50 protein-coding genes, 1 tRNA gene and 1 pseudogene (2 of these 52 running past the window's edge) are annotated in these 57,671 nt (G+C 56.1%); 27 read left to right on the forward strand and 25 right to left on the reverse strand.

What is annotated here, in order from left to right; genetic code table 11:
* Positions 1-949, forward strand: partial view of a malate dehydrogenase (quinone) gene (mqo, locus tag ACMWLG_RS03715; protein ID WP_029740950.1) — the 3' portion only. Its footprint begins 701 nt before the window's first position; 949 of the gene's 1,650 nt are visible here — the last part of the coding sequence; its start codon lies beyond the left edge, outside the window; it ends in the stop codon at positions 947-949.
* A 135-nt stretch (positions 950-1,084) separates the two neighbouring features.
* Here mqo and eco read toward each other — a convergent pair whose 3' ends face one another.
* Positions 1,085-1,588 carry a serine protease inhibitor ecotin gene (eco, locus tag ACMWLG_RS03720; protein WP_045402768.1) on the reverse strand — a complete coding sequence of 168 codons (504 nt, stop codon included), beginning with the start codon at positions 1,586-1,588 and terminating at the stop codon, positions 1,085-1,087.
* 209 nt (positions 1,589-1,797) lie between these two features.
* Here eco and ACMWLG_RS03725 point away from each other — a divergent pair, with 209 nt between their 5' ends.
* Both ACMWLG_RS03725 and ACMWLG_RS03730 read left to right on the forward strand, forming a co-directional pair.
* Positions 1,798-2,058: a DUF2534 family protein gene (locus tag ACMWLG_RS03725; RefSeq protein WP_008500962.1), complete on the forward strand. Its 261-nt coding sequence runs from the start codon at positions 1,798-1,800 to the stop codon at positions 2,056-2,058.
* Positions 2,059-2,195: 137 nt separating this feature from the next.
* Complete coding sequence (locus tag ACMWLG_RS03730; protein ID WP_045402772.1) at positions 2,196-3,383, forward strand: MFS transporter; 1,188 nt, start codon at positions 2,196-2,198, stop codon at positions 3,381-3,383.
* A gap of 36 nt (positions 3,384-3,419) precedes the next feature.
* On the opposite strand, the gene ACMWLG_RS03735 is transcribed toward ACMWLG_RS03730, so the two are convergent.
* From ACMWLG_RS03735 to ACMWLG_RS03745, 3 genes are all read right to left on the reverse strand, one after another.
* Positions 3,420-3,496: transfer RNA gene (locus ACMWLG_RS03735), tRNA-Pro, on the reverse strand.
* Between the two features lie 72 nt (positions 3,497-3,568).
* On the reverse strand, positions 3,569-5,329 hold the full coding sequence (gene yejM, locus ACMWLG_RS03740) for an LPS biosynthesis-modulating metalloenzyme YejM (RefSeq protein WP_045402776.1): 1,761 nt from the start codon (positions 5,327-5,329) through the stop codon (positions 3,569-3,571).
* A gap of 19 nt (positions 5,330-5,348) precedes the next feature.
* Entirely contained in the window at positions 5,349-5,576 is a 228-nt protein-coding gene (locus tag ACMWLG_RS03745) for a YejL family protein (protein ID WP_008500958.1), read from the reverse strand.
* A 134-nt stretch (positions 5,577-5,710) separates the two neighbouring features.
* Here ACMWLG_RS03745 and yejK point away from each other — a divergent pair, with 134 nt between their 5' ends.
* Positions 5,711-6,718: a nucleoid-associated protein YejK gene (gene yejK / locus ACMWLG_RS03750; RefSeq protein WP_021241524.1), complete on the forward strand. Its 1,008-nt coding sequence runs from the start codon at positions 5,711-5,713 to the stop codon at positions 6,716-6,718.
* Positions 6,719-6,768: 50 nt separating this feature from the next.
* Here the strand turns inward: yejK and rplY are convergent, their stop codons facing one another.
* Both rplY and ACMWLG_RS03760 read right to left on the reverse strand, forming a co-directional pair.
* The gene (gene rplY / locus ACMWLG_RS03755) at positions 6,769-7,053 is read right to left on the reverse strand and encodes a 50S ribosomal protein L25 (protein WP_008500956.1); all 285 of its coding nucleotides are present in this window, start codon (positions 7,051-7,053) and stop codon (positions 6,769-6,771) included.
* Between the two features lie 125 nt (positions 7,054-7,178).
* A complete protein-coding gene (locus ACMWLG_RS03760) occupies positions 7,179-8,939 on the reverse strand; it encodes a DEAD/DEAH box helicase (RefSeq protein WP_045402780.1) in 1,761 nt (586 codons plus the stop codon).
* Positions 8,940-9,091: 152 nt separating this feature from the next.
* Here ACMWLG_RS03760 and rsuA point away from each other — a divergent pair, with 152 nt between their 5' ends.
* The 3 genes from rsuA (at position 9,092) to ACMWLG_RS03775 (ending at position 11,635) form a co-directional block, all read left to right on the forward strand.
* Positions 9,092-9,799, forward strand: a complete 708-nt coding sequence (gene rsuA, locus ACMWLG_RS03765) for a 16S rRNA pseudouridine(516) synthase RsuA (RefSeq protein ID WP_045354252.1) — start codon at positions 9,092-9,094, stop codon at positions 9,797-9,799.
* A gap of 15 nt (positions 9,800-9,814) precedes the next feature.
* The gene (locus ACMWLG_RS03770; protein WP_045402783.1) at positions 9,815-11,011 is read left to right on the forward strand and encodes a Bcr/CflA family multidrug efflux MFS transporter; all 1,197 of its coding nucleotides are present in this window, start codon (positions 9,815-9,817) and stop codon (positions 11,009-11,011) included.
* Between the two features lie 279 nt (positions 11,012-11,290).
* On the forward strand, positions 11,291-11,635 hold the full coding sequence (locus tag ACMWLG_RS03775) for a YejG family protein (RefSeq protein ID WP_023312494.1): 345 nt from the start codon (positions 11,291-11,293) through the stop codon (positions 11,633-11,635).
* A 3-nt stretch (positions 11,636-11,638) separates the two neighbouring features.
* Here ACMWLG_RS03775 and yejF read toward each other — a convergent pair whose 3' ends face one another.
* From yejF to ACMWLG_RS03820, 9 genes are all read right to left on the reverse strand, one after another.
* Complete coding sequence (yejF, locus tag ACMWLG_RS03780; RefSeq protein ID WP_045402795.1) at positions 11,639-13,228, reverse strand: microcin C ABC transporter ATP-binding protein YejF; 1,590 nt, start codon at positions 13,226-13,228, stop codon at positions 11,639-11,641.
* Position 13,229: 1 nt separating this feature from the next.
* On the reverse strand, positions 13,230-14,255 hold the full coding sequence (locus ACMWLG_RS03785) for an ABC transporter permease (RefSeq protein ID WP_045402798.1): 1,026 nt from the start codon (positions 14,253-14,255) through the stop codon (positions 13,230-13,232).
* Positions 14,255-15,349, reverse strand: a complete 1,095-nt coding sequence (locus ACMWLG_RS03790; protein ID WP_045402802.1) for a microcin C ABC transporter permease YejB — start codon at positions 15,347-15,349, stop codon at positions 14,255-14,257. Before ACMWLG_RS03790 ends, ACMWLG_RS03785 begins: the two co-directional genes overlap by 1 nt.
* Before the next feature lie 9 nt (positions 15,350-15,358).
* A complete protein-coding gene (locus ACMWLG_RS03795) occupies positions 15,359-17,164 on the reverse strand; it encodes an extracellular solute-binding protein (protein WP_045402811.1) in 1,806 nt (601 codons plus the stop codon).
* Positions 17,165-17,238: 74 nt separating this feature from the next.
* Positions 17,239-18,795 (reverse strand): cyclic di-GMP phosphodiesterase, encoded by a 1,557-nt coding sequence (locus ACMWLG_RS03800; protein WP_045402813.1) that lies wholly within the window; start codon positions 18,793-18,795, stop codon positions 17,239-17,241.
* Between the two features lie 127 nt (positions 18,796-18,922).
* Positions 18,923-19,492, reverse strand: a complete 570-nt coding sequence (mepS, locus tag ACMWLG_RS03805) for a bifunctional murein DD-endopeptidase/murein LD-carboxypeptidase (protein WP_008500946.1) — start codon at positions 19,490-19,492, stop codon at positions 18,923-18,925.
* A gap of 427 nt (positions 19,493-19,919) precedes the next feature.
* Positions 19,920-20,621 (reverse strand): phosphatase PAP2 family protein, encoded by a 702-nt coding sequence (locus ACMWLG_RS03810; RefSeq protein ID WP_171863411.1) that lies wholly within the window; start codon positions 20,619-20,621, stop codon positions 19,920-19,922.
* 33 nt (positions 20,622-20,654) lie between these two features.
* Positions 20,655-21,641 carry a CobW family GTP-binding protein gene (locus ACMWLG_RS03815; RefSeq protein WP_045402815.1) on the reverse strand — a complete coding sequence of 329 codons (987 nt, stop codon included), beginning with the start codon at positions 21,639-21,641 and terminating at the stop codon, positions 20,655-20,657.
* A gap of 124 nt (positions 21,642-21,765) precedes the next feature.
* Positions 21,766-23,232, reverse strand: a complete 1,467-nt coding sequence (locus tag ACMWLG_RS03820) for a mannitol dehydrogenase family protein (protein ID WP_045402816.1) — start codon at positions 23,230-23,232, stop codon at positions 21,766-21,768.
* 205 nt (positions 23,233-23,437) lie between these two features.
* Between ACMWLG_RS03820 and uxuA the strand changes: the two genes are divergently transcribed.
* Entirely contained in the window at positions 23,438-24,628 is a 1,191-nt protein-coding gene (gene uxuA / locus ACMWLG_RS03825) for a mannonate dehydratase (protein WP_045402817.1), read from the forward strand.
* 118 nt (positions 24,629-24,746) lie between these two features.
* Here the strand turns inward: uxuA and yeiP are convergent, their stop codons facing one another.
* The gene (gene yeiP / locus ACMWLG_RS03830) at positions 24,747-25,319 is read right to left on the reverse strand and encodes an elongation factor P-like protein YeiP (protein WP_008500940.1); all 573 of its coding nucleotides are present in this window, start codon (positions 25,317-25,319) and stop codon (positions 24,747-24,749) included.
* 164 nt (positions 25,320-25,483) lie between these two features.
* Between yeiP and ACMWLG_RS03835 the strand changes: the two genes are divergently transcribed.
* Positions 25,484-25,738 carry a YkgJ family cysteine cluster protein gene (locus ACMWLG_RS03835; protein ID WP_023312483.1) on the forward strand — a complete coding sequence of 85 codons (255 nt, stop codon included), beginning with the start codon at positions 25,484-25,486 and terminating at the stop codon, positions 25,736-25,738.
* Here the strand turns inward: ACMWLG_RS03835 and setB are convergent.
* Positions 25,735-26,916 carry a sugar efflux transporter SetB gene (gene setB / locus ACMWLG_RS03840; protein ID WP_045402820.1) on the reverse strand — a complete coding sequence of 394 codons (1,182 nt, stop codon included), beginning with the start codon at positions 26,914-26,916 and terminating at the stop codon, positions 25,735-25,737. The two genes, ACMWLG_RS03835 and setB, sit on opposite strands and share 4 nt — an antisense overlap.
* Before the next feature lie 361 nt (positions 26,917-27,277).
* On the opposite strand from setB, the gene fruB reads away from it, so the two are divergent.
* From fruB to fruA, 3 genes are read left to right on the forward strand one after another with little or no spacing between them, the layout of a single operon-like run.
* On the forward strand, positions 27,278-28,408 hold the full coding sequence (gene fruB / locus ACMWLG_RS03845) for a fused PTS fructose transporter subunit IIA/HPr protein (protein ID WP_045402823.1): 1,131 nt from the start codon (positions 27,278-27,280) through the stop codon (positions 28,406-28,408).
* Positions 28,408-29,346 carry a 1-phosphofructokinase gene (gene fruK, locus ACMWLG_RS03850; RefSeq protein WP_023312480.1) on the forward strand — a complete coding sequence of 313 codons (939 nt, stop codon included), beginning with the start codon at positions 28,408-28,410 and terminating at the stop codon, positions 29,344-29,346. Before fruB ends, fruK begins: the two co-directional genes overlap by 1 nt.
* A 16-nt stretch (positions 29,347-29,362) precedes the next feature.
* Complete coding sequence (fruA, locus tag ACMWLG_RS03855) at positions 29,363-31,048, forward strand: PTS fructose transporter subunit IIBC (protein WP_045402826.1); 1,686 nt, start codon at positions 29,363-29,365, stop codon at positions 31,046-31,048.
* A 74-nt stretch (positions 31,049-31,122) separates the two neighbouring features.
* Here the strand turns inward: fruA and nfo are convergent, their stop codons facing one another.
* Positions 31,123-31,980 (reverse strand): deoxyribonuclease IV, encoded by an 858-nt coding sequence (gene nfo / locus ACMWLG_RS03860; RefSeq protein ID WP_045354228.1) that lies wholly within the window; start codon positions 31,978-31,980, stop codon positions 31,123-31,125.
* A gap of 64 nt (positions 31,981-32,044) precedes the next feature.
* Positions 32,045-33,091, reverse strand: coding sequence for a YeiH family protein (locus ACMWLG_RS03865; RefSeq protein WP_045402829.1), 1,047 nt, complete (start codon positions 33,089-33,091; stop codon positions 32,045-32,047).
* 97 nt (positions 33,092-33,188) lie between these two features.
* On the opposite strand from ACMWLG_RS03865, the gene yieE reads away from it, so the two are divergent.
* From yieE to cirA, 3 genes are all read left to right on the forward strand, one after another.
* Entirely contained in the window at positions 33,189-34,055 is an 867-nt protein-coding gene (gene yieE / locus ACMWLG_RS03870) for a DNA-binding transcriptional regulator YeiE (protein ID WP_045402831.1), read from the forward strand.
* A gap of 180 nt (positions 34,056-34,235) precedes the next feature.
* On the forward strand, positions 34,236-35,705 hold the full coding sequence (locus tag ACMWLG_RS03875) for an amino acid permease (RefSeq protein ID WP_045402834.1): 1,470 nt from the start codon (positions 34,236-34,238) through the stop codon (positions 35,703-35,705).
* Between the two features lie 225 nt (positions 35,706-35,930).
* Positions 35,931-37,901, forward strand: a complete 1,971-nt coding sequence (gene cirA, locus ACMWLG_RS03880; RefSeq protein WP_045402836.1) for a catecholate siderophore receptor CirA — start codon at positions 35,931-35,933, stop codon at positions 37,899-37,901.
* 111 nt (positions 37,902-38,012) lie between these two features.
* Here cirA and fghA read toward each other — a convergent pair whose 3' ends face one another.
* Entirely contained in the window at positions 38,013-38,840 is an 828-nt protein-coding gene (gene fghA / locus ACMWLG_RS03885) for an S-formylglutathione hydrolase (protein WP_045402840.1), read from the reverse strand.
* 138 nt (positions 38,841-38,978) lie between these two features.
* Here fghA and ACMWLG_RS03890 point away from each other — a divergent pair, with 138 nt between their 5' ends.
* The 7 genes from ACMWLG_RS03890 to mglC all read left to right on the forward strand — a co-directional run bounded on the left by ACMWLG_RS03890 (position 38,979) and on the right by mglC (position 47,173).
* A complete protein-coding gene (locus ACMWLG_RS03890) occupies positions 38,979-40,127 on the forward strand; it encodes a YbfB/YjiJ family MFS transporter (RefSeq protein ID WP_045402846.1) in 1,149 nt (382 codons plus the stop codon).
* A gap of 102 nt (positions 40,128-40,229) precedes the next feature.
* Positions 40,230-40,898: a GTP cyclohydrolase I FolE gene (folE, locus tag ACMWLG_RS03895; protein ID WP_023312471.1), complete on the forward strand. Its 669-nt coding sequence runs from the start codon at positions 40,230-40,232 to the stop codon at positions 40,896-40,898.
* A 19-nt stretch (positions 40,899-40,917) separates the two neighbouring features.
* A complete protein-coding gene (gene yeiB / locus ACMWLG_RS03900) occupies positions 40,918-42,075 on the forward strand; it encodes a DUF418 domain-containing protein YeiB (protein WP_045402848.1) in 1,158 nt (385 codons plus the stop codon).
* A gap of 155 nt (positions 42,076-42,230) precedes the next feature.
* Entirely contained in the window at positions 42,231-43,253 is a 1,023-nt protein-coding gene (galS, locus tag ACMWLG_RS03905; RefSeq protein ID WP_045402849.1) for an HTH-type transcriptional regulator GalS, read from the forward strand.
* A gap of 294 nt (positions 43,254-43,547) precedes the next feature.
* A complete protein-coding gene (gene mglB, locus ACMWLG_RS03910; RefSeq protein WP_014884564.1) occupies positions 43,548-44,546 on the forward strand; it encodes a galactose/glucose ABC transporter substrate-binding protein MglB in 999 nt (332 codons plus the stop codon).
* An 80-nt stretch (positions 44,547-44,626) separates the two neighbouring features.
* Complete coding sequence (gene mglA / locus ACMWLG_RS03915; protein ID WP_008500922.1) at positions 44,627-46,147, forward strand: galactose/methyl galactoside ABC transporter ATP-binding protein MglA; 1,521 nt, start codon at positions 44,627-44,629, stop codon at positions 46,145-46,147.
* Between the two features lie 15 nt (positions 46,148-46,162).
* Complete coding sequence (gene mglC / locus ACMWLG_RS03920; protein WP_008500921.1) at positions 46,163-47,173, forward strand: galactose/methyl galactoside ABC transporter permease MglC; 1,011 nt, start codon at positions 46,163-46,165, stop codon at positions 47,171-47,173.
* 49 nt (positions 47,174-47,222) lie between these two features.
* Here the strand turns inward: mglC and ACMWLG_RS03925 are convergent, their stop codons facing one another.
* From ACMWLG_RS03925 to ACMWLG_RS03945, 5 genes are all read right to left on the reverse strand, one after another.
* The gene (locus ACMWLG_RS03925) at positions 47,223-48,611 is read right to left on the reverse strand and encodes a glutamine synthetase family protein (protein WP_047635164.1); all 1,389 of its coding nucleotides are present in this window, start codon (positions 48,609-48,611) and stop codon (positions 47,223-47,225) included.
* Between the two features lie 124 nt (positions 48,612-48,735).
* Positions 48,736-49,452: an outer membrane permeability protein SanA gene (gene sanA / locus ACMWLG_RS03930; RefSeq protein WP_008500918.1), complete on the reverse strand. Its 717-nt coding sequence runs from the start codon at positions 49,450-49,452 to the stop codon at positions 48,736-48,738.
* A 126-nt stretch (positions 49,453-49,578) separates the two neighbouring features.
* Complete coding sequence (cdd, locus tag ACMWLG_RS03935; RefSeq protein WP_045402857.1) at positions 49,579-50,463, reverse strand: cytidine deaminase; 885 nt, start codon at positions 50,461-50,463, stop codon at positions 49,579-49,581.
* A 129-nt stretch (positions 50,464-50,592) separates the two neighbouring features.
* Positions 50,593-51,288 carry a CidB/LrgB family autolysis modulator gene (locus tag ACMWLG_RS03940; RefSeq protein WP_029740398.1) on the reverse strand — a complete coding sequence of 232 codons (696 nt, stop codon included), beginning with the start codon at positions 51,286-51,288 and terminating at the stop codon, positions 50,593-50,595.
* Positions 51,285-51,680 carry a CidA/LrgA family protein gene (locus ACMWLG_RS03945; protein WP_045402863.1) on the reverse strand — a complete coding sequence of 132 codons (396 nt, stop codon included), beginning with the start codon at positions 51,678-51,680 and terminating at the stop codon, positions 51,285-51,287. The genes ACMWLG_RS03940 and ACMWLG_RS03945 overlap by 4 nt, the downstream gene beginning before the upstream one ends.
* Positions 51,681-51,847: 167 nt before the next feature.
* Here ACMWLG_RS03945 and dusC point away from each other — a divergent pair, with 167 nt between their 5' ends.
* The 5 genes and pseudogenes from dusC to ACMWLG_RS03970 all read left to right on the forward strand — a co-directional run.
* The gene (gene dusC, locus ACMWLG_RS03950; protein WP_045402866.1) at positions 51,848-52,780 is read left to right on the forward strand and encodes a tRNA dihydrouridine(16) synthase DusC; all 933 of its coding nucleotides are present in this window, start codon (positions 51,848-51,850) and stop codon (positions 52,778-52,780) included.
* 301 nt (positions 52,781-53,081) lie between these two features.
* The gene (locus ACMWLG_RS03955; protein WP_045402869.1) at positions 53,082-54,428 is read left to right on the forward strand and encodes a carbohydrate porin; all 1,347 of its coding nucleotides are present in this window, start codon (positions 53,082-53,084) and stop codon (positions 54,426-54,428) included.
* 155 nt (positions 54,429-54,583) lie between these two features.
* Positions 54,584-55,417 carry a BglG family transcription antiterminator LicT gene (gene licT, locus ACMWLG_RS03960; protein WP_045402873.1) on the forward strand — a complete coding sequence of 278 codons (834 nt, stop codon included), beginning with the start codon at positions 54,584-54,586 and terminating at the stop codon, positions 55,415-55,417.
* A gap of 24 nt (positions 55,418-55,441) precedes the next feature.
* Positions 55,442-57,408, forward strand: a pseudogene (gene bglF / locus ACMWLG_RS03965) (PTS beta-glucoside transporter subunit IIABC).
* A gap of 12 nt (positions 57,409-57,420) precedes the next feature.
* A protein-coding gene (locus ACMWLG_RS03970) for a glycoside hydrolase family 1 protein (protein WP_045402880.1) crosses the window boundary here: on the forward strand, positions 57,421-57,671 show its start. 1,144 nt of this gene lie beyond the right edge of the window; 251 of the gene's 1,395 nt are visible here — the first part of the coding sequence; its start codon is at positions 57,421-57,423; the stop codon falls past the right edge of the window.

Raw genomic sequence — 57,671 nt, forward strand, 5'->3', positions numbered from 1 at the left:
CGGTTTCAAGCGCAACGCGGATAACAGCTGGAGCGTGACCGTTGCTGATCTGAAAAACAACGAAGCCGAGCACGTCATTAAGGCGAAGTTTGTCTTTATCGGTGCGGGCGGCGCGGCGCTGAAGCTGCTGCAGGAGTCCGGTATTCCGGAAGCTGACGACTACGCGGGCTTCCCGGTCGGCGGTCAGTTCCTGGTGTCAGAAAACCCGGAAGTGGTGAACCGTCATCTGGCAAAAGTGTACGGCCAGGCTTCCGTTGGCGCACCGCCGATGTCTGTTCCGCACATCGACACCCGTATGCTTGACGGCAAACGCGTGGTGCTGTTTGGGCCGTTCGCGACCTTCTCCACGAAGTTCCTGAAAAATGGCTCCCTGTGGGATCTGCTCAGCGCCACGACCACCTCTAACGTCAAGCCGATGATGGATGTGGGTCTGGATAACTTCGACCTGGTGAAATACCTGATCAGCCAGGTGATGCTCTCTGACGACGACCGCTTCGAGGCGCTGAAAGAGTACTATCCGCAGGCGAAGAAAGAAGACTGGCGTCTGTGGCAGGCGGGTCAGCGCGTACAGATCATCAAGCGCGATCCGAAAGAGGGTGGCGTGCTGCGTCTGGGTACCGAAGTGGTAAGCGATAAGGATGGCACCATTGCCGCGCTTCTGGGGGCGTCGCCGGGCGCGTCTACCGCTGCGCCAATCATGCTGCACCTGATGGAAAAAGTGTTTAAAGACAAAGTCGCCAGCCCGGAATGGCAGGCAAAGCTGAAAACCATTATTCCATCCTACGGCACGAAGCTGAACGGCAACGTGAGCGCGACGGAGCAGGAGCTGGAATACACCAGCCGCGTACTGCAGCTGCAATACATTAAGCCACAGGCTGCGGATGCTGCGCCAAAAGCGGAGCTGAAGCCTCAGCCGGAAAACAAACCGGTTGCGGATATCGCGCTGTAAGGTAAAAGCAAAACGGTAACATCCGTTACCGTTTTTAGTGTTTTCTCCCTCTCCCGGTGAGAGAGAGTTGGGGTGAGGGCACCAGAGCGCACCCTTTCCGGGTCGGGTAAGGCGAAGCCGCCACCCGACTTATTTTTAACGTACTACGGCTTGTCCGATGTTCTCATCAGCCTTCCAGATGCGATATTTCACTTCTACGTTTTCAGGCGTATAGACCACGATCGGCAGCTTGCTGTTGTAGCGCAGCAGACTGTTGTCACCCAGATACGCCGTTACAAATTTCTTCTCTTTCTTGCCGTCCGGGCAGGCCATCATGGTGGAGACCGGAGAGGTCACTTTGTCAAAGACGTAATAGTCGTAACCCCAGCCTTCCAGGGTTTTGCTTTCCAGCTGACCGCCCAGACGGTGCTGGTTGCAGTCCACTTCCAGCGTCTTACCAATTAACAGTTCCACTTTAAAGTTCGCTTCATCCTGCTGAACCGGCAGCTGAATCACCTGACGCTTCATCCCTTTGTCCGCCTGCGGGTAAGGAGCCACTTTTTCCAGCGGCTGCTCTTTTGGAGTTTCGCTGGCGAAAGCGCTGCTGCTGACGCACGCGGCGGCAATGAGGGCGATGGCAAATTTAGGTGCGTTTTTCATTGTCATTCCTTTATGTCAAAACGATCCTGCGCAGGTTAACATAACAACGATGAATGAACGGTGTTATTTACTTACATTTTCACTATGGGTAGCGTTATACGCTTTTAATTTGCCTGTTTAGTGGTTGTTTATGCTGGTGTGGAGTCAGGTGTCAGTTCGTGTTATTTTAGACCCTGTATATTGTTATTCATCTGTAAAAGGGAAGAGAGATGGTTCGTGCAAAACTGAAAACGCCTGAAGGCCGCAAGTTCCTCCTGGCGCTGCTGGTCGTATTTATGATTGCTGCCGCGTGCGTGGGGCGGGCAACCATTGTTGGCGTTATCGAACAGTACAATATCCCCCTCTCTGCCTGGACAACCAGCATGTATGTCCTGCAGTCGGCGATGATCTTCGTCTACAGCCTGGTGTTCACCGTTCTGCTGGCCATCCCGCTGGGCATTTTCTTCCTGGGCGGACGTGAGAAGCATTAAGCGCTGACTCGCAATAGCTAAGCCATCCTGCCGGATGGCTTTTTTATGGTCTCATCCCACTCTCCTCAGGTTTTTTTAATCCGCGATATCCTATCCTGTAAGCATTCAGGCAACTGTTTTTAAAGCAGGAGCGGTAGATGCGTTCCAGATTTCCAGTGCTCAGCCAGATCCCCAAAGGCGTCTGGGTTGTGGGGGGCGTCAGTATGCTGATGGATATCTCGTCAGAGAGTATTCACAGCCTGCTGCCACTTTTTATGATGACCACCCTCGGTACGAGCGTGCTGTTAATCGGCCTGATTGAAGGGCTGGCGGAGGCCACTGCGCTTTTTATTAAGGTCTTTTCGGGGGCGATCAGCGACTACCTGGGTCAACGTAAGGGGCTGGCCCTGTTAGGGTATGGCCTGGGGGCCCTAAGCAAACCCCTTTTCGCATTAGCGTCCTCTTCCGGGATGGTTTTAGGCGCACGTCTCATGGACCGTACGGGGAAGGGAATACGGGGCGCCCCGCGGGATGCGCTGGTTGCAGACGTCACGCCGCCGGAAATGCGTGGTGCGGCATATGGCCTGCGTCAGTCAATGGATACCACAGGCGCATTTCTTGGCCCATTACTGGCCGTAAGCTTAATGCTGTTGCTGGACAATGATTTTCGCACTGTTTTCTGGATAGCTCTTATCCCCGGTCTGCTTTCAGTTGCCTTGCTCTATTTCGGCCTTCAGGAGCCGAAAACTCCCCTCGAACATAAACGTACTAATCCCATTAAACGAGAGAATTTAAGGCGGCTGGGTAAAGCGTGCTGGTGGGTGATTGGCCTTGGTGCGGTGCTCACGCTTGCCCGGTTTAGCGAGGCTTTTCTCGTCCTTCGTGCGCAGCAGTCGGGCGTTCCTCAGGCCCTTATTCCGCTGGTGATGGTGGTCATGAACGTACTCTATTCCCTTTCGGCTTACCCTTTTGGCAAACTTTCTGATGGCATGAGCCACACCCGACTTCTGCAGTGGGGGCTAATGGTGCTGATTGGCGCAGATGTTGTTCTGGCGCTGAGCAGCCACTGGATGGGAGTCATTTTAGGCGTTGCGCTTTGGGGAATACATATGGGTATGACCCAGGGATTACTGGCGGCAATGATCGCTAAAACCGCACCGCGCGATCTGCGCGGCACGGCTTTCGGTATTTTTAGTCTGGTAAGCGGCGTGGGATTATTAATCGCCAGCGTGGGAGCCGGCGCGATATGGGAAACGTTTGGCGCGGAATATACGTTTTATGCCGGAGCGGTGATTTGTCTGGCTACGCTTGTGTATCTGCGCAAAACGCCGGACGAGGCGAAATAAAAAAACCAGCCATCAGGCTGGTTTTCAGTGTGTTTTTGGTCGGCACGAGAGGATTTGAACCTCCGACCCCCGACACCCCATGACGGTGCGCTACCAGGCTGCGCTACGTGCCGACGCATAAAAAGAATACTACTCGATTCCGTTTTGAATGCAAGGGAATCTGTCGCTAACTGGTTTATTATTAATCAGTTAGCGATGAAGCGCTTCTCATCCGTCAGGACCTGAAGCAGCAGGCTCAGCTGTGGTTTCTGATCTTTCAGCCGTTCACCCTGCAGATTATACGTCTGATAATTCCCGTTGCTGTTCAGCACCAGCGTCAGCTTCGGCGTGGTCACCACCAGCGTATTATTCCCCGCTGCCGTCACCCAGCTGTGGCGGCGCGCGGCGCTGAAGAGATCCTGCCCCTGCGAATACTCGTTTGCTGGCGTGCTGACGTGCAGCAGACGTTGCATCAGGGTTGTCATCACATCTTTATGCTCGGTGAGCATATTAATGCGCTGCGCCGGGGTGCCAGGCCAGTGGATCACCAGAGGAACCTGCAGATTCGGGCGAGACCAGCTCATACTCTTCGTCTCGTCACCTAGCGGGATGCCATGGCCCGCGGTCACGATCACCACGGTATTGTCCAGCTTGCCCGACTCGCGAAGCGCATCAAGCACGCGGCCTATCTGAGCATCAACATCGCCAGCCGCGCGACCGTAGCGGCGCGCAAAGTCACTCTTATTGCTGTCAGCAAGCGTTGTGCCGTTAAAGGCAACCCATGAGAACCAGCGGTTATCTTCCTGGGCGTAACGCTGCAGCCAGTTTATCCATTGGCTGGCGGTCTGCGCGTCGGACTGTTTTTGCGCCGTCGGCAGTGAGAAATCGGACAGCAGCGCCTGGCGGTAGAGCGGGCTGTTAAAGCCATCGGAGGAGAACAACCCTAACTGATAGCCTTGCTGATTCAGCCCGGTGATCAGCGCCGCAGGCGTGCGGGTAGACAGTACGCCGTCCATGTAGCCAGCTGAAATGCCATAGAAGAGGCCAAAGATGCCCGCATCGGCGGTGTTACCGGAGCTCATATGCTGAGTAAACGAGACGTTCTGACTCGCGAAAGCGGCCAGCGCAGGCATCTGCTTCTCGAAACGGGAATAGTTCAGGCCATCGACGGTGATCAGCAGGACGTTTTGTCCGCGCCCCATATCGCGGTAGTTCAGGTCGCTCAGAGGATACTGAACGCTGACGGCTTCCGGGTTACCCTGCTCGATAAGACGGCGCTGGTACTCCTGCGCATCAAGCAGGCCGTGTTTCTCGAGGAAGCGACGGGCCGTCATCGGGTACGAGAGCGGCAGGTTCGCGCGCTGCATGGTAATAGGGCGATAGAAGTTCGCATCCGCCCAGATATACATGATGTGCGAACTGATAAAGGAGACGAAAAAGAGCGCGGCGACGGGCTTCGCATAATGGCGTCGCCGGGTCAGGCTGCGGAGCTTTTGCCAGCTCCAGGTAGCGAACAGCATCTCAATCAACAGGATCACCGGGACGCTGATAAACATCAGCTGCCAGTCACGGGCCGTTTCGTTCTGGTCGGGGTTAATCACCAGTTCCCAGACGATGGGGTTGAGGTGCAGGTGGAAGCGGGTGAACACTTCACTGTCGATAAGCAGCAGCGTCATCCCGACCGTCGCAAGGATGGCGGACAAGAACCTCATCAGACGCTGCGACATGACGATAAACGTCAGGGGGAACAGGATCAGCAGATAGGTGGCGAAAACCAAAAAGCTAAAGTGACCCACAACGCTCATCCAGGAGTAGATACGCCCGGTTAGCGTTGTTGGCCAGTCTGCGACAAACAGATAACGACAGCCAATGACCGTCGCCAGCAGAATGTTGAACAGGGCAAACCAGTGCCCCCAGCTGACCATCTGGGAGACTTTTTCACGGTAGCGCTGACGATTCGTCACCATAAACTGTTGTTCGTATCCCTTAATGGGCCGGGTCGTTGCTGACGGACGACTGTAAAGCCTGGGCGAACGATTTTGCGATCGCCTGACGCTGAGCCGGAGCAACGCTGGTGTTAATCAGGTTGGTGACCATATTTCCCAAAACCATCAGGGAGAGATCGGTCGGCGTTTTATGTTTTTCCAGTACGTTGACCAGCTCACTGAGCAGTTGTTCAACGTGTTCATCACTGTAGCGGGAATGTTGTGGCATAAATCAAAATCAGTTTGTTGATGAAAGGGCAACATATTACCGTAGCAACAGCTTTTTTTCCCCTTTTTTATCTGTTGTTGCACACATGTCCTGGTGGTGGTTGAATACCGCCCGGTCTAAAAGGAGAGTTTATCATGAGTCTGGAAATCAACCAGATTGCCTTGCACCAGCTTATCAAGCGTGATGAGCAAACCCTTGAAGTGGTGCTGCGCGATTCGTTACTGGAACCCACGGCGACCGTGGTGGAGATGATGGCAGAGCTGCATCGCGTCTATAGCGCCAAAAATAAAGCCTATGGCCTGTTCAACGAAGAGAGTGAACTGGCCGATAGTCTGCGCCTGCAGCGTCAGGGCGAAGAGGATTTCCTGGCGTTTAGCCGTGCCGCAACCGGGCGTCTGCGCGACGAACTGGCGAAATATCCGTTCGCCGACGGCGGGATCGTGCTGTTCTGCCACTATCGCTACCTGGCGGTCGAGTATCTGCTGGTTACCGTGCTGAATAACTTAAGCAGCATGCGCGTGAACGAGCAGCTGGATATCAGCTCAACGCATTATCTGGATATCAACCATGCGGATATCGTGGCGCGTATTGATTTGACCGAATGGGAAACCAACCCGGAGTCGACCCGCTACCTGACATTCCTGAAGGGGCGCGTGGGCCGCAAAGTGGCGGATTTCTTTATGGACTTCCTCGGTGCCAGCGAAGGTCTTAACGCCAAGGCGCAGAACAAAGGGCTGCTCCAGGCGGTTGACGATTTCACAGCAGAAGCGCAGCTCGATAAATCTGAGCGCCAGACGGTGCGTCAGCAGGTTTACAGCTACTGCAACGAACAGCTGCAGGCAGGGGAAGAGATTGAGCTGGAGTCGCTGTCAAAAGAGCTGGCGGGCGTCAGCGAAGTCAGCTTCCAGGAATTTACCGCAGAAAAGGGCTATGAGCTTGAAGAGAGCTTCCCGGCGGATCGCAGCACGCTGCGTCAGTTAACCAAGTTTGCCGGCAGCGGCGGTGGGTTAACCATTAACTTTGATGCGATGCTGCTGGGTGAACGTATCTTTTGGGATCCGGCCACCGATACGCTGACCATTAAGGGCACGCCGCCGAATCTGCGCGATCAGCTTCAGCGCCGCACCTCGGGCGGTAAATAGCAGGCACAAAAAACCCCGCAGAAGCGGGGTTTTTTTCGACAGGTTTGCGATTACGCGCGAACGAAGTCGATGTGAGTCAGTTTTGGCTTGAACGCGTGACGCTGAACAGCCTGAACTTTCACTTTTTCTTCTTTACCGCCAACAACGATGGTCAGAACTTCGCTGTAGAATTCAGCTTTGGTCTGCAGGTTCCACAGTTTGTCGTGATCCAGTTCGATTGCAACTGGAGCAGCTTCGCCACCGTAAACGATAGCCGGGAACTTGTTAGCGGTACGCAGGCGGCGGCTCGCACCCTTACCCTGCACGTTACGTACTTCTGCTTCGATAGTAAACATTGATTTCTCTCTGTATTTAAAACCCTACTACAGGCGACCCAGCAGCAGGTGAGTGTTCTGCCTCACGGATGTGAAGCGGGCGGCATTTTATACTCAAATGCCCCTCACATCAATGAAAAGTCCCGCTAACCGCGCAATTCGTTGGCGCGACGGAAGCGACCTTCGTAGTCAAAGAGCTTCTCGCGCACCTGCCAGAACTGGCCTTTCTTACGGGCGACGACAAAATCCGGATGGCGCAATAGCATCTGCTGGCGCACGATATCGGCCACGGTGATCCAGCGCAGGGGCACGCCCGGCGTGCGGGTATGCGGGCGGATAAACAGCTGTTCGAAGGCCATTCGCTGGGCAGGCGTCTGAACCCGGAAGCGCTCGCTGACGTCCGCCCCGTCTTCGTCGTAATAGGTGATTTTCAACCACTCGCCTTTTTCATCGGCGCCGGGCTGCAGCGCCATGCCGGAACAGCGCAGCACCAGGGCATCTTTCAGCTTTAGCGCCGCTTTCAGCATGTCGTCCGGATCAACCAGCACCGCGTCGCATTCCCGGCAGCGGCGGGCGGCAATGTCGTTTTCGGCGTTGCACTGCGGGCAGTTTTTGAACCGGAAGCGGAAATCGCACTGCTCGCGATGCCCGTCATCATCTTCAAACCAGCCCTGACAGCGGCGGCCAAAGTGTTCGATCAGCGTACCGTCGGCGGTGGTTTTTCCCCAGAAGGTGTTGGCAAACCCGCAGGCAGGGCAAAATACCTGCACGGGCACGTTGTCGCTTTTCCCTTTTGGCGCGCCGACCTCAGGCGTATAGAGATCGTGCGGGTTACCGGCATAATCCAGAATCAGGCAGTCGGTTTTTCCCGGGGCCAGACGCAGGCCGCGGCCAACAATCTGCTGATACAGACTGACCGATTCGGTCGGGCGCAAAATGGCGATCAGGTCGACGTGCGGGGCGTCAAAGCCGGTGGTCAATACCGACACGTTTACCAGATAGCGGAACCGCTGGGCTTTAAAGGCGTCAATCAGGCCGTCGCGCTCCGGGCCGGGCGTTTCGCCGGTGATTAACGCCGCGTCGCCGGCGGGCAGTAATCCGGTGATTTCACGCGCGTGCTCAACGGTGGCGGCAAAGATCATTACCCCCTTGCGCGTCGCGGCGAACTCCTCAATCTGGCTGATAATATGCGGCGTAATACGCTTCTGCTTTTTCAGCTCCTGATTGAGATCCGCTTCGCTGAATAAGCCGTTGCTCTGTGCCTGCAAACGGCTGAAATCGTACTGCACCACCGGCATATCCAGCCGTTCAGGCGGCGTCAGGTAGCCATGTTTAATCATGTAGCGCAGCGGAAGTTCGTAAATGCAGTCGCTAAACAGGGCCTTGTCATCACCGCGCACCATGCCGTGATAATGATAGCGATAGATCCAGCCTTTCCCCAGGCGAAACGGGGTCGCCGTCAGGCCCAGCAGGCGCAGGTGAGGATTCACCGCTTTCAGGTGAGCCAGGATTTGCTGGTACTGGCTGTCGTCGTCATCGCTGATGCGGTGACACTCGTCGACGATCAGCAGCGAAAATTCGCTGCGAAACAGGTCCAGATTGCGCGCCACCGACTGCACGCTGCCAAAAACCACTTTGCCGTGGCTCTCTTTGCGCTTCAGCCCGGCGGCGAAAATATCGGCTTCCAGCCCAAGCGCACAATACTTGGCGTGGTTTTGCGCGACGAGCTCTTTAACGTGCGCCAGCACCAGCACGCGACCGCGGGCCAGACGCGCCAGTTCGGCGATGACCAGGCTTTTGCCTGCGCCGGTCGGGAGCACAATCGCCGCCGGCTCGCGATGTTTACGGAACCAGGCGAGGGTGGCGTCAACGGCTTCCTGCTGATAGGGACGAAGTGTAAAAGTCATGGGGTCTCGGTTTCGTTATTCCGCACATAGTATGCCACGAAACTTTTTCCCTTGAGTGGCGCAACCAGACCATTATACTGAACCGTTCCAGACTGCTTCTTTTTTCGGACCTGTTGTCCGACTTCCAGCACCATTAAGGCTAAAAAGATTTCATGCGACTTGATAAGTTTATCGCTCAGCAACTCGGCGTAAGCCGCGCTATTGCCGGGCGTGAAATTCGCGCCAGCCGCGTTACCGTGGATGGCGATATTGTGAGAGACAGCGCGTTCAAACTGCAACCTGACCATCAGGTGGAGTATGACGGCAATCCGCTGACCCAGCAGCACGGTCCGCGCTACTTCATGCTCAATAAGCCGGAAGGCTATGTCTGCTCAACGGACGATCCCGATCATCCGACGGTGCTCTATTTCCTCGACGAGCCGGTGGCGCACAAGCTGCACGCCGCAGGCCGCCTCGACATCGATACCACCGGTCTGGTGCTGATGACCGACGACGGGCAGTGGTCGCATCGCATTACTTCCCCGCGTCACCACTGCGAGAAAACCTATCTGGTCACGCTGGAGTCGCCGGTATCGGATGACACGGCAGAGCAATTCACGAAAGGCGTTCAGCTGCATAATGAAAAAGATCTGACCAAACCCGCCGTGCTTGAGGTGATCGCGCCGACGGAGGTCCGTCTGACCATCAGCGAAGGGCGTTACCATCAGGTGAAACGTATGTTTGCCGCGGTGGGGAACCACGTTGTTGGCCTGCATCGTGAGCGGATTGGTGCGATCGAACTCGATCCCGACCTGGCGCCAGGCGAATATCGCCCGTTAACGGAAGAAGAGATCGCCAGCGTCGGTCTGCCTTCGCACTAATTTCAGGAGAGCTCTGTGACCACCAGGCCACACTCGTCGTTCAAAATCGTCTTCATTCTTGGCCTGCTGGCCATGCTGATGCCGCTGTCTATTGATATGTACCTGCCCGCGCTGCCGGTCATTTCCGCGCAGTTTGGCGTTCCGGCGGGCAGCGCGCAGATGACGCTCAGCACCTATATTCTTGGCTTTGCCCTTGGCCAGCTGTTTTATGGCCCGATGGCGGACAGCCTTGGACGCAAGCCCGTTATTCTGGGCGGGACGCTGGTCTTTGCGGCCGCTGCGGTTGCCTGCGCGCTGGCGCAGACCATCGATCATCTGATTGTCATGCGCTTCTTCCACGGTCTGGCGGCGGCAGCGGCAAGCGTGGTGATTAACGCCCTGATGCGCGATATCTACCCGAAGGAAGAGTTCTCCCGCATGATGTCCTTCGTGATGCTGGTGACGACGATTGCGCCGCTGGTGGCCCCGATGGCCGGTGGTGCGGTGCTGGTGTGGTTTAGCTGGCATGTGATTTTCTGGATCCTGGCCCTGGCCGCGCTGCTGGCCTCCGCGATGATTTTCTTCTTTATTGATGAAACGCTTCCCGTCGAGCGCCGGCAGAAATTCCACATCCGAACCACCATCGGCAACTTTGCCTCGCTGTTTCGCCACAAGCGCGTGCTCAGCTATATGCTGGCAAGCGGGTTCAGCTTCGCCGGAATGTTCTCCTTCCTGAGCGCCGGGCCGTTTGTCTACATCGAACTGAACCACGTTTCGCCGCAGCACTTCGGCTATTACTTTGCGCTTAACATCGTCTTCCTGTTCATCATGACCATCATCAACAGCCGCTTTGTCCGGCGGGTGGGGGCTCTGAACATGTTCCGCGCCGGGCTGTGGATACAGTTTGTGATGGCGATCTGGCTGGTGGTGAGCGCGTTTCTGGGCGTGGGCTTCTGGGCGCTGGTGGTCGGCGTGGCGGCTTTTGTCGGCTGCGTGTCGATGGTGTCATCCAATGCGATGGCGGTGATCCTGGATGAGTTCCCGCACATGGCGGGGACCGCATCATCTCTGGCAGGGACGTTCCGCTTCGGCATCGGCGCTATCGTTGGCGCGTTGCTTTCGATGGCCACCTTTACGACGGCATGGCCCATGCTGTGGGCGATGGCTTTTTGCGCAACCAGCTCGATACTCTTCTATCTTTACGCCAGTCGACCGCGAAAAGCGGCCCACTAAAACACAGAGAAGGCCCGGCAGGGCCTTTTTTGTTGATGCATATCAACCAAACCCCCGTTCGTTTATTCCGTGTTTGTTTATTTTATGTAAAATCTATTTGTGTAAAAAGTCACATCATTGTATTCAAAAAGGTTGAGTTAGATCGCAGAAACGGGTACATATAGCGCCGACGCGAGCCAGGAAACGGATAAAAAAGCGCTGAATAGTGCAGGCTGGCGATGATGTGTTACTATAAATGTAAATAAATTGTGAAGTAAATTTTGCTTCCGGGGAACGAACGTGAATACATTACAACTCTCCATTGTCCATCGCTTGCCCCAGAGCTATCGCTGGTCGACGGGTTTTGCAGGTTCGAAAGTTGAACCGATTCCGCAAAACGTCACGGGCTGTGAAAACTGCCTGGTAGCACTCAAGCTGTTGAGCCCGAGCGACGAAAATGCATGGCGGGTGATGGAGCGTCTCAGTCAGGCCCTGACGGATATCGAAGTGGACAGCTCCGTGCTGGAGTGTGAAGGTGAGCCGTGCCTGTTTGTGAAGAGCCAGGACGAGTTTGCCGCCACCTGCCGTCTGAAGAATTTTGGCGTTGCCATCGCGGAGCCTTTCTCCGGCCAGTACCCGTTCTGACCGCTAGTCTGCCGACAACAGCTGGCGCGTGTAGCGCTGCGTTGGCGCGCTAAATACGCGCTGGCACTCACCCTGCTCGACCACTTCTCCCTGTCGCAACACAATCACCTGATGGCATAGCGCCCGCACCACCTGAAGATCGTGGCTGATAAAGATATAGGCCAGCCTGTGCTTTTCCTGCAGCCCTTTCAGCAGGGCCAGGATCTGCGCCTGAACGGTTCTGTCCAGCGACGACGTCGGTTCATCCAGAATAATCAGCTCCGGCTTCAGGATCAGCGCGCGGGCAATGGCGATACGCTGGCGCTGCCCGCCGGAGAATTCAGCCGGATAGCGGTGGCGCGTCCCGGCATCTAAGCCCACTTCGGCCATCACCCGCATAACTTCCTGCTCTCGCTGCTGAGCGTTCAGGCCGGGTTGATGTACGCGCAGACCCTCTTCGATAATCTGTAACACGCTGAGCCGTGGATTAAGCGAGGAGTTGGGATCCTGAAACACCACCTGCATGCGGGGCCGCACGGGCAGCATCTGGCGGCGGTTCCAGCGGTGCAGCGGCATATCGTCAAAGAGGATCTCGCCCTGCGAGGCAATTAAGCGCAGCAGCGCCAGACCGGTGGTGCTTTTGCCCGAACCGGATTCACCCACCAGCCCCAGAGATTCTCCCGGGCGCAGCGAGAAGCGGATGTGTTTCAGCACCGGATTCTGGTCGACGATGCGTCGCAAAATACCTTTGCGGATCGGGAACGAGACGGACAGATCCTCAACGCGCAGCAGCGGCGTGCTGTCCGCATCGAGAGGAATCGGGTCGCCGGAGGGTTCGCTGTCGAGCAGGCGCTGCGTATAGGGGTGCTGTGGGGCACTCAGCAGCGCGGACGCCGTATTCTGTTCAACACAGCGTCCGTTTTGCATCACCGCGACGCTGTCGGCCAGCTTTCTCACAATGCTCAGGTTGTGCGTTATAAACAGCAGGCTCATGTTCAGCTCGTCACGCAGCTCCCGCAGCAGCGTCAATATTTGCGCCTGTACCGTCACGTCCAGCGCCGTTGTAGGCTCGTCGGCAATCAACAGCTCGGGTCGCGTGAGCAGTGCCATGGCGATCATCACGCGCTGGCGTTCGCCGCCGGAGAGCTGATGCGGAAAATCATTCAGCCGTTTGGGCGCATTGCGTATGCCTGTGCGTTCAAGACAATCCAGAATTTCTCCCCGCGCGGCCTCTTTGCGCATCCCTCGGTGCAGGGAGAGCACTTCATAAAGCTGTTTTTCGAGGCTGTGCAGAGGGTTAAGTGAAACCATCGGCTCCTGGAAGATCATGGCGATTTTGTTGCCGCGAATACCGCGCAGGGTATGTTCGTCGGCATGCAGCAGCGAGCTGCCGTGAAACAGAATATCCCCTTGCGGGTAGCTCACCGGCGGGGACGGCAACAGGCGCAGGATAGAGAGTGCCGAAACGCTCTTGCCTGAACCCGACTCGCCCACCAGGGCCAGCGTTTCACCGGTCTGGATCTTCAGCGACAGGTCGGTGACCACGGTGCGCGTCTCGCCCTGCTTTGAAAAAGCAATCGACAGGTTATCAATACTGAGAAGAGGCTGGGTCATTTTATACCGCCTTGTTCGGATCGAAGGCATCGCGCACGGCTTCGCCAATAAAAATCAGCAGCGACAGCAGCACGGCCACGGAAAGAAAGGCGGCGATGCCTAACCACGGCGCCTGCAGGTTGTTTTTACCCTGCAGCAGCAGTTCGCCGAGCGACGGGGAACCCAGCGGTAGCCCGAAACCAAGAAAATCCAGTGAGGTGAGGGTGGTGATCGAGCTGCACAGAATAAACGGCAGGAAGGTGAGCGTTGCCACTACCGCGTTGGGCAGCATGTGGCGGAAGATAATCCCCCGGTCGCTCACGCCAAGCGCCTGCGCGGCGCGAATGTAGTCGAAATTGCGGGTACGCAGGAACTCCGCGCGCACCACGCCCACCAGCGCCATCCAGCCGAACAGGACGGTGATGCCTAACAGCCACCAGAAGCCGGGCTGCACCACGCTGGAAAGCAGGATGATCAGGAACAGCGTTGGCATGCCTGACCAGACTTCAATCACCCGCTGGCCCCACAGATCAATTTTCCCGCCGTAGTAGCCCTGAACGGCGCCCGCCACGACGCCCATTACGCTGGAGAATATTGTCAGCATCAGCCCAAAGAGAAGCGAGATTCGCGTTCCGTACAGGATGCGCGCCAGCACGTCGCCGCCGTTAGCATCCGTTCCCAGCCAGTTTTGCGCGGAGGGCGGGGAAGGGAACGGCGTCGTGGTGGAAAAGTTAATGCTGTTGGCGCCAAAGCGCACCGGCGCCCAGAGCGCCCAGCCGTGCTGTTCGATCTGCTGGCGAAGCCACGGATCCTGATACTCCGCCGGTGTTGCAAACGGGCCGCCGAAGTCGCTTTCGCTGTAGTTGGCGATAACCGGCACGTACCAGCGGTCGTTAAAATGCACCAGCAACGGCTTGTCGTTGGCGATCAGCTCCGAACACATGCTTAAGGCAAACAGCACGGCAAAAATCCACAGCGACCAGTAGCCGCGGCGGTTGTGGCGAAAGCGGGCCCAGCGGGCCTGGTTGACGGGGCTTAAACGCGACATCAGCGGCCCTCAAAATCGATTCGGGGATCGACCAGCGTATAGCTGATATCACTGATGATATTCAGCAGCAGGCCAATCAGGGTGAAAATATAGAGTGTGCCAAACATCACCGGATAGTCGCGCGACACGGTAGCTTCATAGCCCAGCAGCCCCAGGCCGTTGAGCGAGAACATCACCTCTATCAGCAGCGAGCCGGTAAAAAACATGCCGATGAACGTGGCCGGAAATCCGGCGATCACCAGCAGCATGGCGTTGCGGAACACGTGTTTCCACATGATCTGCTTCTCGCTCACGCCCTTGGCGCGGGCCGTGACGACGTACTGTTTACGAATTTCATCGAGAAAGGCGTTTTTGGTCAACATGGTCAGGGCCGCGAACCCGCCGATGACCGTGGCCAGCACCGGCAGCGTGATATGCCAGAGATAGTCAGTGATTTTCTGATACCACGGCAGGGAGCTGAAATCGGCGGAGACCAGCCCCCGCAGCGGGAAGAGGTCGAAATAACTCCCCCCGGCAAAAAAGACAATCAGCAGGACGGCAAACAGAAACGCCGGGATGGCGTAGCCGATAATGATGAACGTGCTGCTCCAGATATCAAACCGGCTGCCGTTATACACCGCTTTTCGGATCCCGAGCGGTATAGAGACCAGATAGATAATCAGCGTTCCCCACAGCCCCAGCGTTATCGAAACCGGCAGGCTTTGCTTAATCAACGTTAATACTGACGCACTGCGAAACAGGCTGTCGCCAAAATCAAAGCGGATGTAATCCCAGAGCATCTTGAAATAGCGCTCGTGAATCGGTTTGTCAAAGCCGTAGCGGTGGGTGATCTCGGCGATCACCTCCGGATCCAGCCCACGTCCGCCGCGATAATGGCTTTCGCTGATATTCCCTACGCCGGTTCGCGCATGGCTCGCGCCCATCCCCTCACCACCCCCGCCGGGCATGCCGCCGCTGTTGCCAAATTCAATGGCGGCAATCGCCTGATCGACCGGGCCGCCGGGGGCGATTTGCACGATAAAAAAGTTAATCGTGATGATGGCCCACAGGGTGGGGATAATCAGCAGGAGACGACGGAGAAGATAGGCACCCATGATGATTCCTTATCGCCGCTCAGCGGGAAGTCTGGCGGCTTTGTTAACGTCATACCACCAGGTATCAAAGCCCAGGGAGTAGACAGGGCGCACGGCAGGCACGGAGAACTTGTCCCAGCGCGCAAGGCGATCTTCGCCCATATACCACATCGGCAGCATGTAGTAGTTCCAGGTTAAGACCCTGTCGAGGGCGCGTCCGAGAGGCAGGAGCTTTTCTTTATCCCCCTGCGCCGCCACTATTTTGGCAATCAGCGCGTCAATCGCCGGGCTTTTTACCCCCGGCGCATTGTATGAGGAGTCGATGTAGCTGGAGGCCCAGGAGATTTGCAGGTCCGAGCTGGGCCACGGCTGGGCGGGCCACAGGCGCTGCATCATGTCGTAATCACGGCTGCGCATGCGGCTGGTGATCTGCGCGTTATCAACCTGGCGAATGTTCATGGTCACGCCCAGCCGCTCAAGGTTGTGCTTAAACGGCAGTACCCACTGATCGTTGCCCCCGGACGAGAGCAGCAGCTCAAAGCTGAGAGGCTTGCCCGTTTTGGCATCCACACGCTTTTGATTTTTCAGGTGCCAGCCCGCGTCATCCAGCAGTTTGCTGGCTTTCAGCAGATTGTCGCGGTCGTAACCGTCACCGTTCGACGCGGGCGGCTGAAACACGGTGGTGAACACCTGCGGCGGCAGCTCCGCTTTCAGCGGCGCCAGCAGAGCCAGCTCGTCGGCTTTCGGGTAATCGCGCGCGGCATATTCGGTGTTCTGGAAATAGCTGTTGGCGCGGCTGTAAGCCCCGTAAAACAGCGCTTTGTTCATCCACTCAAAATCAAAGGCCAGGGAAATGGCTTCGCGCACCCGGCGGTCATTAAATACCGGACGCTGAATATTAAACGCCAGCCAGCGGGTGTCCTGGGCAGACTCATTTTTGTGCTCGTCTTTGACGATATAGCCTTTTGCGAAATTTTTGCCGATATAGCGGGTCGCCCAGTTTTTGGCGCTGCTTTCTACGCGTAAATCGAAGGCACCGGCTTTGAACGCTTCAAACGCCACGTTATCGTCGAGGTAGTAATCATAGCGAAGGGTGTCGAAATTCCAGCGCCCGCGGTTTACCGGCAGGTCTGCTGCCCAGTAGTCTTTCACGCGAGAGTAAACGACATATTGCCCCATTCGCCAGTCGGTGATTCGGTATGGGCCGCCTGCCAGCGGCGGCGTGGAAAGCGGGTCGCTTAGCTTATGATTTTTCCAGAACGATTCCGGCATCACCGGCAGCGAGAACAGGCTGAGCATGTTCTCTTTGTTCGGTTCGCTCAGTTCGATGCGCACGGTGAGCGGCGCGATGGCTCTGACGGAGGCCCCTTTATACACGATGCGGAACTGGGGGACGCCTTCGGTCATGAATTTATGGAAGGTGAACGCCACGTCGCTGGCCTTCACCGGCGTACCGTCGTGAAAACGTGCTCGCGGATTCAGCGAGATTTCCGCCCAGGCGAAGTTATCGGCGTAACGCACGTTGTCGGCAATCAGAGGATAATAGCTGCCGGGCTCATCATCCGACGTGACGAAGAGCGTATCGTAAAGCGATTCCGTTCGCGCGGCCGCCACGCCGCGCAGGGCGAAGCGGTTGAAGTTGTCGAATGTTCCCGTGGCGGAAAGCGTGACCTTTCCGCCCTTCGGCGCGGCAGGGTTAACGTAATCGAAGTGCATAAAATTGACCGCATATTTCGGCTCGCCAATCACCGCGAAGGCGATATTTTCTTTGATGGCTTGCGCCTGGCTGGACAGGCTCGTTAGTGCCAACATCAGCAACATGAAGCGCATAAGCATCTCGCGGCGGCTCCCTCTTTTACAGTCCGACTCGGTTAAGCTGAATAATAAGTGACGTCACGGGCAATGTGAAATTAATCACCCCCGGGCGAAATATCAGGCCGCCATTCGCGGAACTGCGCCAGCGGCATCGGGCGGCTAATCCAGTATCCCTGCAGGAAATTAACGCCGTGTTCGCGTAGCCAGGCGGCCTGTTCCGGCGTTTCCACCCCTTCAGCGACGGTCGACATATTCAGTCGTCTTGCCAGCGTCAGGACGGCATCCAGCACCGGCGACGTCACGGTCTCAGTGCCAATTGCATTAACAAAGCCGCGGTCGATCTTGAGATAGTCCATGGTGAAATGCTCAAGATAAATCAGCGCGCTGTGGCCGGTGCCAAAATCATCAATGGCTATCTCAAACCCTTCGTTGTGTAGCCATTCGAAGAGGCTGTTGGCTTCCCGATGATTGAGCATGTCGCGTTCGGTAATTTCCAGCACGATCTGGAAGTAATCCTGCGGCAGTAGCGCTTTGAAGGTGCGCATATCGTCTTTGAAGCTTTCTGCATGCAGATGCCCCGGCGCAATGTTGATGCCCACCTTTGCTCCCGGAGGTAACAGCGTTTGTAACACGGGCGCATCGTGAATGATAAGGTCAAAGAGATGCAGCGTCAGCGGGACAATCAGCTTCTGCGCTTCGGCAAAGTTGATAAACGCGTCCGGCGGAATTTCCCCCATCGTCGGGTGTTTCCAGCGCATCAGCACTTCAAGCCCGGTCATCTGGAGCGATTTAGCATCGACGACGGGCTGATAAACCACATAAAACTGACCGCGCTTAATGGCGCTTAAAATCTCTTTACCCGGGTTGAGGCGAATGCTGAGGATATAGTAATTGAGCGATCCGGCACAAATGCCGCATACCAGCCCGAAGAACAGGGCATAGAGAATTTCATCGCTGGTCCATGCGTCCGCATACAGGTTTATGGTCAGGGGGACGTCTTTCAGCGTCGCGGTTCGGGTCGGCGTTTCGTGCAGATCTTGCGCGTTGACCAGCGTGCCGGACTGCGTTGACAGCGCGTGATCGCCAATGATGATGGCGATGCCGGCAAATTCGTCCTGGCGAGCGGTGTAGAGCAGGTAAGGCGTCAGATTGAGATTCACCGAGGTGAACACGCCGCCGTCCTTCACCAGCGGATTACGGTACCAGATGGCAATCGCGGGCTTGTTGGGCAACATGGGGGTGCCAGGAAGCAACGCCATATCAATCTGTTTGTCGATGTGCAGCTCGGGTATCAGCTCCTCCATCGGGGAATTCATCGGCCCCGTGGCAGAAGAGCAGAACGCCATTTTGTCTCTGACCAGCAGGAATGCGCGAACGTTAACGCTAAAGGCAGCGCGCGAGGTAAGTTCCTGATTGACGTCGTGACAGCTCTTTAACGTGAGCGGCTGGAGCACATCGATAGAATTTTTTAACTCATCGAAATAGCTCTTCATATAGATGCTCACATCGTGGATCAGGGTGTCGAATTTGACTTCCCGCTTGTGGTAGCTCCAGAAAAATTGCAACGAACCCAGGAGCAGGGCGGCGATCAGGCCTGTGATGATGCTGAGGATCAGTATTTTGCGATTGCTGGAGAAATAGCGGGTGAACATAGACGTCGTGATTCCTGAAATGCCGCTGGATGTATTCAGTGTAACGGGCAAAAAAAAACACTGCCGAAGCAGTGCTTTTTTTCATCATATCGCCAGCCAAGGGATAACCAACGATACAATAGTCATATTAACTGCGGGTCAGTACGCGGCGTGCTTCGTTGTAGCGCTTCTTCCAGTACGGTTCATTCATGCTGGAAATGGTCACACCGCTACTGGTGGAGGCATGTACAAACTGGTCATTACCAATGTAGATGCCAACATGTCGACCTGTAGAACCGGCACGGAACAGGACTAAATCACCGGTGCGCAGTTTAGTACGTGAAATCGACTTGCCCATCTCCTGCTGCTCATAGGTTGAACGCGGAAGATCTAACCCAAATTGCTCACGGAACGTACGCTGTACAAAACCGGAACAATCAATACCTGTTTTTGTGCTGCCGCCAAGACGATAGCGCACGCCTTTCCAGTCAGCATACTGGTCCATAATGCGGGACTTCACGTCCAGATTACGTACCATATTTTCAAATTCATCCTGAGAGGCTTGCAGTGACGAGGAATCTTCCATTCCCACAACACGCGTCTCAGGATGCATATTCTTTGCGGTGTTAGATGTACTACATGCAGACAACAGTACCGCGACTGCTATCGCCGGGATCCCCCGTAAGATATATCTCAGAAACGGTTGAGATTTGACCATTTTGTTTATTATCCCTTGAAGTCCTTAACGACAAATATCGTTATAAAAATGCCAAACGTGACGAGACTAATTATCTGTTCACATTGAGACAATTCTTTCTGGTCACATTTGTGGCTCAGCGCACAAAATTATTCGCCATTGAAATAATTATCTCTATGGGGCAAAACGAGTTCGAGATTAACCGATTGCCTGGGGTAATGCGAGTAAAAAAAGCCTTTTTTTTATAAGAAAATGTGATACAGAAAGTAAAAACATGGAAATGCTCAAAATACCGGCAGATCCGCCGCGTAATCGCGTAATTGATTCATTTTTATCATGAATATGATGACGAGAATATGACAGTGGGGAAAGATCGCGGCGAGAACGCTATCAGGGATCATGTCGATCCCTGATAGCTCACGTTAATTTAGGTTAGTTATTTGTTTAATTATTGTTGCGCCCTGCCGGGAAGATAGCGATCGAACAGCGCTATTATCCTGTCGCTCAGTGGGGTCATTAAACACCACGGCAGCGCAATCAGCGCCACGGAGAGCGAACCGACGGCAATATCGGTAAACCAGTGAGCGCCAATCATTACGCGCGGGAAGGCAAAAACCACAAAAATAATCAGGGCTATGGCAAAGGCTTTTCTGCCAAAATAGCGAAGCATAATGGCGGAAAAAATAAACAGCATCATACCGTGATCGCCGGGGAAACTGTCCTTCGACGCATCTTTTGTTGGAATATGCAGCAGTTCGCTGACGCGATAAATATCGGTGAAGAATAGCGTTGGGCTTGAGCGCTTAACCGGAATAATCGCGGTTGCCAGCTGGTTAATGGCGACGGCAAACAGCAGCATTACCAGACCGATAATGAGAATACGCCGACGCCCGGCTTTATCCTCTTTCAGCCAGAAAGAGAGCATCAGGCAGCCCATGGCCAGCAGCGAGAAGCCGTCGAAGGCGCGATTGTTGGTAATTGCCACCAGCCACAGGAACGCGTTGCTCTTCACCAGCTCCTGGTTAAAGAAGTGAAAAATGGCAGAATCCAGCGGGAACCAGAAACCATGATCCGCCGGGATATACCAGGAGAAGAAAAGCGCCAGACCGGCGACATTAAGCAGTAATATCAGGGGAAATCGAGTTGTCATAACGTTCTGCATAGAGTGAAAACTGGGGCAACGTTAGCCGCCCGAACTTAAACGAATCCTCAACAGACTGGACTGGAGGGCATTCCAGTCGACGTTAACCGCACTAATTAACTCTATACGGCTGTCAGGCGGCGCCACGTTTTGCGTTTCAATAAAGAAATCGTCGCCCTGGCGGTTGATCCGCACCAGTCCGTCCGGGGTGCGCATGATCCCTTTCACGCGATCGACGGGCGCAAGACGGGCCCACTCCAGGATCCCGATGGTGTCAAAAACGGTTTCAGCATCAAAAATCCATCCGCAGGCCTGATATCCCTGGCCGCTGTTCAGGTTACGACGCCAGCGCTGATGTTCCGGCAGGCTGAGAGCGGCTAAACCCTGCTTAACCGGATGACTGTGCGAATGATCCGCGCAGGCAGGCAGCTCGGTGAGATTCAGACGAGGAAGGTCAAGCAGGGCGCTATCAATATTCCCCTGTGTGGCCTGCACCCGCGTGCGGTTGCCGCCGAAATGTTGCCACCATGCGTCCAGCGCGGCCTGGCTTTCAGGCGTGGCGCGATCTGCTTTATTCGCGACAATAACGTCAGCCGAGGCGAGCTGATCGCGGAAATTCTCATTGACCACCGCCTTGTCATCCAGAAGCTGACGCGGATCGAGCAGGCACAGGGTGGCGCGCAGATCGATCCACGGCTCGTAAACCGGGGCGGTGAGTAAATCGAGGATCTGCTTCGGATGGCCCAGCCCGGTGGGTTCAATCAGCAGGCGGTCGGGTTTGCCCTGACGCAGCAGCGTATTGAGCCCGACCTGCATCGGCAGGCCATTGACGCAGCACATGCATCCGCCGGGGATCTCTTTAATCATCGCGCCGCTGGATGACAGCAACGCGCCGTCAATGCCCACCTCGCCAAATTCATTGACCAGAACGGCCCATTTCTCGGCCGGATCTTTATTTGCCAGCAGGTGGAGAATTGAGGTGGTTTTACCGCTGCCGAGAAAACCGGTGATGAGGTTGGTTTTGGTCACATGCGCTCCAGATGAGAATGGTGATGCTATAACACTATTCTCTCTATCCTGGCGAAAAGCGTGACCGGTGAGAAGGGGAAGGGCGAACGGAGATCTCATCCGTTCGCGTTAAGCGCAATAATCGTTAAACATTTAACGTTTCGATAACAGCCTGACGCGCGCCGTGGCGGGTGATGCGCTGGTATGCCTGGCTGACAGCCTCCACAAAGACGCTGTTTTGTGCGAGATCGTGACCAAAGACCTCGCTCAGCCCCAGCAGGGCGTTAACGCGACCGGCGTCGCTGCTGGCATTGACCATCGTGCGAATTTTATCGCTGAGGGGATCGCGAACGTCAATCGCATTGCCATGGTCGTCGGTACCGCTGACGTAGCGTATCCAGCCGGCCACGCCCAGGGCCAGCAGCGACCACGGTGTTTTTCGCTCAAGATGAACGCGGATCCCGTCCAGCATTCTTTGCGGAAGCTTCTGGCTACCGTCCATCGCGATTTGCCAGGTCCGATGCTGGAGTGCCGGGTTGGCAAAGCGCTCCAGCAGGCTATCTGCGTAGGCGGTGAGGTCGACATCCTTAATGCGTAACGTGGGCGCCTGTTCGTCCAGCATCAGCCGACGGGCGGCTTCTCGGAACGCAGCGTCCTCCATGCATTCATTAATATGGGCGTAGCCCGCGAGGTATCCCAGATACGCCAGGAAAGAGTGGCTGCCGTTTAGCATGCGCAATTTCATCTGCTCCCAGGGCAGAACATCCAGCACCATCTGAACGCCCGCTACTTCCCACTCCGGACGGCCGGCGACAAAATTATCTTCCACCACCCACTGAATAAATGGTTCACAGCTGATGGCGCACGGATCTTCAACGCCGAGCGCGTCGGTGATTTCCGCCAGCGAGGCCTCCGTCGCGGCGGGCACAATTCTGTCGACCATCGTCCCCGGAAAGCTCACGTGGCTGTCAATCCATTCAGAAAGCGCTGCGGAACGCTTTTGCGCCATGCCCAGCACCGCATTTTTCACCACGTGCCCGTTATCAGGGATATTGTCGCAGGAGAGCACGGTAAACGCAGGCAAGCCGCGCTCGCGGCGGCGGTGGAGCGCTTCGACCAGGATCCCGGGGGCGGAATGTGGCTCTGAGGGGTCTTCCAGGTCATGAATTATCCGGGCGTTGTGCAGATCGAGTTTCCCGGTCGCGGGATCGATGCAATAGCCTTTCTCCGTGATGGTGAGCGACACAATCGCAACCTGAGGTTCGCAAAATTTCTCAATAATGGCGGGCAGAGAGTCCAGCTTTGCGTTCAGGCATTCATGGACGGCACCGACGATAATCGCCTCATTGCCTTCTGCCCCTTTCTCCAGCACGGTGAACAGGTGATCCTGCGCGCGCAGCTGGCTCATCAGCACGTCGCCGCTGAAGAGGCTAATCTCACAAATACCCCAGTCGCCGCCTTTTTCATTCAGCACCCGATTTGTTAACAATGCCTGGTGCGCGCGGTGGAACGCGCCAAAGCCAAAATGGACGATGCGTGAGCGTAATTGCGCGCGATCGTAGCGAGGTTGCTGAACCCGGGCAGGAAGGGCGGTGGAGGCAATTGTCTTCATGAGATACACACCTGATTAACCATTAATTAACAATGCCAGTGTAAAGTTATATGACAGCAAATAAAATTGGTGAGCCGTAAATATCCCCATTCTGTGAGTTTGATCAATCAATGTGAGGCGGTATATTGACCCCTGGCGGCAAACATGTATGGTAGTCGTCATTGCAGTAACGCATATTGGTATAACAACTTTAGAGGGTGAGGCAATGGAACAAACCTGGCGTTGGTACGGGCCGAACGATCCGGTTTCTCTTGATGATGTGCGCCAGGCTGGCGCAACGGGTGTCGTCACGGCGCTGCATCATATTCCTAACGGTCAGGTATGGCCGGTTGAAGAAATTCAACAGCGTCAGGCGCTGCTGGCGGAGAAGGGGTTAACCTGGTCTGTGGTAGAGAGCATCCCGGTTCACGAAGACATCAAAACCCATTCCGGGGAGTACCAGACCTGGATTGCTAACTATCAGCAAAGCATTCGCAACCTGGCGGCCTGCGGCATTGATACGGTTTGCTATAACTTCATGCCCATCCTCGACTGGACGCGTACCGATCTTGAATATCAGATGCCGGACGGCTCGAAAGCGCTGCGTTTCGACCAGATCGCCTTCGCGGCGTTTGAGCTGCACATTCTGAAACGTCCCGGTGCCGAAGCGGATTACACCGCGGAAGAGCAGCAGCAGGCGCTCGAATGGTTCAATGCAGCCAGTGACGCAGACATCGAAAAGCTGACCCGTAATATCATTGCGGGCCTGCCGGGAGCTGAAGAGGGGTATACCCTGGATCAGTTCCGCGCGCGCCTGGCGGAATACGGCGATATTGATAAGCTGCAGCTGCGTGAAAACATGGCGTATTTCCTGCGCGCTATCGTGCCGGTTGCTGAAGAGGCAGGTGTACGCCTCGCCGTGCACCCGGACGATCCGCCGCGTCCTATCCTCGGCCTGCCGCGCATTGTTTCCACAATTGAAGATATGCAGTGGCTGAAAGAGACGGTAAACAGCATCTATAACGGCTTCACCATGTGTACCGGCTCCTACGGCGTGCGGGCGGATAACGACCTGGTGCGGATGATTGAAACCTTTGGCGATCGCATTCATTTCACGCACTTGCGTGCGACCTGCCGCGAGGAGAACCCAAAAACCTTCCACGAGGCGGCGCACCTGGGCGGCGATGTGAATATGGTGGCGGTGGTAGACGCCATTCTGGCGGAAGAGGCGCGTCGCAAGCAGGCGGGCGATGTGCGTCCTATCCCGTTCCGTCCGGATCACGGCCACCAGATGCTGGACGATCTGCGTAAGAAAACTAACCCGGGCTATTCTGCGATTGGCCGTCTTAAAGGGATGGCGGAAGTGCGCGGCGTCGAGCTGGCGCTGAAGATGACGAAGTATCCGGAGCTTCTGTAAGCTCTGTTGCCCGGTGGCGCTAAGCTTACCGGGCCTACAAAAAAAACCGGCCTGAAAGCCGGTTTTTGTGTTTTTGTTGGTCGGGCAAGGCGAAGCCGCCACCCGAAAAACGCCGCAATCAGTCGGCGCGACCCATATAGCGTTTTTCTTCGATATGGATGCGGATTTTCTCGCCAGCGGAGAGGTATTCCGGCACCTGCACAACCAGGCCGGTGGTCAGGGTAGCCGGTTTGTTGCGCGCACTTGCTGATGCGCCTTTGATGCCAGGTGCGGTTTCCACGATTTCCAGATCGACGGTCTGGGGCAGCTCCAGCGCCAGCAGCACGCCGTCCCAGGTCAGGACCTGCATGTCAGGCATGCCGCCTTCAGGGATGAACAGCAGCTCTTCTTCAATCTGATCTTTGGTGAAGATGTACGGGGTGTAGTCTTCTTTATCCATGAACACGTATTCGTTACCGTCGATGTAGGAGAAATCAACGTAGCGACGGGTCAGGGTCACGGTATCGACGATATCGTCACCTTTAAAGCGCTCTTCCACCTTCAGGCCGGTACGCACATCGGCGAAACGCATTTTGTACAGCGTTGCTGCACCACGGGCGCTGGGTGCCTGAATGTCGATATCTTTCACAATCAGCAGTTTGCCGTTGTAATTCAGCACCATACCTTTCTTTATTTCGTTCGCTCTTGGCATTGCAGTAATCCTGTTTACGGGAGGTAAAAAATATCGCGCCAAATTACTCGCGCGCGGCCTTTCAGGCAAGAGGAATTCGTGGCTTTTGCTATCAATACGCAAAAGGTGTTACTGTGCGCGCGATGCCCGACTGCGCGGGCGATCGTCAGCGAAAGAGAGCATTTATGGATTGCCGTCCCGATTGTGGCGCGTGCTGTACTGCACCGTCCATTTCAAGCCCCATTCCAGGAATGCCGGAGGGCAAGCCTGCCAATACCCGCTGCGTTCAGCTCTCGGAAACGAACCTGTGCATGATCTTTGGCTCACCGCTGCGCCCGAAAGTGTGCTCCGGGCTTCAGCCCACTGCCGAAATGTGTGGCAGCACGCGAGGGCAGGCGATGACGTACCTTCTTGAGCTGGAAGCGCTCACCGCGCCCTAAACGTCTTTAATTCTCGCCAGACAGCCGATCGTCAGGGTACACATCAACAGCGCAATCCAGAACACCGTGTGATAGTTCCAGATTTCTGCAACGACACCGGCCATTGAGCCCGCGATAATCCAGCCCACACGGGTGGTATTAGTATAAAGCGTGGTGGCAGAGCCTGCCTGGCCCGGCATCAGATCCTGAAAATAGAGCATACCTATCCCGGCGAGAATGCCAATATAGATGGCGTTCAGCAGCTGTAAAGCCAGCAACAGCCCCGGCGTATTTACCGTCAGCATACCGATATAGAACAGCAGACCGGCGACGGCGGCGATGCGCATTAAAAAACGCTTTCCGAAGCGCTTTGCGTAATAGCCCGCAATGAGCATCGTCGGGATCTCAAGCCCGGCCGCGGTGCCCATCATGATGCCCGCCAGCTTCTCCGACAGGTGCAGTTCATTAATAATAAACAGCGGCATATTGATGATATACAGGCTGTTGGTGCCCCACATCAGCGTGCAGATCGCGAACAGGAGCAAGGCATCGCGGCGGTTACGGCGCGGCGCTTCCAGCACGCCCGTTGCCACCTTCGGCTCTTTGCGCATGGACGGCAGGAAGAACCACACCAGCGCGCCGCACGCCACAAACGCGACTGCCGCGCTCAGGTACATCACCGTAAAGCCAAAACCCATCGCCAGCGCGTAGGCCAGCGGCGGACCAATCACCCACGCCAGCGACACCTGAGCACGCAGGACAGAGCTGAACATCACCGCTTCACGCCCAGTATGGTCGGCGTGTTCGCGGGCAAGGGCGAACAGCTGAGGGTTCGCCGTTGAGCCAAAGCTGCTCAGGAATACCCCGACGAAGAGCAGAATGAAATAGTTGCGGTTCCAGGCGAACAGAACGCAGGCCATGACCCCCAGCAGACAGCAGAAAACGATCAGGCTTTTACGATCGCCTTTTCTGTCGGATCGTCCCGCCAGAAACTGGCTGACCAGGATGCCGATGATGGCGCTTCCGGTAAAAAAGAAGCCGACCATTGCCGGACGAACATGAACCTCATTGGTCAGAAATAAGCTCAGCGTCGGCGTCTGTAACGCGCCGGCAATGCCCGTGAAAAAGGCAACAATCAGGAAGGCCGCTGAGGTCAAGTCAAAGGGCTTCGGCGAGACGGCCGCAGGGGTGTTATGCATGTTTTATAATTAGCGAGTAGCAGAGAGGGGCGGAGTGTACGCCGTCAGCTAAAAAATAAACAGTGGGTGCGGTCAATGATGCCACGAAAAATCAAAATGGCATTTCATCTTGCATCCTCGTCGGCTGACCTTAGCTGAAACTGACTTGCTGAACTTCAGCAAAATTCAGCTCAATGAAGAAGAAATGTGCTGTACCTCTAAATTCTGATATCAGAAATACGAGTTTACTTGCAAGGCATTGCAGAAAGCGCAAGACTTTTTGAAACGTTTCAGCGCTATCTTGTTTTAACAAACGGAGCAGGCTAGCGCATTTTTTCTCATTAAAGCTGAAACGATTCAAGTTCAGCAGGAGTGGAGAACCATGTTCCAGTTATCTGTTCAGGATATCCACCCGGGCGCTCAGGCCGGGGATAAAGAAGAGGCTATTCGCCAGGTTGCCGCTGCGCTTGTGCAGGCGGGTAACGTCGCGGACGGCTATGTAAACGGCATGCTGGCCCGCGAGCAGCAGACCTCAACCTTCCTCGGCAATGGCATTGCCATTCCGCACGGTACAACCGATACCCGCGATCAGGTGCTGAAAACCGGCGTTCAGGTTTATCAATTCCCGCAGGGCGTGCTCTGGGGCGACGGTCAGGTGGCGTATGTGGCTATCGGTATCGCGGCCAGCAGTGACGAACACTTAGGCCTGCTGCGTCAGCTGACGCATGTCCTGAGCGATGACGACGTGGCTGAGCAGCTCAAGTCCGCTACCACAGCTGAAGAGCTGCGCGCCCTGCTAATGGGCGAAAAACAGAGCGAAGCGCTGAAACTGGATAATGAAACGCTGACGCTGGACGTGATTGCCTCCGATCTGGTGACGCTGCAGGCGCTGAACGCGGGTCGTCTGAAAGAAGCCGGCGCGGCGGATGCCACGTTTGTGACGCGCGTAATTAATGATAAGCCGTTGAACCTGGGTCAGGGTATCTGGCTGAACGACAGTGCTGAAGGCAACCTGCGCAGCGCTATCGCCGTGAGCCGCGCGGCCAATGCGTTTGACGTGGAAGGCGAGCGTGCGGCCATGCTGGTGACCGTGGCGATGAACGACGATCAGCCGGTTTCCGTGCTGAAGCGTCTGGGCGATCTGCTGCTGAACAACAAAGCTGAAAAACTGCTGAACGCTGATGCCTCTACCGTGCTGGCACTTCTGACCAGTGATGATGCGCCGACCGAAGACGTGCAGACCGCTGAGTTCGTGGTACGCAACGAGCACGGCCTGCATGCCCGTCCGGGCACCATGCTGGTGAATACCATTAAACAATTCGAGAGTGAGATCACCGTGGCGAATCTTGATGGCACGGGCAAACCGGCCAACGGCCGTAGTCTGATGAAAGTTGTCGCGCTGGGCGTGAAGAAAGGACATCGTCTGCGTTTCACCGCGCAGGGTGCCGATGCTGAACAGGCGCTGAAAGCGATTGGCGACGCCATCGCGGCGGGTCTGGGGGAGGGCGCATAATGAGCAGACGTGTTGCGACTATTACGCTGAACCCGGCTTATGACCTGGTAGGATTTTGCCCGGAAATTGAGCGCGGCGAAGTCAACCTCGTGCGTACCACTGGCCTGCATGCTGCGGGTAAAGGGATTAACGTCGCGAAAGTGCTCAAGGATCTCGGTATCGACGTCACCGTGGGTGGATTCCTCGGTAAAGATAACCAGGATGGTTTCCAGCAGCTGTTCAGCGAGCTGGGCATTGCCAACCGTTTTCAGATTGTTCAGGGCCGTACCCGCATCAACGTCAAGCTGACGGAGAAAGACGGTGAAGTGACCGATCTGAACTTCTCTGGCTTCGAAGTGACGCCGTCGGACTGGGAGCGTTTTGTTAACGACTCTCTGACCTGGCTCGGTCAGTTTGACATGGTTTGCGTCAGCGGCAGCCTGCCGTCCGGCGTCAGCCCGGAAGCGTTTACCGACTGGATGACGCGCCTGCGCAGCCAGTGCCCGTGCATCATTTTTGACAGCAGCCGCGACGCGCTGGTTGCGGGTCTGAAAGCCTCTCCGTGGCTGGTGAAGCCGAATCGCCGCGAGCTGGAGATCTGGGCGGGTCGTAAGCTGCCAGAATTAAAAGATGTGATTGACGCTGCCCATGCGCTGCGCGAGCAGGGTATCGCTCACGTGGTGATCTCTCTTGGTGCAGAAGGCGCGCTGTGGGTTAACGCGTCTGGCGAATGGATCGCCAAACCGCCGTCAATGGAAGTTGTCAGCACCGTTGGCGCAGGGGATTCCATGGTTGGCGGCCTGATTTATGGTCTGCTGATGCGTGAATCCAGTGAACATACTTTACGTCTTGCCACCGCCGTTGCTGCCCTGGCCGTAAGCCAGAGCAATGTCGGTATTACCGATCGTACCCAGTTAGCCGCGATGATGGCGCGCGTTGACTTAAAACCTTTTAACTAACAGCAGGAGAGGAATAATGAAAACGCTGCTGATCATTGACTCCGGTCTCGGACAGGCCCGCGCCTATATGGCGAAGACCTTGCTGGGCGCGGCGGCACAAAAAGCACATCTGGACATTATCGATAATCCAGGCGATGCAGAACTGGCCATTGTACTGGGCGACAAAATCCCGGCTGACAGTGCGCTGAACGGCAAGAAAGTGTGGCTGGGCGATATTAATCGCGCGGTGGCACACCCGGAACTTTTCCTGAGCGAAGCGAAAGGGCACGCGTCTGTCTACAGCGCGCCTGTCGCGACGGCACCGGCTGCGGCCACGGGTCCGAAACGCGTTGTTGCGGTGACGGCCTGCCCGACGGGCGTGGCTCACACCTTTATGGCGGCAGAAGCCATTGAAACCGAAGCGAAAAAACGCGGCTGGTGGGTAAAAGTTGAAACGCGCGGCTCCGTCGGTGCCGGCAACGCGATCACCCCTGAAGAAGTGGCTGAAGCCGATCTGGTTATCGTGGCGGCGGATATCGAAGTGGACCTGGCAAAATTTGCCGGTAAGCCAATGTACCGCACGTCTACCGGCCTGGCGCTGAAAAAGACCGCGCAGGAGTTTGATAAAGCGCTGGTAGAAGCGAAGCCGTATCAGGCTACCGGCGCGCGTCAAACCGCGACGGAAGGTAAGAAAGAGTCTGCAGGCGCCTATCGCCATCTGTTGACCGGCGTGTCTTACATGCTGCCGATGGTGGTTGCGGGTGGTCTGTGTATCGCCCTCTCGTTCGCATTTGGTATTACTGCGTTTAAAGAGCAAGGCACGCTGGCCGCTGCGTTAATGCAGATTGGCGGCGGTTCCGCGTTCGCGCTGATGGTCCCCGTTCTGGCAGGCTTTATTGCCTTCTCCATTGCTGACCGTCCTGGCCTGACGCCGGGCCTTATCGGCGGTATGCTGGCCGTGAGCACCGGTTCTGGCTTTATCGGCGGTATTATCGCGGGCTTCCTGGCCGGTTACGTCGCGAAGCTCATCAGTTCGAAGCTCAAGCTGCCGCAGAGTATGGAAGCGCTGAAGCCTATTCTGATCATCCCGCTGATTTCCAGCCTGGTGGTCGGTCTGGCGATGATTTACCTGATTGGTAAGCCGGTTGCGGGCATTCTGGCGGGTCTGACCCACTGGCTGCAAACCATGGGTACCGCGAACGCGGTTCTGCTGGGTGCAATCCTCGGCGGCATGATGTGTACCGACATGGGTGGTCCGGTGAACAAAGCGGCGTACGCCTTTGGTGTTGGCCTGCTGAGTACCCAGACCTACGCGCCAATGGCAGCCATCATGGCGGCAGGTATGGTACCTCCTCTGGCGCTCGGCCTGGCGACGATTATTGCCCGTCGTAAGTTCGATAAAGCGCAGCAGGAAGGCGGTAAAGCGGCGCTGGTGCTGGGGCTGTGCTTTATCACCGAAGGGGCGATTCCGTTCGCGGCTCGTGACCCAATGCGTGTACTGCCGTGCTGTATCGCGGGTGGTGCAGTGACAGGGGCAATCTCCATGGCGATTGGCGCGAAGCTGATGGCACCACACGGCGGTCTGTTTGTCCTGCTGATCCCTGGCGCGATCACGCCGGTACTCGGCTACCTGCTGGCCATCGTTGCCGGTACGCTGGTGGCGGGTCTGTCATACGCAGTACTGAAACGTCCGGAAGCGGAAGTTGTGGCGAAAGCAGCGTAAACAAGGTGTCGGGTGGCGGCTTCGCCTTACCCGACCTATAAAAAAGCCGGGTTGCATTATGCACCCGGCTTTTTTTATGCCGCCTGTTCAGCGGTTTGCTGTGCCTTCAGCCAGGCTATCTCTTCTGCCCAGATATCCGGATTGATGGTTTCCAGCACCATCGGAATACCGTCGAAGCGGGCGTCCTGCATAATAAACCGAAACGCATCGTGGCCGATGTTACCTTCGCCCAGGCTGTGGTGGCGGTCAACGCGGCTGCCGAACGCGCTTTTCGCATCGTTCAGGTGCATTCCGCGCAGGTACTTAAAGCCCACTATGCGCTCGAACTCATCGAACGTGTTTTTCGTTGCTTCGGTGGTGCGCAGGTCATATCCGGCGGCAAACGCGTGGCAGGTATCAATGCATACGCCAACGCGGGATTTATCCTCCACGCCGTCGATGATCGCCGCCAGATGTTCAAACCTAAAGCCGAGGTTGCTGCCCTGACCGGCGGTGTTTTCTATTACCGCGGTGACGCCTTTGGTCTTGTCCAGCGTGATGTTGATGGATTCGGCAATGCGCGCCAGGCAGGCATCTTCATCGATTTGCATCAGATGGCTGCCCGGATGGAAGTTCAGCAGCGTCAGCCCCAGCTGTTCGCAGCGCTGTACTTCATCAAGAAACGCCTCGCGGGATTTTTCCAGCGCCTCTTCAACCGGGTGACCGAGGTTGATCAGGTAGCTGTCGTGGGGAAGGATCTGGCCTGGCCCATAGTGATACTTCTCACAGGCGGCTTTAAAATCATCAATCACGTCAGCGGTGAGCGGCGCGGCGCGCCACTGGCGCTGGTTTTTGGTGAACAGGGCGAAAGCGGTCGCCTCGATTTCGGCGGCGCGAATGGCGGCATTCGCAAGGCCGCCTGCAGCGCTGACGTGCGCTCCAACATATTTCATAAAAAAACTCCTGCTAACCCGAAACGCTTATGATAGCGGGTTAGCAGGAGAAGGACGAGATGGTTTATGCCATCAGGCTATGGACCGCGAGGTTAATCGCACCGCCGCCGACAATCAGCCAGATGAAGAGTACCAGCGCCATCAGCAGCGGCTTCGCACCGGCTTTTTTCAGCGCGCTGACGTGTGTAGTCACGCCCAGGGCCGCCATGGCCATCGCCAGCAGTACGGTATCCAGCGTCACCAGCATATCCACTACCGATTTGGGCAGCAGGTGGAAGGAGTTAAAGATAGCGACCACGATAAACAGGATCGCAAACCACGGAATGGTGATTTTACTTTTCTGATTACTGTCCGCCGGTGCAAGCTGTTTAACCCGCGCAGCAAGGAAAATCAGGAACGGTGCCAGCATCATTACGCGCAGCATTTTGGCAATCACCGCCGCGTTTTCGGCTTCAGGGTTAATAGCATGTCCTGCCGCCACCACCTGGGCCACTTCGTGCATGGTCGAACCGATATAGATGCCGTAGGTTTCCGGGCTAAACCAGTGGGCAACCAGCGGATACATGGCCGGGTAGAGGAAGATCGCCAGAGTACCGAAGATCACCACCGTCGCCACCGCCACGGTCACCTTGCTGGCTTCGGCTTTAACGACGGGTTCCGTTGCCAGCACCGCCGCGGCCCCGCAGATACTGCTCCCGGCACCGATCAGCCAGCTGGTTTGCTTATCCAGGCCAAAGACTTTCTGGCCGATAAAGCAGGCCAGCAAAAAGGTGCTGGTCAGGGTCAGGACGTCGATGGCAATTCCGCTCACGCCCACGTCCGCAATCTGCGAAAAGGTGAGACGGAAGCCGTAAAGGATGATCCCGAGACGCAGCAGGTGCTGTTTGGCAAAGATCACGCCGCCGTCGCAGGATTTCCAGATATGTGGGTAAACGGTATTTCCCACGACCATGCCCAGCAAAATAGCCAGCGTCAACGCGCTAAAACCTGCGCCTGCGATAGCCGGGATGCTGCCGCCCCATAATGCTACGGCGGTCACTGCTGCGCTAAGCGCGAGGCCCGGCACGAAGTGCCACACTGTACGATGATGTTGTAAGGTGATTTCTGACATAACCTTCTCCTTTGTCTGGCTAAAGGTTACGGCGCTCTGGCTTAAAAATAAAATTGATTATATACTTATAATCAATCTATATAAGTGGTAAACAACCATGCACATTACATTGCGTCAGCTGGAAGTGTTTGCCGAGGTGCTGAAAAGCGGCTCGACGACCCAGGCGTCACAAATGCTGGCGCTCTCGCAGTCTGCGGTCAGCGCGGCGCTGACCGATCTTGAAGGGCAGCTGGGCGTGCAGCTGTTCGACAGGGTAGGGAAGCGTCTGGTGGTCAACGAGCACGGTCGTCTTCTTTATCCACGCGCGCTGGCGCTGCTGGAGCAGGCTATCGAAATCGAACAGCTGTTCCGCGAAGACAACGGCGCGATCCGCGTCTACGCCAGCAGCACCATTGGGAACTACATCCTGCCGGAAGTGATTGCCCGCTACCGCCGGGATTTCCCGACCCTGCCGCTGGAGATGAGCGTGGGTAACAGCCAGGACGTTATCAACGCGGTGATCGATTTCCGCGTGGATATCGGCCTCATTGAAGGGCCCTGCCATAACGTCGATATCATTGCCGAGCCCTGGCTGGAGGATGAACTTGTGGTGTTTGCATCCCCGGCCTCATCGTTATTGCAGGGCGAGGTGACGCTGGAGCGCCTGGCACAGGCGCAGTGGATCCTGCGCGAGCAGGGCTCCGGCACGCGTGAAATTGTCGATTATTTGCTGCTTTCCCATCTGCCGCATTTCCAGCTAGGGATGGAGCTGGGGAACTCTGAGGCCATCAAGCACGCGGTGCGTCACGGCCTGGGAATCAGCTGTCTTTCCCGGCGCGTCATTGCCGAACAGCTTGAAACGGGGTCGCTGGTTGAAATTCCGGTTCCATTGCCGAAGCTAGTGCGCACGCTATGGTGCATCCATCATCGTCAGAAACACCTTTCCAGCTCTCTGCAGCGTTTTCTGCGCTACTGCACCATTTAACGTTCCCCGGTGGCGCTTCGCTTACCGGGGCTACGCGCGCCTGTCACCCCACATTTTTATGCTTTACTTATAATCCTGGCCGAGTCATGAAGCTCTCTTATAACTGAGTATTTCTGCCGGAAGGAACGCGGATCGTCTGCTACAATCGCGCCTCATTTATTAAATGGACAGCATTTTCATATGGTTTCAGAAATTAAAACCACAGAAGCGCCCACGCTACGTCGTGAACTCAAGGCGCGTCACCTGACGATGATCGCCATTGGCGGCTCAATCGGTACAGGTCTTTTCGTTGCCTCTGGCGCAACGATTTCGGCAGCAGGCCCGGGTGGGGCGCTCTTCTCTTATATCCTGATTGGCCTGATGGTGTACTTCCTGATGACCAGTCTCGGCGAACTGGCCGCGTACATGCCGGTATCCGGTTCGTTCTCGACCTACGGTCAAAAATACGTTGAAGAAGGCTTCGGCTTCGCGCTGGGCTGGAACTACTGGTACAACTGGGCGGTCACTATCGCCGTTGACCTTGTCGCCGCACAGCTGGTGATGAACTGGTGGTTCCCGGATACGCCGGGCTGGATCTGGAGCGCCCTGTTCCTGGCCGTCATCTTCCTGCTGAACTACATCTCCGTGCGCGGTTTCGGCGAGGCGGAATACTGGTTCTCTTTGATCAAAGTGGCAACCGTCATCATCTTTATCGTCGTCGGTGTGGCGATGATCGTTGGTATTTTCAAAGGTGCAGAACCTGCGGGCTGGAGTAACTGGACAACAGGCGATGCGCCGTTTGCCGGTGGCCTTTCGGCGATGATTGGCGTGGCGATGATTGTCGGCTTCTCCTTCCAGGGGACTGAGCTGATTGGTATCGCCGCCGGTGAGTCAGAGAACCCGGAGAAAAATATTCCGCGTGCGGTCCGTCAGGTATTCTGGCGTATCCTGCTGTTCTATGTGTTCGCGATCCTGATTATCAGCCTGATCATCCCGTACACCGATCCAAGCCTGCTGCGTAATGACGTAAAAGACATTAGCGTCAGCCCGTTCACGCTGGTCTTCCAGCACGCCGGTCTGCTTTCAGCTGCGGCAGTGATGAACGCCGTTATCCTGACCGCTGTGCTTTCAGCCGGTAACTCCGGGATGTACGCGTCCACCCGTATGCTCTACACGCTGGCATGCGACGGTAAAGCCCCGCGTATCTTCGCGAAGCTGTCTCGTGGCGGCGTACCGCGTAACGCGCTGTATGCCACAACGGTGATTGCCGGTCTGTGCTTCCTGACCTCTATGTTTGGCAACCAGACGGTGTACCTGTGGCTGCTTAACACGTCCGGGATGACGGGCTTTATTGCCTGGCTGGGGATTGCTATTAGCCACTACCGTTTCCGCCGCGGCTTCGTCAAGCAGGGTCACGATGTTAACTCGCTGCCGTATCGCTCCGGCTTCTTCCCGCTGGGTCCTATTTTCGCCTTCATTCTGTGCCTGATCATTACGCTGGGACAGAACTATGAAGCGTTCCTGGCGGACACCATTGACTGGGGCGCCGTGACGGCGACCTACATTGGTATTCCGCTTTTCCTCGTCATCTGGTTTGGCTACAAGCTGACGAAAGGAACAAAATTCGTTCGCTACAGTGAAATGGAATTCCCGGAACGGTTTAAACAATAATCGCACTTCCTCTCTTTTAACCCGCTCATTCGAGCGGGTTTTTTTATGCCCGCATCCTGAAACAAAGATATATTTCTTAACAATTTAATTGATAACAATTATCGTTTGCTTTATCGTTATCAAAAAACAAGCGTGTCACCGACCCACCGCAGACGTGGGCGGAAAGGAAGACGCTGTGAGCAATGATGATTTGATTTAGTTGTATTTACCTCATGGAGATATGGAATGTTTAGGTTGAATCCCTTCATCAGGGGAGGACTTTGTGCGTCCGCAATGTCCCTAGCCCTGCCTGTTATCGCAGCGGAATCCGGCGACACAATGGTTGTAACGGCCTCCGCGACCGAGCAAAACCTGAAAGACGCACCGGCAAGCATCAGCGTAATTACCCAGGAAGATTTGCAGCGCAAACCCGTTCAGAATATGAAAGATGTGTTACGGGAGGTGCCGGGCGTTCAGCTCACGAGCGAAGGGGACAACCGTAAAGGGGTAAGTATTCGTGGACTGGACAGCAGCTATACGCTGATCCTGATCGACGGCAAGCGCGTTAACTCGCGTAACGCGGTATTCCGCCATAATGATTTCGACCTCAACTGGGTGCCGGTTGACGCCATCGAACGCATCGAAGTGGTGCGCGGACCTATGTCTTCTCTGTACGGTTCCGATGCGCTGGGCGGGGTGGTGAACATTATCACCAAAAAAATCGGCCAGAAATGGACGGGCACCCTGAGCGCCGATTCCACGATTCAGGAACACCGCGACCGTGGAGACACGTACAACGGCCAGTTCTATACCAGCGGTCCGCTGGTTGACGGCCTGCTGGGGCTGAAAGCCTACGGTAGCCTCGCGAAGCGTGAGAAAGACGGTCAGCAGAAGTCCTCCACCACGGCGAGCGGTGAAACGCCGCGCATTGAAGGCTTCACCAGCCGCGATGCGAATGTGGAATTCGCCTGGACGCCGTCTGAAAATCACGACTTTACGGCGGGCTACGGTTTCGACCGTCAGGATCGCGACTCGGATTCCCTCGACAAAAACCGCCTTGAGCGTCAGAACTACTCTCTCAGCCACAACGGTCGTTGGGGCGTCGGCAACAGCGAGCTGAAGGTTTACGGCGAAAAGGTGGATAACAAAAACCCCGGCAACAGCAATCCTATCACCTCCGAGAGCAACGCGGTGGACGGAAAATACGTGCTGCCGCTGGGCGAAATCAACCAGCTGATGACCTTCGGCGGCGAATGGCGTCACGATAAGCTGAAGGATCCTGTCAACCTGACGGGCGGTTCCAGCAGCAGTACGTCGACAAGCCAGTATGCCCTGTTCCTTGAAGATGAGTGGCGTATCTTTGAACCTCTGGCGCTGACCACCGGCATCCGTATGGATGACCATGATACCTACGGCGATCACTGGAGCCCGCGCGCCTATCTGGTTTACAACGCGACCGATACCGTAACGGTGAAAGGGGGCTGGGCCACCGCGTTTAAAGCGCCGTCGCTGCTCCAGCTTAGCCCGGACTGGGTCACCGGCTCGTGTCGCGGTGCCTGTGAGATAGTCGGTAACCCGGATCTGAAACCGGAAACCAGCGAGAGCTTCGAATTCGGACTGTACTACAGCGGGGAAGAGGGCTGGTTAGAGGGCGTGCAGGCCAGCGTCACCACCTTCCAGAATAACGTGGATGACCGCATCAGCATCAGCCGTACGGCCAATGCAAAACAGGCCCAGGGCTACCCTAACTACGTTGGACTGAATGCGGACGGAGAACCAATTTTCCGCTACTACAACGTTAACAAGGCGCGCATCCGCGGGGTGGAAACCGAGCTGAAATTCCCGCTGGCGGACGACTGGAAACTGACCCTTAACTATACCTATAACGACGGTCGTGATATCAGCAACGGCGGCAACAAGCCGTTGTCGGATCTGCCGTTCCACACCGCCAACGGTACCGTTGACTGGAAGGCAACGCAGGACTGGTCGTTCTACGTTCAGGGCAACTACACCGGTGAGAAACGCGCGCTGACCAGCAGTGCACCAACGCCGGGTGGCTATGTCATCTGGAATACCGGCGCCGCGTGGCAGGCGACGAAAAGCGTGAAGCTGCGTGCTGGCGTGCAGAACCTGCTGGATAAAGATCTGAGCCGCGACGATTACAGCTATACGGAAGACGGCCGTCGCTACTTTGTGGGCGTGGATTATAAGTTCTGATGCGGCCAGGGTAAAAGCAAAACGGCAACGTAAGTTGCCGTTTTTAGTGTTTGTTCCCTCTCCCTTTGGGAGAGGGCCAGAGTGAGGGCATCAGAGCGCACGCAGCCGCACTTACCCAAACAAATGCTCCGCATGAAAGCGGAGATGATCCTCAATAAAGGATGCGATGAAGTAATAGCTGTGGTCATACCCCGGCTGAATGCGCAGCGTCAGCGGCCAGTCCTTCTGGCGTGCCGCTTCTGCCAGCACCGCAGGCTGCAGCTGTCCGGCGAGGAACTGGTCCGCATCGCCCTGATCGATAAGCATCGGGATCGCATTTGCCGAGCTGCTGGCCAGCATCAGCGCACAGCTGTCCCATTCCTGCCATTTTGCTTCATCTTCACCCAGATAGTGCGCGAAGGCTTTCTGCCCCCACGGCACCTGCGTTGGGTTCACAATTGGCGCAAACGCCGACACGCTGGCGTATTTTCCCGGATTTTTTAACGCCATGATCAGCGCCCCGTGACCGCCCATAGAATGTCCGCTGATGGCACAGCGGTCGCTTACCGCAAACCCGGACTGAATCAGCGCGGGCAGCTCGTCGCGAATGTAGTCATACATGCGGTAATGGTGCGCCCAGGGCTGCTCGGTCGCATTGAGATAAAACCCGGCGCCTTTACCCAGGTCGTATCCTGCATCGTCGGCTACATCATCGCCACGCGGGCTGGTATCAGGCATCACCAGCGCAATACCCAGCTCGGCGGCAATACGCTGCGCGCCCGCTTTGGTGGTGAAGTTTTCGTCGTTGCAGGTCAGGCCTGAAAGCCAGAACAGAACCGGCGAATTTTCCGTCGGCGGCAGGAAAATGCTGAACGTCATCGCACAGTTCAGGACGGTGGAGTCATGCCGCCAGCGCTGCTGTCGACCTTCAAAACAACGGTGCTCTTCGAGCAGTTCCATGCAGGGCTCCTTAATGAGAATGAGTATTCATAAAAACCATAATACAGCCTTTTCATTGACCTGTGAGTAACTTTCACTTTCGCCTGACGCCCAGATGCTGCATCATAAATTTACTTTTCTTTAACAATTGGAGCGGTCATGGCGCTGCGTATTGCGCTCAGTGGGTTTGTCGTTCTGGTGGTGGCGATGGGGATAGGGCGCTTTGCCTTTACGCCTCAGGTACCGCTCATGATTGCTGCCGGACAGCTTACGCTGACCAGCGCGGGTCTGGTGGCGGCGATGAACTATCTGGGCTATCTGGTGGGCGCATGGGATGCAATGCGCGCGCACCGCTTTGTAGAAACGCGCCTCTGGCTTGGCATCACCGGCGCGGTTGCGCTGACGCTGCTCTCCGCGGCGGCGGATAACGCCGTTGTGCACGGCCTGCTGCGCTTCGTGATTGGCTGCATGAGCGGCTGGTCGATGGTACTCATTGCTGCCTGGACCAACGAGCGGCTGGGGCAGCTGGGTAAACCGGGCCTGAGCGCTGCCGTGTTTGCCGGACCGGGGGCGGGCATTGCCCTGAGCGGGCTGCTCGCCGTCTATATCCAGGCGAAATCCCTTTCGGCCGGGGCGGCATGGCAAATCTACGGCGTGCTGGCGCTGGTGCTGATTGCGCTGGTGGCGCGCTACCTGCCGCGATCCGGGCAGCTCCATCGACCGGGCACCGCACCAGAGCCGCTGGTGCTGACGGCGGATTTAAAGCGCCTGGTCTGGAGCTACAGCCTGGCCGGGTTTGGCTATATCCTCCCGGCGACATTCCTGTCACAAATGGCGGCGGTGCGTTTTCCCGGCAGCCTGTTTGCCCAGTTTGTCTGGCCGATTTTTGGTATCGCCGCCGTGGTGGGCATTGCGCTTAGTATTCTTTTACGCCACACCTCAACGGCTAACCGCAGGCTGGCTATCGTGCTGTGGTTACAGGGGGCTGGCGTGCTGGCGGCCTGGCTGCTGCCGGGGATTGGCGGTTTGCTGACGGGCGGACTGCTGGTGGGCGGCGGTTTTTTGTGTGCCGTGCAGCTCTCTCTTTTATACGGCCGCGAGCTGGCGCCAAACCACACGCGCTATATGGCAGGCCTGCTCACCACCGGGTATGCGATTGGTCAATTGATTGGCCCGATGACCTCGGCGTTATCAACCTGGCTTACCCACCGGCTGGAGCCCGCGCTGGGGCTGGCAGGTGTTGCGCTGTTCGTCGGCGGAGCGCTGGTCTGGAATCGTCACGTTGAAAGGCAACAGCAATTGCAATAATTATCGTCGTGAATACTGGATTATGTGCGCCGCCTCACGCACAATGAGCGCATACTTTTGCCACAACGAGGGCAAAAGACGCCACACCTGCAGGAGAACAAAATGTCATCACTCAGTAAAGAAGCTGCCCTGGTCCACGAAGCCCTGGTTGCGCGCGGTCTTGAAACGCCACTGCGTCCGCCCGTACAGGATTTGGACAATGAAACCCGCAAGCGTCTGATTGCCGGTCATATGACCGAGATCATGGAGCTGCTGAATCTCGATCTGAGTGACGACAGTCTGATGGAGACGCCGCACCGCATCGCGAAAATGTACGTCGACGAAATTTTCTCCGGGCTGGATTACGCCAACTTCCCGAAAATCACCGTCATTGAAAACAAGATGAAAGTGGACGAGATGGTGACGGTACGCGATATCACGCTGACCAGCACCTGCGAACACCACTTCGTGACCATCGACGGTAAAGCGACCGTGGCGTATATCCCAAAAGATACGGTGATTGGCCTGTCGAAGATCAACCGCATCGTGCAGTTCTTTGCCCAGCGTCCGCAGGTGCAGGAGCGTCTGACGCAGCAGATCCTGACCGCGCTGCAAACGCTGCTGGGCACCAATAACGTGGCCGTTTCTATCGATGCGGTTCACTACTGCGTGAAGGCGCGCGGCGTGCGTGATGCGACCAGTGCAACGACCACGACGTCGCTGGGCGGCCTGTTTAAATCTAGCCAGAATACCCGCCAGGAGTTCCTGCGCGCCGTACGTCACCACAACTAAGTCTTACAGGGCAGGAACCATGGAGCGAAACGTCACGCTCGATTTTGTTCGCGGCGTCGCCATTCTCGGTATCCTGCTGCTTAATATCAGCGCCTTCGGCCTGCCGAAGGCGGCTTACCTCAATCCTGCCTGGTATGGCGACATCACGCGCAGCGATGCCTGGACCTGGGCTGTCCTCGATCTCTTCGCGCAGGTTAAATTCCTCACGCTGTTTGCCCTGCTGTTTGGTGCAGGTCTGCAACTCCTCCTCAAACGCGGTACGCGTTGGATCCAGTCGCGCCTGACGCTGCTGGTTCTCCTCGGCTTTATCCACGGCCTGTTCTTCTGGGACGGCGATATTCTTCTCGCGTATGGGTTAGTCGGGCTCATCTGCTGGCGTCTGATTCGCGATGCGCACAGCGTAAAAAGCCTGTTTAACACCGGCGTGATGCTCTACGTCATGGGGCTTGGGGTCCTGCTGCTGCTGGGGATGATCTCCGGCGAAGCGACGAACCGTTCCTGGATCCCGGATGCCGCTAACCTGCAGTACGAACAGTACTGGAAGCTGAAGGGCGGTACGGAAGCGATAAGCAACCGCGCGGATATGCTGGGGGATAACCTCCTTGCGCTGGGGGCGCAATACGGCTGGCAGCTGGCGGGCATGATGCTGATGGGCGCGTCACTGATGCGCACCGGCTGGCTGAAAGGGGAGTTCAGCCTGCGTCACTATCGGCGAACGGGTGTCGGGCTGGTACTGATCGGCGTGCTGATTAACCTCCCGGCGATAATCACGCAGTGGCACATCCACTGGGATTACCGCTGGTGCGCGTTCCTGCTCCAGGTGCCGCGCGAACTGAGCGCGCCGTTCCAGACCATCGGCTACGCGGCGCTGATCTATGGCTTCTGGCCAACGCTTTCCCGCCTGTGGATCGTCAGCGCTATCGCCTGCGTGGGCCGCATGGCGTTGAGCAATTACCTCCTGCAAACGCTTCTCTGCACCACGCTTTTCTATCGATTTGGCCTGTTTATGAAATTCGACCGCCTCACGCTGCTGGCGTTTGTTATTCCGGTCTGGGTGATTAACCTGGCGTTTTCTGTTCTCTGGCTACGCTATTTCCGCCAGGGACCGCTGGAGTGGGTGTGGCGTCAGTTAACCGCACATGCTTCAGGGGTATCATTGAGGAACACATCCAGATAACGATCTGGATCACAATCATTAACAAAACGGATGTAAGCGTTTTCATGAGTGTGAGCTTCTTCACGTAGTCCCCTCTCTCTCGCTGCCAAAATAGCCACCTTGCTAAACACAGGGGGTGTCTGTGAGTTGCTGCAATCCTTTGAAGGATGGTGAATATGATCACCATTCGTGACGTCGCCCGTCAGGCGGGCGTTTCTGTGGCTACCGTCTCACGCGTGCTGAACAATAGCGCGCTGGTCAGCCCTGAAACCCGTGAAATCGTAATGAAAGCCGTGACCCAGCTCGGGTACCGGCCAAATGCCAATGCCCAGGCGCTTGCGACGCAGGTCAGCGACACCATCGGCGTGGTGGTGATGGACGTCTCGGATGCCTTTTTCGGCGCGCTGGTCAAAGCGGTCGACGTGGTGGCCCAGCAGCATCAGAAATATGTCCTGATCGGCAATAGCTATCATGAGGCGGAAAAGGAGCGACATGCCATTGAAGTGCTGATCCGTCAGCGCTGTAACGCCTTGATTGTCCACTCAAAAGCTTTGAGCGATGAAGAGCTAACCGGCTTTATGGATCAGATCCCGGGCATGGTGCTGATCAACCGCATCGTCCCCGGCTACGCCCACCGCTGCGTCGGGCTGGATAACGTCAGCGGCGCCATGATGGCGACGAAAATGCTCATCAACAACGGGCATCAGCGGATCGGTTATCTGGCCTCCAGCCATCATATTGAAGATGACGACCTGCGGCGCGAGGGGTGGCAAAACGCCCTGAAAGAGCACGGCATTACGCCGTCAGAAAGCTGGACGGGCACCGGTACGCCGGACATGCAGGGCGGCGAGGCGGCAATGGTGGAGCTGCTGGGCCGCAATCTGCAGCTTACTGCGGTGTTTGCCTATAACGACAGCATGGCGGCAGGCGCCCTGGCGGCGCTGAAAGATAACGGCATTGCGGTGCCACAGCATTTATCACTCATTGGTTTTGATGATATTCCGATTGCCCGTTACACCGACCCGCAGCTGACAACGGTGCGTTACCCCATTGCCTCTATGGCGAAACTGGCGACTGAGCTGGCGTTACAGGGGGCGGCAGGGCTGCTGGATCCGGGCGCAACGCACTGTTTCATGCCGACTTTAGTGCGTCGGCACTCCGTCGCGGCCCGGCAAATTGTGGTTCCGATCACTAACTGATTACATGAGCTGATGTAACCGTTTTCAATCTGTGAGTAAATTCACAGTATCTTAACAAGGCGCTGACTATGATGTCAGCGTTTTAGGGGCTGAAACGCTATGTAACGGTGATTATTCACTTTCACTATAGCGAATGTGCCGCAAACAACGAATAAAACGCATTTCTGGAGCGTTACCGAACACGGAAGATAGAAATTTTATAAGTGAACTTCGGCTGTCAGTAACGTTTTGTTAACACCTGCCCGCCGATCGTTATTCACAAGAACTACCCTGCATAAAAAAACCGGAGATACCATGAATAAGAAGGTGTTGACCCTGTCTGCCGTAATGGCAAGCATGCTTTTTGGTGCAGCAGCGCACGCTGCGGATACCCGTATTGGTGTGACCATCTATAAATACGACGACAACTTCATGTCTGTTGTACGTAAAGCGATTGAGAAAGATGCGAAAGCAGCGCCAGACGTTCAGCTGCTGATGAACGACTCCCAGAACGACCAGTCCAAACAGAACGACCAGATCGACGTTCTGCTGGCAAAAGGCGTGAAAGCCCTGGCCATCAACCTGGTTGACCCGGCTGCAGCAGGCACGGTTATTGAAAAAGCGCGCGGCCAGAACGTGCCAATCGTCTTCTTCAACAAAGAACCTTCCCGTAAGGCGCTGGATAGCTACGACAAAGCGTATTACGTCGGTACCGACTCCAAAGAGTCCGGTATTATTCAGGGCGATCTGATCGCGAAACACTGGGCGGCGAACCCGAACTGGGACCTTAACAAAGACGGTCAGATTCAGTTCGTGCTGCTGAAAGGCGAACCCGGTCACCCGGATGCTGAAGCCCGTACCACTTACGTTATCAAAGAGCTGAACGACAAGGGTCTGAAAACCCAGCAGCTGGCGTTAGATACCGCGATGTGGGATACCGCTCAGGCGAAAGATAAGATGGACGCGTGGCTGTCCGGCCCTAACGCGAACAAAATCGAAGTGGTTATCGCGAACAACGATGCGATGGCAATGGGTGCGGTAGAAGCGCTGAAAGCACACAACAAATCCTCCATTCCTGTGTTCGGCGTAGATGCTCTGCCTGAAGCGCTGGCGCTGGTTAAATCCGGTGCGATGGCCGGTACCGTTCTGAACGATGCCAACAACCAGGCGAAAGCGACCTTCGATCTGGCGAAAAACCTCGCCGATGGCAAAGGCGCGGCAGATGGCACCAGCTGGAAAATTGACAACAAAATCGTTCGCGTACCTTACGTGGGCGTAGACCAGTCCAACCTGGCTGAGTTTATCGGTAAATAAGTTTAGCGGTACTGTCTCCACTGGGCGCAATTCGTTGCGCCCTTTTATAACGCGATATGCGAGGCCAACAAGGTATAATTATGGTCAGCACAACAACTCAGTCATCCGGTGAATACCTGTTGGAAATGAGCGGTATCAACAAGTCATTTCCCGGCGTTAAGGCACTCGATAATGTTAATTTAAAAGTTCGTCCTCACTCTATTCATGCTTTAATGGGGGAGAACGGTGCGGGTAAATCAACATTATTAAAATGTCTTTTTGGGATCTATCAAAAAGATTCTGGCAGCATTCTTTTTCAGGGGAAAGAGATCGATTTCCATTCAGCGAAAGAAGCACTGGAAAACGGTATCTCGATGGTTCACCAGGAATTAAACCTGGTGCTGCAGCGTTCAGTTATGGATAACATGTGGTTGGGACGTTATCCAACCAAAGGTGTCTTTGTCGATCAGGATAAAATGTATCGCGACACCAAGGCGATTTTCGACGAGCTGGATATTGATATCGATCCGCGCGCCCGCGTGGGAACATTATCCGTCTCCCAGATGCAGATGATCGAAATTGCCAAAGCGTTCTCCTATGATGCGAAAATCGTCATCATGGACGAACCGACATCGTCATTAACGGAAAAAGAGGTTAATCACCTTTTTACCATTATTCGCAAGCTGAAAGATCGCGGCTGCGGCATTGTGTATATCTCCCACAAAATGGAAGAGATCTTCCAGCTGTGCGATGAGATCACCATCCTGCGAGACGGTCAGTGGATTGCCACGCAGCCGCTGGAAGGGCTGGACATGGACAAGATCATCGCCATGATGGTCGGCCGCTCCCTGAACCAGCGCTTCCCGGATAAAGAGAACAAGCCGGGCGAAGTGATTCTGGAAGTGCGTAATCTGACCTCGTTACGCCAGCCGTCCATTCGCGATGTCTCCTTCGACCTGCACAAGGGTGAAATCCTGGGGATTGCCGGTCTGGTCGGCGCAAAACGCACCGATATCGTGGAAACCCTGTTTGGCATTCGTGAGAAAGCCGAAGGCACTATTACGCTGCACGGAAAGAAAATCAACAACCACAACGCCAACGAAGCCATTAATAATGGTTTTGCGCTGGTGACGGAAGAGCGTCGTTCGACCGGTATTTATGCCTATCTGGATATTAACTTTAACTCGTTAATTTCTAACATTCGCAATTACAAAAACAAAGTCGGACTGCTGGATAACTCCCGCATGAAGAGCGATACCCAATGGGTTATTGACTCCATGCGCGTGAAAACGCCAGGGCACCGCACCCAAATTGGTTCGCTGTCAGGCGGTAACCAGCAGAAAGTCATTATCGGACGTTGGTTATTAACCCAGCCAGAAATTCTGATGCTGGATGAACCGACCCGCGGTATTGACGTCGGCGCGAAGTTTGAAATTTATCAGCTGATTGCCGAGCTGGCGAAAAAGAATAAAGGGATCATTATTATTTCTTCCGAAATGCCGGAATTGTTAGGGATCACGGATCGTATTCTGGTTATGAGCAATGGTCTCGTTGCCGGTATTGTTGACACCAAAACGACAACGCAAAACGAAATTTTGCGTCTTGCGTCTTTGCACCTTTAAGATCAGGGGCTCCTCATGAGTGCGTTAAATAAAAAAAGTTTTCTCACTTACCTGAAAGAAGGCGGTATTTACGTTGTTCTTTTAGTACTGCTGGCTATCATCATTTTCCAGGACCCTACGTTCTTAAGCCTGCTGAACCTGAGTAACATTCTGACCCAGTCCTCCGTGCGTATTATCATTGCGCTGGGCGTGGCGGGCCTGATCGTAACCCAAGGGACGGACCTTTCTGCCGGTCGTCAGGTGGGGCTGGCGGCGGTTATCGCGGCAACCCTGCTGCAGTCGATGGAAAACGCCAACAAGGTCTTCCCGGAAATGGCCACCATGCCGATTTTCGTGGTGATCCTGATTGTCTGCGCCATTGGTGCGGTGATTGGTCTGATCAACGGTATTATCATCGCCTACCTGAACGTGACGCCGTTTATCACCACGCTGGGTACGATGATCATCGTTTACGGTATCAACTCCCTGTACTACGACTTTGTCGGTGCTTCCCCAATCTCGGGTTTTGACAGCGGCTTCTCGACCTTTACGCAAGGGTTCATCGCGCTGGGCAGCTTCCGCCTGTCGTATATCACCTTCTATGCGCTGATTGCGGTGGCCTTCGTCTGGATCCTGTGGAACAAAACGCGCTTCGGTAAAAACATCTTCGCAATCGGCGGTAACCCGGAAGCGGCGAAAGTCTCCGGCGTGAACGTTGCCCTGAACCTGCTCATCATTTATGCCCTGTCCGGCGTGTTCTACGCCTTCGGCGGGATGCTGGAAGCGGGTCGTATCGGCTCTGCAACCAACAACCTTGGCTTCATGTACGAGCTGGATGCGATCGCAGCCTGCGTGGTGGGCGGCGTCTCCTTCAGCGGCGGCGTGGGTACGGTACTGGGCGTGGTGACCGGTGTGATCATCTTCACCGTCATCAACTACGGCTTGACCTATATCGGCGTGAACCCGTACTGGCAGTACATCATCAAAGGCGCCATCATTATCTTCGCGGTTGCGCTGGATTCACTGAAGTACGCGCGTAAGAAGTAATTGCTCCTCGCGTTATCCAGCCCGCTCACCGAGCGGGCTTTTTTATGCCTTATGCCAGCTGTGACTCCTCTCGGGTCACAATGCGCTCAAACCAGTCGAGTTCAGAGAGTTTGCAGGCGACCCACTGTTCAGAAAAGGCGTCGCCCAGGCTGTCGGTGAGGTACTGACAGCGGGCAAAGGTCTCAATCGCCTCCTGCTGAAACAGCGGCAGTTCGGGGCGATCGTGCTGCGGTTCGGGCAAATCCTCGTCGTCGGTGTTTTCCAGCCCGTACAGCATACCGGTCAGGACAGTGGCTGCCACCAGATACGGATTGGCATCGGCCCCGGCCAGCCGGTACTCGATACGACGGTTGTGGTCATCCGAGCAGGGAATACGCAGGGCGGCGGAGCGGGTGTTATAGCCCCAGGAGTTAAATACGGGCTCCGTCAGGTTTTTACGCAGGCGACGAAACGCGTTAACGCCCGGCGCAAGAATGGCGACAGAGGCGGGCATCAGCGCCAGCTGCCCCGCGATGCACAAACGCATCATGCTGTTAAGCGCGTTCACCGGGGAAGCAAAGACGTTTTCGCCGTGACGATTGTTCAGGCTGAAATGGAAGTGCAGGCCGCTGCCGGACAGCTGGCTGAAAGGTTTAGCCATAAAGTTGGCCTGCAGGCCGTGCTTCTCGGCAACGTAACGGGTCAGGCGACGAAGCGCCAGCACGTTATCGCAGACCTCAACCACGCGATGGCTGTGCTTCAGGTTTAATTCGTACTGACCGGACTCGGCTTCCGCCACGATCCCGGACAGCGGGATGCGCTGCAGGTGCGCCAGTTGTTCCAGCTCGTCAAACAGTACCGCATGGGCCGTCGTAGTATCCATATGAAAACAGCCCTGATTTTGCGGATCCCGATCGTCATGCCCCGTCAGATAGAACTCGATTTCCGGGGCAATCACCGGGAAGAGGCCGTGCTGGTGGAAGCGGGCCAGCACGTTCTGCAGTATCACGCGCGGCTCAAGCGGGCAGGGGGTATCGTCGCTGTCTTTCATCGTCAGCAGGATCTGCGCGTTGTGCTGCGGATCCTGCGGGCAGGGGCGCAGGGAGCCGGCGACAGGAACGCAGAGTCGGTCCGGCTCATCATGAAGCGGGGCGGCGATTTTTCCTTTCTGATCCATCGAGTAGACCGAAAGGGGAAAATAACAGCCTTTTTCCAGGCTCAGCATGCTCTCCACCGACAGACGCTTGCCGCGCATCGTGCCGTTGATATCGTTGAGGTAAACGTCTACATGTTTCGTCTGCGGGTAACGTTCCAGATAATCTGCCACTTCCACTGAAACGTTGTGCTGCAGGGCATCAATTTTTTCATCAAGCCAGAGGCCGGAATTGAGTGCGCCAGGAAGTGATAAACCGGGAAAGTTAAAATACGGGCGGAGACTTTTGAGGAAAAACGCATTCATTATTGAGTTCATAGTCATTCTTCAATGAAGCCGTAGCGGCAGTGAACTCAGCTTAAAAGAGCCGACGTAAAGGGGAGGTAAAAAGCGTCAGGCCCGGCGTAAAGAAAGTATAAAGGCGGCCCTGTTATTTCTCTTTTTTCTGCATATCCAGCAGCTGCTCGGGCGTGACGGCCGGGTAACCCTGCGCGTCTTCCGGCACTTCGTGCATCGCCGGAATCGGCACCAGCGGGCCTAAAAAGCGCGGTTCGCGTTTGAAGATATACAGATCGGCCAGGGCGCCAAAGCGCGCGCCGAACTCACGGACGCGCACGCTCAGCATGTCCTTTGGCGACGGCACCGCGTAACACTGCGCCTGAATCCCCATATGCAGCGCGATAAACAGCGCGCGCTCGCAGTGGAAGCGCTGGGTGATGATGATGAAGTCGTTGGTGTCAAAGACTTTACGCGTGCGCACGATGGAGTCCAGGGTGCGGAATCCGGCGTAGTCGAGCACGATATCGGCAGGGTCCACGCCCGCCGCAATCAGGTCCTTCCGCATCGTCACCGGTTCATTGTAGCTTTGCAGGGCGTTATCGCCGCTCAGCAGCAGGTAGTTCACCTTGCCGCTGTTGTAGGCGTTCAGCGCGCCCTGAATGCGGTAACGGTAATACTGGTTGATCACGCCGGTGCGGTAATACTTGGCGGTGCCGAGCACCACGCCAACCTGACGATAGGGCAGGTCCTGCAGGTCATCAAAGATGTAGGGGGCGGTTTTCCAGCTCATCCAGCGGTCGAGACCCAGCACGATCAACAGCAGTATGCCGACCAGGACAGACAGGCTGTAAAAAACGCGCTTTAACATGGAGATGGCTCGTTCGTGGATGAAATTTAACTCAGGCTACTTTACCCGCCTGGTTAGCGCAAGAAACAGCGACTCAACTGAGGGGTTTTTCAGCAAACTGGCGGGCATTTCTGCCCGCCGGAAGGATTACGCAAGCAGTACGCGGTCAATCGTCGTGCAGCCCAGCGCTTTAAGCGTCGCGGCGGTCGCATCCCACTGAATCAGCGGCGCATCGGCAATTTCTGCCAGAATAGCGCGCTGAATGTCCTGATAGTCATAACCGTTCAGGCTCAGCAGGTTAAGCGCGCCCTGCAGCGGTGGCAGGGTTGGGTTAAACGCGGCGTTTTCCGCGTAGCTGCCGCTAAAGATCCGGCCATCGCGGCACTGCAGCGCCACGCCGCTCGGGGACTTGCTGTACGGCGTGTGGCTTTTGTTCGCCGCGCGAATGGCAGCCTGGCTCAGGTCATCGCCGGACAGGGCGTAACCGTGGTCCTGCTCGTCCATCAGCAGCGTTTTGATCTCCAGATCTTTTGGGCCAAACGCGTCAGGTAGATAATCCCCCAGCGTGTGCGGCGCGCGGCCTGGCAGGTTGATGCGCAGCTGCAGCCCGCTGTTCAGCTCGTTCATAAACTGACGGCAGTGGCCGCAGGGGGTGTAGTTAACGGTAATGGCGCTCAGGGCTTTTTCACCGCGCAGCCAGGCGTGGCTGATGGCGCTCTGCTCGGCGTGAACCGTTTGCTGCATGGTCGCGCCCAGGAACTCCATATTGCCACCGAAGTACCAGGTTCCGCTGACGCCGCGCGCAATGGCCCCGACGTTAAAATGGGAGAGATCGGCCCGCGCGCAGGCGGCGGCCAAAGGAAGCAGTGCGAAAGCCAGCGCGTCTTCGTCCAGTCCCGTTGCCTGTTTCAGCATCGTGACCTGCTCCGCGTTCAGCAGGGCGGGGAAGTGTGCATCTGCCAGAACGGGAGCCAGGGCTGACTGCAAATTCTCTGCAAGCTGGGCGAAAGCAGCTTGAAAACGTGGGTGCATGGCGTATGCCTCATAAAGGTTAATGGATCGGTAGTTTACGGAGCCGTCAGGGCTTTATATGTGATCCACTTCTCATTATGTATGCAACTTATGAAATCAAAATGAAATTTGCGCGACGCATCGCAAATTTTAGCCCATCACCGCCAGAATCAGCGGGAAAATGAACGGGGCCAGCAGGGAGGTGATAATCCCGCAGATCACCAGCGCCAGGGAGCTAAACGCCCCTTCCTGATAATCCAGCTCCGCACAGCGGGCGGTGCCCAGGGCGTGGGAGGCGGTCCCCATCGACAGCCCCCGTGCCGCTTTAGTATGAATACGCATCCCGTTCAGCAGGGTGTGACCAAACACCGCCCCGAGAATACCGACGAAAATGACGCACATCGCGCTGATGGCCGGGATCCCGCCGAGGCTGCCACCGACCGCCATCGCGATAGGCGTGGTTACCGATTTAGGCAGGATCGACGCCGCAATCTGCGGAGAGGCCCCCATCAACAGCGCTACCGACGTGCCGGTGATCATCGCCACCAGGCTGCCCACAAAACAGATGGTAATGATGGATTTCCAGCGGGCGCGGATCTGGTGGAGCTGTTCATATAAAGGAAAGGCGAGCGCCACAACGGCAGGCTGCAGCAGGTCGTTTAAAATTTTGCTGCCGGCAAAGTAGCGTTCGTAGGGAATGCCGGTGAGCAGCAGGAACGGAATAATCACCACCATTGCCACCAGCAGCGGGTTCAGCAATGGCATTTTAAAACGTGCGGCAAGCTTGCGCGCGGCGAAGAACACCGCCAGGGTTAACGGCAGCGACCACCAGATATTGGCCATCATTTTTTTGTTTTCTCCCCGACCACGTTACGTTCGCCATGCACCAGATGCGAACTCCAGCTCACAACCAGGAAAACCACCAGCGTACTGACCGCGCAGGAGACCACAATCGGGCCGAACTGGGCCTTGAGCAAATCAAAATACTGCATGACCCCGACGCCGATAGGCACGAAAAGCAGCGCCATATAGCGAATAAGGACGAAGCAGCCGGGATTGACCCATTTTGCGGGCAGGATTTGCAGCGCCAGCAAAACAAAGAGGATCATCATACCGATAATGCTGCCGGGAATGACGATCGGCAGCAGCGACGCGATGAAAATCCCGGCATACAGGCAGGCGTAAATCAGGACGAATGCGCGCAGATATTGCCAGATAATGTTCAATGATTTGCTCATGGTGATAGTCCTTGCTGAAACGCATTCATCATACAATTAAACTCAAAAATGTGCCACGGATCACATCATGAAATTTGAGCATACCAGACATTCCAGAATGGAAAGTCGCGCTTTCCACATACATACAGAGCAGATACTATAGCGCGTCTTTTTCCACAGGTACTGCTATGCGTGTTTTACTGGCCCCAATGGAAGGCGTGCTCGACTCCCTCGTGCGCGAGCTTCTGACCGAGGTGAACGATTACGATCTCTGCGTGACGGAATTTCTGCGCGTGGTCGATATGTTGTTGCCGGTAAAATCCTTCTTCCGCCTGTGCCCCGAGCTGCACAACCAGAGCCGGACCTCTTCCGGTACGCTGGTGCGTATTCAGCTGCTCGGCCAGTATCCCGAATGGCTGGCGGAGAACGCCGCCCGCGCGGTTGAGCTGGGCTCTTACGGGGTGGATCTCAACTGCGGCTGTCCGTCGAAGCTGGTTAACGGCAGCGGCGGCGGGGCGACCCTGTTGAAAGATCCTGAGCTGATTTACCGCGGCGCGAAGGCCATGCGTGAGGCCGTGCCTTCGCATTTGCCGGTGACGGTGAAGGTGCGCCTGGGGTGGGACAGCGACGCGCGGCAGTTTGAAATCGCCGATGCGGTGCAGCAGGCCGGGGCCACCGAGCTGGTGGTGCATGGCCGCACCAAAGAAGATGGCTACAAGGCCGAGCGCATTAACTGGCAGGCGATCGGCGAGATCCGCAAGCGCCTCTCCATTCCGGTGATCGCCAACGGTGAAATCTGGGACTACGCGAGCGCGCAGGCCTGTCTGCAGGCCACCGGCTGCGATGCGGTGATGATCGGTCGCGGCGCCCTGAATGTGCCGAACCTCAGCCGGGTGGTGAAATATAACGAGCCGCGAATGCCGTGGGCAGACGTCGTTACGCTGCTGCAAAAATACAGCCGACTGGAAAAGCAGGGCGATACCGGTTTGTATCACGTCGCGCGAATTAAACAGTGGCTGAGTTATTTACGCAAAGAGTACGATGAAGCGCTGGGATTATTTCAGGAGATTCGGACATTACAGACTTCGTCTGATATTGCCCGGGTGATTCAGTCAAAATAATAAGCGTTAAATTGCTCACACTTTTTTAAAGCAGAAAACAGTTCTGGTTTTCAACGTGGCGCGACGGTGTTAAGGTGCCACTGTTTTCAACGCAGGATTGTTACTGGCTAACAGGCAAAACCTAAGCGTTTCACAGCATTTTCGCTGTGGAGCGCTTAGGTTTTTTTTTGCCTCTCGTTTACTCAGGAGAGAAATTTGGCTTAGCGCTTTTTACTGATTTTAAAAAATGAAATATCGACAGGAAATAGAAAAATTTCCTGCGGCCGGTTACGCACAAAATACTCAATCACAGGTTGTTATCATGGCATATAAAAATAAACTCTATGCGCTCGCCTTATTGACGATATCCCCGCTGTCGGTGGCGCAGGACTGGAATGGAACGGTATTAGGTTTTGAGGCTCCTCCGGAGCCTGTTCTGGGCGATATGCTCGGCATACGTAAAATCCTCAACGATAACGGTTTTACCTGGAATCTCGGATATCTGAATGAAATTGGCTGGAACGGAGGCGGTGGCTATAACCACGACTCCCACGTGGCCTATATTGACCAGTTTGCGCTGACCTTCAACCAGGATCTTGAGCGCTGGACCGGTATCCCGGACGCGCGTATCGAAGGGAACATCGTCAACCGTAACCACAATGACGACCTCACCACCAAACGCGTGCAGGACCCGCGCGTTAACTTTAACGATCTGACCCAGGAGAGCTGGGGCGGACAGTCCATTACCCGCCTGGGCTGGCTGACCTTTGCCCGCAGCTTTGACGACCGGCGTCTGACCTGGCGCATCGGGATGATGAACAAGGTGCAAACCTTCGATCAAATCATCCCCTGTGATTTCCAGCTGCTTTCGCAGTGCGGCGGCAAGTCAGCCAACTCGCTGACGTGGAACAACTGGAACGTTCACACCTGGGGCACCACGCTTGCGTATAAATTAACGCCGACGCTGACCTTAAAAGGTGGCGTGATGGAGCAAAATCCCGAGGCCTCCAGCCGCAGCCACGCCTGGAGCTGGTCGACGAAGGGCAGCAAAGGGGTTTTACTGCCGGTTGAAATCGAAGCGCGCCCGCTGATTAACGGCCTGCCGGGCGCGTACAACCTGGGCGTGGTGTTTACCAACGCGCCGCAAACCGATCTCTATCGCGGCAAATCCGGCGGTGCGGGCGCGACGGACCCGAACGGCTTTGATACCCACAGCCGGACCTGGTTCATGTACGCCGGGCTGAACCAGCAGCTTACGCAGCATCAGGATGATCCGAATCGCGGGTTGAGCACCTCTTTCAGCATGAGCCTTGCGGATCAGAGTACCAACTACATGCACCAGGTTTACGCCGCCTCGCTGCGCTACCGCGGGATGTTTGACGCGCGACCGGAAGACTGGATTGGCTTTGGCTTGACCTGGATTGATATGAGCAGCCAGTACGCCCGCAACCAGCGCTATATGAACAGCCTGAGCGGCGTGTCGGACTATAACGATCCGGCGTATCACCCGGTGCCGGGCCACTCCCTGAACGGTGAGTTTTATTATCGCTTCCGTCCGGTGTCGTGGCTGGAGCTGCAGCCGGGCATTCAGTACTGGCACCATCCCGGCGGCGTATCCCGGACGCAGGATGCCTGGGTGACGGAGCTGAAAACTGTCGTGACGTTCTAGCAATGTCGATCCGCGTCACGTTTCTGACGCGTGATGCATTGAGGCTATGAATGAAACTGATAGAGTGCCAGAACTGGATTGTTACTGCTTAGGCAGGCAAAACCTGATTTTCTGGCATCTGCCGGAGGTCAGGTTTTTTTGTTTCTGGGGTTCAGATGAAAATCGCCAAGATACTCAATAATAACGTGGTGGTTGTTCAGGATGAGCGCGGGCGCGAACAGGTGGTGATGGGTCGTGGGCTGGCCTTTCAGAAGCGCGTCGGTGAAGCGCTGGATACCGCGTTGGTTGAAAAGGTGTTTGCGTTACAAAGCGATGAACTGGTGCGTCGACTCGGGGAGTTGCTGAGTCAAATTCCGCTGGAGGTAATGACCACCTGCGACCGCATCATCGCGCTGGCGGCGCAGCGGCTGGGCAAGCTGCAGGAGAGTTTGTATATCACCCTCACCGACCACTGCTACTTTGCGATTGAGCGGCAGAAGAACGGGCTGGCCATCAAAAACGTGCTGCTGTGGGATATTAAACGGCTGTATCCGAAGGAGTTCGAATTAGGGCAGGAGGCGCGGGCCATTATCGCCAGACGCCTGAACGTCGAGCTGGAGGAGGATGAGGCCGGGTTTATCGCGCTGCATCTGGTCACCGCGCAGCTGAACAGCGAAATGCCGGAAGTGATGCACGTTACGCGGGTGATGCAGGAGATCCTGCAGCTGGTGAAGTATCAGCTGCAGCTTGAGTACGATGAAGACTCGCTCAGCTATCAGCGTTTCGTCACCCACCTGAAGTTTTTTGCCCAGCGGATGCTCACCCGCACCGTGGTGGAAGATGACGACGTCTCGCTGCATACGGCGGTAAAAGACAACTACGCGAAAGCGTGGAAATGCGCCGAGAAAATCGCCCAGCACCTGAACAAAAGCTATCAGCGTGAGCTGACGACCGAAGAAATTATGTTCCTCGCCATTCATATCGAGCGGGTGAGAAAAGAGGGGCGTTAAGCCTCAAAACAGGATTGTTACTGCATCACGCAGGCAAAACCTGAGCGCGGCTTTCGTAAGAAGGACGTTCTCGGGTTTTTTTATTTTTTGTACTCAGTCAACAGGTGCCTGCAGGCATCGGATGTAAGGAAATCGAGATGGAATACCAGGCTTTAGCGAAGGATATTCTCGGCCACGTTGGCGGAAAAGAGAACATCGTCAGTCTTGTACACTGCGCGACACGGCTTCGCTTCAAACTGAAAGAGAATCAACGGGCGGATGCGGAAGGGCTCAAGAAAAACCCGGGCGTGATCATGGTGGTGGAAAGCGGCGGCCAGTTTCAGGTGGTGATTGGCAACCACGTCCACGACGTCTGGCAGGCGGTGCGCAATGAGGCAGGCCTTACCGATGACGCGCCCGTCGTGGAAGAGAAGGGAGAAAAAGGGAATCTGCTGGGCCGCCTGATTGACATCGTCTCCGGGATCTTCACCCCGTTTATCGGCATTCTCGCGGCCTCCGGTATTCTGAAAGGACTGCTGGCGCTGGCAGTTGTCTGCGGCTGGCTCACCACCGAAAGCGGCACCTATAAAATCTGGTTCGCCGCCAGCGACGCGCTGTTCTTCTTCTTCCCGCTGGTGCTGGGCTATACCGCCGGGAAAAAATTCGGCGGCAACCCGTTTATTACCATGGTGATCGGCGGGGCGCTCACTCATCCGATGATGATTGCGGCGTTTAACGCCAGCCAGCAGCCGGGCGCGGTATCGGACGCCTTTTTGGGCATTCCTGTCACCTGGTTTAACTACAGCTCGTCGGTGATCCCGATTATTCTCGCCTCGTGGGTGAGCTGCTGGCTGGAAAAACAGAGCACCAGGCTGCTGCCGTCCTCGATGAAAAACTTCTTCGCGCCGCTGATCTGTCTGGGCGTGACCGTGCCGCTGACTTTCCTCGTTATCGGGCCGCTGGCGACCTGGCTGAGCCAGATGCTGGCGAACGGCTATCAGAGTATTTACGTTCTGGCACCGTGGCTGGCGGGCGCGGCGATGGGCGCGCTGTGGCAGGTCTGCGTTATTTTTGGCCTGCACTGGGGGCTGGTGCCGCTGATGATTAACAACCTGGCGGTGCTGGGGCATGACTCCATGCTGCCGATGCTGTTGCCCGCGGTGTTTGGTCAGGTGGGGGCGGCGCTGGGGATCTTCCTGCGTACCCGCGATGCCCGTCAGAAAATGCTGGCGGGTTCATCGGTGACGGCAGGGATATTTGGTATTACCGAGCCGGCCGTTTATGGGGTAAACCTGCCGCTGCGCCGCCCGTTTATCTTTGGCTGCGTGGCGGGAGCTATCGGCGGCGCGATTGTCGGCTTCAGCGATACCCACGTTTACTCCTTCGGCTTCGCCAATATCTTTACCATCGCCCAGATGATTCCGCCGGGCGGGGTAAACGCCACGCTGTGGGGCGGCGTGATCGGCACCGCGGTAGCGCTGGTGCTGAGCTGCGGCCTGACGCTGGTGGCGGGCATGCCGGGACGCGCAGCGCCCGAGGCGGTTGTGCCAGCGGGTGAAAACGATGTGCTGGCACCGATGACCGGCACCGTTCTGGCACTCGACCAGGTGCCGGATACCACGTTTGCCAGCGGCCTGCTGGGCAGCGGTGCCGCGATTATTCCCTCCGATAACAAAGTGGTGGCCCCGTTTGCCGGCGTGGTGGCCTCGCTGTTTCAGACCAAACACGCCATCGGCCTGCTCAGCGACAGCGGTATTGAAGTGTTAATCCACGTGGGGATCGACACCGTGAAGCTCGACGGCAGGCCGTTTACCGCCCACGTGAAGGTGGGCGACAGGGTGCAGCCCGGCGATCTGCTGCTGGAGTTTGACCGACAGGCGATTATCGATGCCGGATACGACCTGGCGACCCCGATCATTATCAGTAACAGCGATGAGTATCGTGACGTGGTGACCGTGGCGGCAACGTCCGTCAGTGCCGGTGCGCCGTTACTCAGCGTAAGCCATCAATAACAGGAGAACGTGATGAAAACTTTCCCGGACGATTTTTTATGGGGCGGCGCGGTTGCCGCGAATCAGGTAGAAGGCGCGTATCTGGAGGAGGGGAAAGGGCTGTCCACCTCAGACGTTCAGCCGCAGGGTGTCTTCGGCCCGGTGGTTCAGCGCGTGGCGGGCGACAGCGGCATCAAGGACGTCGCCATCGACTTCTATCACCGCTACCCGGAAGACATCAAACTGTTCGCTGAGATGGGCTTTAGCTGCCTGCGCGTCTCCAT

This window comes from Enterobacter sp. 01-M-02-SI-ECC (assembly GCF_047530595.1).
GTDB classification, from domain to species: Bacteria; Pseudomonadota; Gammaproteobacteria; order Enterobacterales; family Enterobacteriaceae; genus Enterobacter; species Enterobacter cloacae_M.

Excerpts from the sequence above, each read along its gene's own strand:
- yejK (WP_021241524.1), top strand. The coding sequence starts at position 5,711 with ATGAGTCTGGAAATCAACCAGATTGCCTTGCACCAGCTTATCAAGCGT.
- mglB (WP_014884564.1), top strand. The coding sequence starts at position 43,548 with ATGAATAAGAAGGTGTTGACCCTGTCTGCCGTAATGGCAAGCATGCTT.
- ACMWLG_RS03730 (WP_045402772.1), top strand. The coding sequence starts at position 2,196 with ATGCGTTCCAGATTTCCAGTGCTCAGCCAGATCCCCAAAGGCGTCTGG.
- ACMWLG_RS03785 (WP_045402798.1), bottom strand. The coding sequence starts at position 14,255 with ATGTCGCGTTTAAGCCCCGTCAACCAGGCCCGCTGGGCCCGCTTTCGC.
- ACMWLG_RS03955 (WP_045402869.1), top strand. The coding sequence starts at position 53,082 with ATGGCATATAAAAATAAACTCTATGCGCTCGCCTTATTGACGATATCC.
- fruK (WP_023312480.1), top strand. The coding sequence starts at position 28,408 with ATGAGCAGACGTGTTGCGACTATTACGCTGAACCCGGCTTATGACCTG.
- ACMWLG_RS03745 (WP_008500958.1), bottom strand. The coding sequence starts at position 5,576 with ATGCCACAACATTCCCGCTACAGTGATGAACACGTTGAACAACTGCTC.
- yeiB (WP_045402848.1), top strand. The coding sequence starts at position 40,918 with ATGGAGCGAAACGTCACGCTCGATTTTGTTCGCGGCGTCGCCATTCTC.
- uxuA (WP_045402817.1), top strand. The coding sequence starts at position 23,438 with ATGGAACAAACCTGGCGTTGGTACGGGCCGAACGATCCGGTTTCTCTT.
- yieE (WP_045402831.1), top strand. The coding sequence starts at position 33,189 with ATGCACATTACATTGCGTCAGCTGGAAGTGTTTGCCGAGGTGCTGAAA.
- rsuA (WP_045354252.1), top strand. The coding sequence starts at position 9,092 with ATGCGACTTGATAAGTTTATCGCTCAGCAACTCGGCGTAAGCCGCGCT.
- ACMWLG_RS03940 (WP_029740398.1), bottom strand. The coding sequence starts at position 51,288 with ATGATGGCCAATATCTGGTGGTCGCTGCCGTTAACCCTGGCGGTGTTC.
- ACMWLG_RS03925 (WP_047635164.1), bottom strand. The coding sequence starts at position 48,611 with ATGAATGCGTTTTTCCTCAAAAGTCTCCGCCCGTATTTTAACTTTCCC.
- sanA (WP_008500918.1), bottom strand. The coding sequence starts at position 49,452 with ATGTTAAAGCGCGTTTTTTACAGCCTGTCTGTCCTGGTCGGCATACTG.
- galS (WP_045402849.1), top strand. The coding sequence starts at position 42,231 with ATGATCACCATTCGTGACGTCGCCCGTCAGGCGGGCGTTTCTGTGGCT.
- ACMWLG_RS03810 (WP_171863411.1), bottom strand. The coding sequence starts at position 20,621 with ATGACAACTCGATTTCCCCTGATATTACTGCTTAATGTCGCCGGTCTG.
- dusC (WP_045402866.1), top strand. The coding sequence starts at position 51,848 with ATGCGTGTTTTACTGGCCCCAATGGAAGGCGTGCTCGACTCCCTCGTG.
- ACMWLG_RS03800 (WP_045402813.1), bottom strand. The coding sequence starts at position 18,795 with ATGTTCACCCGCTATTTCTCCAGCAATCGCAAAATACTGATCCTCAGC.
- yejF (WP_045402795.1), bottom strand. The coding sequence starts at position 13,228 with ATGACCCAGCCTCTTCTCAGTATTGATAACCTGTCGATTGCTTTTTCA.
- ACMWLG_RS03760 (WP_045402780.1), bottom strand. The coding sequence starts at position 8,939 with ATGACTTTTACACTTCGTCCCTATCAGCAGGAAGCCGTTGACGCCACC.
- mepS (WP_008500946.1), bottom strand. The coding sequence starts at position 19,492 with ATGGTCAAATCTCAACCGTTTCTGAGATATATCTTACGGGGGATCCCG.
- ACMWLG_RS03795 (WP_045402811.1), bottom strand. The coding sequence starts at position 17,164 with ATGCTTATGCGCTTCATGTTGCTGATGTTGGCACTAACGAGCCTGTCC.
- ACMWLG_RS03865 (WP_045402829.1), bottom strand. The coding sequence starts at position 33,091 with ATGTCAGAAATCACCTTACAACATCATCGTACAGTGTGGCACTTCGTG.
- nfo (WP_045354228.1), bottom strand. The coding sequence starts at position 31,980 with ATGAAATATGTTGGAGCGCACGTCAGCGCTGCAGGCGGCCTTGCGAAT.
- ACMWLG_RS03790 (WP_045402802.1), bottom strand. The coding sequence starts at position 15,349 with ATGGGTGCCTATCTTCTCCGTCGTCTCCTGCTGATTATCCCCACCCTG.
- ACMWLG_RS03725 (WP_008500962.1), top strand. The coding sequence starts at position 1,798 with ATGGTTCGTGCAAAACTGAAAACGCCTGAAGGCCGCAAGTTCCTCCTG.
- mglA (WP_008500922.1), top strand. The coding sequence starts at position 44,627 with ATGGTCAGCACAACAACTCAGTCATCCGGTGAATACCTGTTGGAAATG.
- fghA (WP_045402840.1), bottom strand. The coding sequence starts at position 38,840 with ATGGAACTGCTCGAAGAGCACCGTTGTTTTGAAGGTCGACAGCAGCGC.
- ACMWLG_RS03890 (WP_045402846.1), top strand. The coding sequence starts at position 38,979 with ATGGCGCTGCGTATTGCGCTCAGTGGGTTTGTCGTTCTGGTGGTGGCG.
- yeiP (WP_008500940.1), bottom strand. The coding sequence starts at position 25,319 with ATGCCAAGAGCGAACGAAATAAAGAAAGGTATGGTGCTGAATTACAAC.
- cirA (WP_045402836.1), top strand. The coding sequence starts at position 35,931 with ATGTTTAGGTTGAATCCCTTCATCAGGGGAGGACTTTGTGCGTCCGCA.
- eco (WP_045402768.1), bottom strand. The coding sequence starts at position 1,588 with ATGAAAAACGCACCTAAATTTGCCATCGCCCTCATTGCCGCCGCGTGC.
- ACMWLG_RS03875 (WP_045402834.1), top strand. The coding sequence starts at position 34,236 with ATGGTTTCAGAAATTAAAACCACAGAAGCGCCCACGCTACGTCGTGAA.
- rplY (WP_008500956.1), bottom strand. The coding sequence starts at position 7,053 with ATGTTTACTATCGAAGCAGAAGTACGTAACGTGCAGGGTAAGGGTGCG.
- yejM (WP_045402776.1), bottom strand. The coding sequence starts at position 5,329 with ATGGTGACGAATCGTCAGCGCTACCGTGAAAAAGTCTCCCAGATGGTC.
- mglC (WP_008500921.1), top strand. The coding sequence starts at position 46,163 with ATGAGTGCGTTAAATAAAAAAAGTTTTCTCACTTACCTGAAAGAAGGC.
- ACMWLG_RS03945 (WP_045402863.1), bottom strand. The coding sequence starts at position 51,680 with ATGAGCAAATCATTGAACATTATCTGGCAATATCTGCGCGCATTCGTC.
- fruA (WP_045402826.1), top strand. The coding sequence starts at position 29,363 with ATGAAAACGCTGCTGATCATTGACTCCGGTCTCGGACAGGCCCGCGCC.
- ACMWLG_RS03835 (WP_023312483.1), top strand. The coding sequence starts at position 25,484 with ATGGATTGCCGTCCCGATTGTGGCGCGTGCTGTACTGCACCGTCCATT.
- ACMWLG_RS03820 (WP_045402816.1), bottom strand. The coding sequence starts at position 23,232 with ATGAAGACAATTGCCTCCACCGCCCTTCCTGCCCGGGTTCAGCAACCT.
- licT (WP_045402873.1), top strand. The coding sequence starts at position 54,584 with ATGAAAATCGCCAAGATACTCAATAATAACGTGGTGGTTGTTCAGGAT.
- fruB (WP_045402823.1), top strand. The coding sequence starts at position 27,278 with ATGTTCCAGTTATCTGTTCAGGATATCCACCCGGGCGCTCAGGCCGGG.
- folE (WP_023312471.1), top strand. The coding sequence starts at position 40,230 with ATGTCATCACTCAGTAAAGAAGCTGCCCTGGTCCACGAAGCCCTGGTT.
- cdd (WP_045402857.1), bottom strand. The coding sequence starts at position 50,463 with ATGCACCCACGTTTTCAAGCTGCTTTCGCCCAGCTTGCAGAGAATTTG.
- setB (WP_045402820.1), bottom strand. The coding sequence starts at position 26,916 with ATGCATAACACCCCTGCGGCCGTCTCGCCGAAGCCCTTTGACTTGACC.